This is a genomic window from Sphingomonas crusticola (genome assembly GCF_003391115.1).
Taxonomy (GTDB): domain Bacteria; phylum Pseudomonadota; class Alphaproteobacteria; order Sphingomonadales; family Sphingomonadaceae; genus Sphingomonas_I; species Sphingomonas_I crusticola.
In genome coordinates this window covers 621,357-676,708 of record NZ_QTJP01000001.1, presented here as the reverse complement: position 1 = coordinate 676,708, position 55,352 = coordinate 621,357, and the positions used below count along the sequence as shown (strand labels likewise).

Here is a 55,352-nt window from a genome sequence, read left to right as displayed (position 1 = left end):
ACGCCTGATCTAGTGTTGCCCCGGTACGGCGTAGCAATCTTCGTGCACGGTTGCTTCTGGCACCGGCACGATGGCTGTTCAAAAGCAACGATGCCTAAGACCCGAGTTGAATTCTGGCAGATCAAGTTTCGGCAAAATCAGGCTAGAGATCGTCGCAATGAGGCGCATCTCCTCAAAGAAGGCTGGCGCGTTTTGACAGTATGGGAGTGCGAAACGAGGACTCCTGAGGAGCTAATCGCGCGTTTATGCACCTTCATAAGCCACCAACCGACATAATCGCATTGAATGGGTAGAACGCGAGCGGCAGCTGTCAAAACCCATTAAGCATTTATGAGCGCAACCGTTTTGCGTGCGGTTGAAGCGCAGGCACGCCGCGCAGGATGCGGATCATATCGTCATAGGTCAGCCCGCCCAGATGTGCCTGGGTTGCAACCGTTCGCGGCACGCGAGATAGCGTGCTTGGTGAATAAGGAGTCTCCAAAAGCCCAGATGCGCGCTTACGAGAAGGGTTCTGAGCGGTACAAACACGTCGGAACGGCCGATGAGCCAGAGATCGTGTTTATGAATGGTGTGCCGAAACATGCGCTCGGTAAATGTCCCAAGGCCGTTCCTGACGAAATAAAGACGCAACTGCTCGGCGAGGCGCTTCCCGCTGCCAATGGCGATAGAGAACAGAGTTACCCTAGAAGGCTCCATGTCGTCCACGCAGGTGCGATCTATAGAGCTGAGACGACTACCGCAGGAAAATCCTATCACGCTTTTCCCTATGCGGGGAAACTCGGAAAGGCACTAATCGCCGAATTGGGCGAGATGGCAGACAGGAAGCAGTGTCGTGCGGCATTCGACAAATGGCTCGCGAAATATATAACGCCGCATGGAAAATGAGCACAGATCCAATCTTTCGGCTTGAACTTGCCCCGGTAGATCCCGACCGGACGCCGCTGCTTTGCGCGCTGTCCGTGATCGCGGCCGGAGAAACCGTGTGGCCAGTCGCGGGCGAGGCCGATTGTTCCGTAGAGGTGCCGATAGACGATATTTTCGCTCACCTCGCAGAATTCTGGAAACCGCTCCTGCTGCGTCAAACCTATCCCTTTGCACTGGCACCTGCCCGGCCCAATTCGCTTGTGACTAGTGCTGAAAATCACTGGGCTAACGCGCCGCAGGAACAGGTGGACGAAGAGGCAACAGAACTCGACCATTTCGAGGAGGCGCATAACCTCGCATTGGCCTTTGGCGGATTGTTTGATCTGCCGCCGCTCTGGTTGGTTCGCGAAGGTGATGAGATGCTTTGCGACACGGGCCGTAGCCTGACGCGTCTGCCCTTTGCGGCGGTGCTGCGGGAGTTGACGGCAGTAGGCGATAAGATCGCGGAACAACTTGTCGCGGTGAACAGCGACAAATGGCAACCCATCGTCGATGTCTGGAAAGCGCGAGATACTGCAAGCGAGGTTTCGCTCGTAGCTTGGTCGGCGAGTATCGATTCCAATGTTGCCGCGGAGCTGATCAGCAACGGTCTCATCGAAGCTCCGAAGAGTTTTGCCCAGGCCGCCAATGACGATGACGAGCTTCTCATCGCAGCACGTGTCGCCGGAGCGCTTCCGACAGAGCAAATTGTCCAGATTCTCGAGGTTGCGCGCGGCTTTTCGAGACATGAGGCTCCAAAGCTTGACGCCATCTCGTCAGAGGCGATGTATCACCTCGGAGGGCTCAAAGGGCTCGAACCTTTTGCTGAGGGCGAGGCACTCGCGAACTTCGTGCGAGAAAAGCTCGATATCGGGCCAAGCGAGACAGTGGATATCTTCGGATGCGCTGACTACCTAGGTATCGAGGTGCGTATTGAGGCTGTCGGCCCGGGGACGTTTGACGGACTTGCAATCGCCGGCAGCAGATTTGGGCCTGGTGCCTTTATCAATCGCAACAGCGGCCGTGTGCGCGATAAGAACAGTTCGGACCTAAGTGTAAACCCGGGCGCGCGCGTAACGCTGGCACATGAACTTTGTCATTTGCTCATCGACCGCAGTCATCCGCTCAGTGCAGTCGAGGTTTTGCGTAGCAGGATGCCCTCCAAAGTTGAGTCGCGCGCGCGCGCCTTCGCTGGCGAATTCCTGCTGCCGAGCGCGACCGCGGCGAAAATTTGGAACGAGGTGGGCTCTCCGATAGAACAGGAGGCGCTCGAAGCGGTTCTTCAGCGACTAGCAGATACGTACGGCGTATCGTTCAGCGTGGCCTCTCGGAAAGTCCAACATGGCGCACGCTGGGGCCTGGAAAGCGGCGGAAGCGAACATTTTCGTCAGCTGCGCGCGGCTCTCGATAGCCTCGCACTATACCGCTGAGGGAATGGGTCAATACTCGGGTCGTTGTGGTTTCTCGCTGGCCTGATTGCCGGCGGTTCTCACGTCTTGCTGCGAAAAGCAGTCCCGTTAAAGCACCAACCCCATCGTCACCGCCGCAATCCGCGCCGCCACCAGCCCCGACAGCAAATGCCGGTCGTCGCGCGCCGGCACATATTCCACCATCGCCAGCCCGACGATGTCCGCCTTGGCGGCCACGCCGCGCAGGATGCGGATCATATCCTCATAGGTCAGCCCGCCCGGCGTCGGCATGTTCACCGCCGGCAGCACCGCCGGATCGATCCCGTCGCAGTCGATGGAGATGAACACTTTCGCGCGCGGTTCGATCAGGTCGGTCACCGCCGCTGGGCCCGCCTCGTGCAGCCTGTAGGAGCTGACGAGCTGCGATCCCCACGCGCGGGCATCGTCATGCTGCCAGCTCTCGCCCGATCCCAACCCCCTGATGCCCACCTGCACCATGTCCGCGACCCACGGATATTCCGCCGCGCGCCGCATGGTCGATCCATAGCCATAGGGGTTGCCCTGCAGCACGTCGGCCCAGTCGACATGCGCATCCACCTGCAAGATCGTCAGCGGCCCGTGCCCGTCATACGCCGCCAGCATCGGGATCGGCACGCTGTCGTCCCCGCCGAGCAAGATCGGCACTGCGCCCGCGTCCAGCACCTTGCGCGTCGCCGCCGTGATCCGCGCGCGGTTCTGCGCTGCATCCCACGCATTGGTCGGCACGTCGCCCGCATCCACGCAGCCGCGCGTGTCGCCATTCTTGATGTCCGGAAACATCGTCGCGTCGAGATCGAAATCATATTGGCCCAGGCTCTTGCCGAACTGCGCCGAGGCCTTGCGCAAGGTCGTCGGCCCGTCGGTCGAATGGCTCGGCTCCCCCGCCACATAAGGCGACCCCTCCGACGCCCCGAACACGACAACTTTCGCGCCGTCGAGATTGTCGAAATCCGCTTCGGGCAGGTCGATAAAGGTCTGGCGCTTGGGCATCAGGCGGAGACGTTTCGGATGCGGCGCGGTTCCCGCCAGTGGCGACCCGCGAAGCGCTACCACGAACCCGTCATCCCAGCGAAGGCTGGGATCCATCTCCCTACCCCTATCGGCAGCGTGCGTGGCGGGCGCCATGGATCCCAGCCTGCGCTGGGATGACGGGGAGGGGGCCCCACCTTGACATATCGTCAAATGTTCGCTATATGTTCCAACGGGAAATGACGCGCCTCCCGGCAAATCATTAAGTTCGTTTCTGGTGTTTTTTTTATTTTCGTCGCGTTTTCGGCTCTTTGAAACATCGTCAGCCAGCCATCGTCTGACGACCTGAATAAACCAGGCGGGGCAAAAGCCTCCCGCGTCCTGACGCGCCGCCTATCGCTCTGCGCGCTCAATCGTCCTCATCCTCATAATGCGCCAGCGCCAGCGCGCGCGCCTTGATCTGGCGGGTCATGCACCAATGGACCAAAGCCTCCTCGCGGCCGTGCGTCACCCACACCTCGGATGGCGCGATCTCCTGGATCGTCGCGGTCAGCTCATCCCAGTCGGCATGGTCGGACACGATCAGCGGCAGCTCGACATTGCGCTGCCGCGCCCGCTGGCGCACTCCCATCCAGCCGCTCGCCATCGCCGTGATCGGGTCGGGCAGGCGGCGCGACCAGCGATCGTTGAGCGCCCCCGGCGGCGCCAGCACGATCGCCCCCTTCATCTCCGCCGCCTTGCGCCCCGTCGCGGGCAGCAGCGGGCCGAGCTCCACCCCCCATTCCTGATACAGGTCGCACAGCCGTTGCAGCGCGCCGTGGAGGTAGATCGGCTCGTGATAATTGCGCCCGCGCAGCTCCATGATCACGCGCTGCGCCTTGCCCAGCGCATAGGCGCCGACCAGCACGCACCGCTCCGGATTGGCGTGCAGCGCCTCCAGCAGCCGGTCGATCTCCGATCCGGTATCGGGGTGGCGGAAGACGGGCAGGCCGAACGTCGCCTCGGTGATGAAGATGTCGCACGGCACCGGCTCGAACGGCGCGCAGGTCGGGTCCGGCCGGCGCTTGTAATCGCCCGAGACGACGATGCGCTCGCCCTTATGCTCCAGGATGATCTGCGCCGATCCCAGCACATGCCCCGCCGGCACGAAGCTCACCTCGACGTCGCCGACCTTCAGGCTTTCGCCATAGGCGACCGGCTGGCCGTTCTGCGGCCCATAGCGGCAATCCATGATCGCCAGCGTCTCGGGCGTCGCCAGCACCGCGCCATGCCCGCCGCGCGCATGGTCGGCATGGCCGTGCGTCACCAGCGCGCGCGCCTGCGGGGTCGACGGGTCGATCCACGCATCCGCCGCCGGCACGTACAGCCCGTGCGGGTGCGGTTCGATCCAGGAGCCCAGCCGTGCCATCCCCTCCTATATGGTCCGGCGCGCCATCGGTTCCAGCGCGCGCCCTGCGCGGGGCCCGGAAACCAATCCCGCCCGTTGCGTTGTCGATACGAACAACAGGAGATTGATGATGGGTGGCTTGGTCTCGGAAGTCGGCGGCAGTCTCGGCCTGGTCGCCGCGATCGGCGGCGTCCTGATCTTGATCGTGCTGATCTACGCGATCATGCGCAACCGCCAGCGCACGCCGCGCGAGGAAGCGCGCACGGAGCAGGCGACCCGGGATCTCTACGCTCGCACCGATCGCCAGGATCAGGCGAGCGACCCCGATCCCACGGATCGCTGAGCCTCCCAATCCTCCCCCGCATTGGCGGGGGAGGGGTACCATGCAAAGCATGGTGGAGGGGGCTTCGGCAAACTCGGATAGGGGGTGCCGCCAGCCTCGGCCCATCCTATATTGAACCCAGTGAACCTCCCCCCACCGATCACCGCCTGGTTCGCCGCGCGCGGCTGGGCGCCGCGCCGCTACCAGCTCGAGATGCTCGACGCCGCCGCGGCCGGCCGCCACGCCCTGCTCGTCGCCCCCACCGGCGCGGGCAAGACGCTCGCCGGCTTCCTGCCGAGCCTCGTCGAGCTGATCGAGCGGCCGACCACGGGCCTCCACACGCTCTACGTCTCGCCGCTGAAGGCGCTCGCGATCGACGTCCAGCGCAACCTGATGGACCCGATCGCCGAGATGGGCCTCGACATCCGCGTCGAGACCCGCACCGGCGACACGCCCAGCGACCGCAAGGCGCGCCAGCGGGTCAAGCCGCCGCAGATGCTGCTGACCACGCCGGAATCCTTGAGCCTGCTGCTCAGCCACAAGGACAGCGCCACCCTGTTCGAGAATCTCTCGACCATCATCGTCGACGAGGTCCACGCCTTCGCCAACGGCAAGCGCGGCGACCTCCTCTCGCTGTGCATGGCACGCCTGCAGGCGCTGGCACCCGGCCTGCGCCGCGTGGCCCTATCGGCCACCATCGCCGATCCCGACGCCTATCGCGCCTGGCTCGCCCCGGGCGGCGACATCGATGCGGTCACCCAGGTCGACGGCGATCCCGGCGCCGAGCCCAACCTCCACATCCTCATCCCCCAGGATCGCATCCCCTGGTCGGGCCATTCGGGCCGCTACGCCGCGCAGCAGGTCATGGCGGAGATCGAGACCCACCGCACCACCATCATCTTCTGCAACACGCGCAGCCTCGCCGAGCTGATCTTCCAGGATCTGTGGACGGTCAACGCCATGACGCTGCCGATCGGCATCCACCACGGCTCGCTCTCGATCGAGGCGCGGCGCAAGGTCGAAGGGGCGATGGCGGCCGGGCGGTTGCGCGCTTTGGTCGCCACCGCCAGCCTCGATCTCGGCGTCGACTGGGGCGATGTCGATCTCGTCATTCAGATGGGTGCGCCCAAGGGCGCCTCGCGCCTCACCCAGCGCATCGGCCGCGCCAATCACCGACTGGAGGAGCCGTCCGAAGCGGTGATCGTCCCCGGCAACCGCTTCGAATATCTCGAGGCCCGCGCCGCGCTCGACGCGATCGAGGACCGCGAGCTCGACAATGACGTCTTCCGCTCCGGCTCGCTCGACGTGCTCGCGCAGCATGTCATGGCCTGCGCCTGCGCCGCGCCCTTCCAGGAGGCGGACCTACTCAGCGAGATCAACGACGCCTTGCCCTACAGCGCGCTCTCGCCCGAACTGTTCGGCCGCGTGCTCGATTACATCGCCACCGGCGGCTACGCGCTCAAGGCTTACGACCGCTTCCGCCGCCTGACCAAGGATGCGGACGGCATGTGGCGGGTGAGCCATCCGCGCTTCGTCGAGCAGCATCGCCTCAATGCCGGCATCATCGTCGAGGCGACGATGCTCAACGTCCGCTTCAAGAATGGCCGCTCGCTCGGCAAGGTCGAGGAGGGCTTCGCCGCCACGTTGCGCCCGGGCGACACCTTCTTCTTCGCGGGCCTCTCGGTCGAGGTCGAGCGCCAGGACGGCGAGGATCTGTTCGTCCACGCCACCAAGAAGCCCGCCCGCATCCCCACCTATGGCGGCGCGCGTATGCCGATCTCGACCAACCTCGCCGATCGGGTCCGCCGCTATTTCGCCGACCCCTCGCAATGGCCGCGCTTCCCGGATGACGTCCGCGACTGGCTGGAGATGCAGGGCCGCCGCTCCGCACTGCCGCGGCCCGATCAGCTCCTGATCGAGACCTTCCCGCGTGAGGGACGCCATTACATGGTCGTCTACAGCTTCGAAGGCTGGAACGCGCACCAGTCGCTCGGCATGCTGGTGACGCGGCGGATGGAGACGGCGGGATTGAAGCCGATCGGCTTCGTCGCCAGCGACTACGCCATCGCCACCTACAGCCTCGAGCCGGTCACCGACCCGGCAGCGCTATTCAACCGCGACATCCTCGAGGACGAATTCGTCGACTGGGTCCAGCAATCCAGCCTGCTCAAACGCGCCTTCCGTGAGGTCGCGGTGATCGGCGGCCTGGTCGAGCGCCAGCATCCCGGCAAGCGCAAGACCGGGCGCCAGGTCACCTTCTCGACCGATCTCATCTACGACGTGCTCCGCAAATATGAGCCCGATCACCTGCTGATGCGCGCCGCGTGGGAAGATGCCCGCGCCAAGATGACCGACGTCGGCCGGCTCGCCGACCTGCTCGATCGCGCCGCCGGGACGATGCTGCATGTGCAGTTGGAAAAGGTCTCGCCGCTGGCGGTGCCCGTGCTGGTGCTGATCGGGCGCGAGCGCGTCACGCAGGACAATACCGAAGACGCCCTGCTGATCGAAGCGGAGGCGCTTGCGGCGGAAGCGATGACCGAATGACGTGCCGGACCTTGCCCCCGCGTCTCCGGTAGGCGATATGCTCGCGGTCCAGCCCATGCCGCTTCACCCATTCCCCTGGTTTAGTCTTGCGATCCTGATCGCGTTGATCCTCGTGAACGCCGCGTTCGCGATGTCGGAGCTTGCGATCGTCTCGTCGCGCAAGCCGCGGCTGGAAGCGATGGCGCGCCGCGGCCGCAAGGGCGCGCGGGTCGCGCTCGATCTGGCGGCAGACCCCGGCAAGTTTCTCTCCACCGTCCAGACCGGCATCACGCTCACCGCCGTGATCTCGGGCGCCTTTTCGGGCGCGGCGCTCGGCTCGCCGGTGGCGGAGCGGCTGGAAACGTTCGGGCTCGGCCATGAGGCGGCGGAGCATTGGGGCTTCGGCCTCGTCATCGTGGCGACCACTTATCTAAGCCTGGTGGTGGGCGAGCTGGTACCCAAGCAGATCGCGCTCACCGCACCTGAACCGATCGCCGTATTCGCAAGCCGGCCGATGCTGTGGCTGTCACGCGCCGCCGCGCCGTTCGTGTGGCTGCTGGAGCATTCCAGCGCGCTCCTGATCCGGTTGATGGGCCTGCACCGCAAGCGCGACAGTCAGGTCACCGCCGAGGAACTGCACCTGGTCGTGGCGGAAGCGTCGACCGCCGGCGTGATCGAGGAGAATGAGCGCGCGATCATCTCGGGTGTGGTGCGTCTGGCCGACCGCCCGGTGCGCGAGGTGATGACGCCGCGCACAGAGGTCGAGTGGATTGACCTCGACGACGACGAGCCCTTGCCGGCGCAGCTGCCGCACAGCCGCATGCCGGTCGGCCGCGGATCGGTCGAGGAGCTGGTTGGTGTGATCCAGGCGAAGGAATTGCTGGCGGTGGTTATGGCAGGACAGCCGATTGACCTGCTCGCGCTGATGCGGCCTGCACCGGTCGTGTCGGACCAGATGGATGCGATGAACGCGCTGGAGGTGCTGCGCGAGGCGGATGTGCCGATGGCGTTCGTCCATGACGAATATGGCCATTTCGACGGACTGGTGACCCCCGCCGACCTGCTCGCCGCGATCGCGGGCGCGTTCGTATCGGATCAGGACGACGATACCGATCCGCCTTTGGTGGAACGCGAGGATGGCAGCTGGTTGGCCTCGGGCTCCCTACCGGCGGACACGCTGGCCGAGCGCCTGTGCATCAACCTGCCAGAGGATCGCGATTATGCGACTGCGGCGGGCTTCGTGCTGTCGGTGCTCAAGCATCTCCCGACGGTGGGCGAGAGCTTCGAGGAGGGCGGCTGGCGGTTCGAGGTGGTCGACATGGACGGCCGCAAGATCGACAAGTTGCTCGTGTCGCAGATCGGCCGTTAGCACACGCGCCGCCAGGGCTTTTCCCGTTCAACAGGCCGCTAACAGGAAAGAGGAAGGCGACCTCAGCTGCCGAGTTTGCCGAACTCTGCTTCGAACATTTCGGTCTCGCCCGTCGCCAGCAATTTGGCTTGTTCCACCCAGCGGTCGCGACGGATCCGGCCCTTGAAGGCGCCCATGCGCGCGTCGACCGCGTCGATGTCCGCATCATTCCAGCTCGCAATCTGTTCGAAACGGGTCACACCCAGCTCATGCAGCAGCGTGGCCGCCTTGGGACCGAGACCCTTGAGCTGGGTGAGCGTGTCACCCGGGCCCGGGGCGGGTTCGGTCGCGTGGGAGTTGATGCCCATGAACTGATCCACGACGTCCTCGAACGCGTCGGCAATCTCGGTGCCGACATCGTGGCCTTCTGCCGGCGGTGCGGATGGCGGCGGCGGGGCGGGGCGGTCGAGCGGAGCCGCGCGGACGACCGCCGCCGCATCGCTCAGCCGGACATGCTGTTTGCGGCCGAAGATCAGGAACAGGAAGAGCAACGCGATCACCACGATCACGGCAATGACGATAATCGTGGTGGTGCTCATTCATACTCCTTGGATTGATGAAGGCGTACTAGCCTCGCAAGCGGGATTCAGGCAACCCGGCCGGCTTCGCGTTCCACTTCCCGCCACCCGATGTCGCGACGACAAAAGCCGGTCGGGAAGTCGATCGCGTCGACCGCAGCATAGGCAGCGATCTGCGCGGCGGCGACCGTTCGCCCGGTCGCTGTGACGGCGAGCACGCGCCCGCCGGCCGCGACCAGCTGGCCGTCGGCGAGCGCGGTCCCCGCCTGGAACACTCGCGCGCCAGTGTGCTCTGCCCTGTCGATGCCTGCGATCACGCCCCCTTTGGCCGGCGTGCCGGGATAGCCATCGGCTGCGATCACTACCGTCAGCGCGGCTCGATCGGCCAGCACTGGCGGCGTGATCTCCCCGAGGCGGCCTTCGGCCACATCGGCGAGCAGGGTCACGAGATCGCCATCGAAGCGCGCCATCAAGACCTGCGTCTCGGGATCGCCGAAGCGGCAATTATATTCGATCAGCTTCGGCCCGTCGGCAGTCAGCATCAAGCCGGCGTAGAGCACGCCGGAATAAGGATTGCCCTCGGCGGCCATCGTGTCGACCGTCGGCCGGATGATCCGCTCCATCACCTGCGCTTCGAGCTCGGGCGTAAGGATCGACGCCGGGCTGTAGGCGCCCATGCCGCCGGTATTGGGGCCGGTATCGCCACCGCCGACGCGCTTGTGGTCCTGCGCCGAGCCGAACGGCACGATGGTCTTGCCGTCGGTAAGCGCGAAGAAGCTCGCCTCTTCGCCCGCCATAAACTCCTCGATGACCACCTCGGCGCCAGCGCTGCCAAAGCCGCCGCCGAACATATCGTCGATCGCGGCTTCCGCTTCGGCCGCCGTCATTGGGATCACGACGCCCTTGCCCGCGGCCAGCCCATCCGCCTTGATCACCACCGGCAGGCCGAAGCGCGGCAGCGCCGCCTTGGCCGCCGCAGCATCGTCGAACCGCTCATAATCGGCGGTCGGAATATTGGCGCGACGACACAAATCCTTGGTGAAGCCCTTCGACCCTTCCAGCCGCGCTGCGGCGGCGGACGGTCCGAACACAAGCACACCATCGGCGCGCAGTTCGTCGGCCATGCCCTCGACCAGCGGCTGTTCGGGCCCGATCACGACCAACCCGATATTCTCCTCGCGCGCGAAGCCGACGATGTTATGCGGGGCAACGTCGACGAGTTCGGCATGCTGCGCGATCCCGGGATTTCCGGGCGTTGCGAACAATTTGCTGAGACGCGGCGATTGCGCGAGCTTCCAGGCGAGCGCATGTTCGCGCCCGCCCGAACCGATGAGCAGGACCTTCATGGCGTCTTCACTTCCTCCGGAAACTGCGGCGCTGTTAGCGGACGAGCAGCCCGGCGACAATTCGCCCGCGCTGTCCGTGTCGGAGCTGTCCGGCGCACTGAAGCGCTCGGTCGAGGACGCGTTCTCGCATGTCCGGGTGCGCGGCGAGATTTCGGGTTTCAAGCGGGTTGCGTCGGGCCATAGCTACCTGACGCTGAAAGACGATCGGGCCTGCCTCGACGCGGTGATCTGGAAGAACACGCCGCTCGCGTTCCGGCCGGAGGATGGGGCGGAGGTGATCGCCACCGGACGTCTCACCACCTATCCTGGCCGCTCGCGCTACCAGATCGTGATCGAACGCCTGGAGCTGGCCGGGCAGGGGGCGCTGATGGCGCTGCTCGACCAACGCCGGCGGGCATTGGCGGCCGAAGGGCTGTTCGACGGCGCGCGCAAACGCCCGTTGCCTTTCCTGCCTCGCCGGATCGGGGTCGTGACCTCACCCACAGGGGCGGTGATCCGCGACATTCTTCATCGGCTCGAGGACCGCTGCCCGACCCACGTGATCGTCTGGCCGGTCGCGGTGCAGGGCGAGGGGGCGGCTGCGCAGGTGGCCGCCGCCATAGCCGGTTTTGCCGCAATGGCCGACCCACCCGAGCTGATCATCGTCGCGCGCGGCGGCGGCTCGATCGAGGATCTGTGGGCCTTCAATGAAGAGGCAGTGGTGCGCGCCGTCGCCGGCTCGCCAATCCCTACCATCTCGGCTGTCGGCCATGAGACGGATGTCACCCTCTGCGACTTTGCCGCGGACGTGCGCGCGCCGACGCCCACGGCGGCGGCGGAGATGGCGGTACCGGTGCGGGCCGAGCTGCTGGCGACGGTGCGCGAACTCGGCTTCCGGGCGGGCCGATGCGCACGCCGCTATCGCGATCATGCCGGAGAACGGCTGGGTGCGATCGCGCGGCACCTGCCGCCTCCCGATCGCCTGCTGGCACCGCAGCGGCAGAAACTCGACGATCTCAGCGAGCGGCTGCCGCGCGGCCTGTCGTCGCGCCTCGCCCACGCGCGCCGCGAACTGGCCGAGGCGGCCGGCGCGCTTCGGCCGAGCCTGCTTGGTGCCAAGGTGTCGCGCGGGCGCGAGCGATTGGCCGCGGCCCGCTTGCGGCCGGCTTTGGTCAATAGCCGCGTCGCCGATGCGCGCGACCGGCTCGGCCGGCTGTGGCGCCTGGCCGAGCAACTGCATCCCGATCGCCCGCTCGCACGCGGCTATGCCCGGGTGGAAACGCGCGATGGCCGCGTGGTCGCTTCCGTTCCCGCCGCACGGGCCGCAGGCGGCGTGACGCTCGTTTTTGCGGACGGACGGGTGGCGGCGCGGGTTGAGGGTAGCCCACGCCCTGCTATGGAACGGGCGAAGCCCGAACAGCCCAACTTGCTGTGAATTGGCCAATCTGCGTGAACGGAAAGGCGCAATGACTATGCTGATGGCGCAGGGAAAACCCGCGAAGCTCCACTATCTCGCCGGCAGCTTCCGCGTGCTGGTGCCGGGCGACCATGTCGTTTGCGCCAAATCGGGTGAGCGGATCGCGCTGGAGGACTTGCGCTACTGGAGCGTAAGCCGCCAGGAAGCCTATGCCACGGCGGAACTTGCCTCGGCGGCGGAGCGCAAGGGTTGAAGACTGCTGCGGGGCTGTTCGTCCTGATCGCCGTCGGCGGGTGCATTCCGCGCCCGGAAGCCCCCGGGCCCGCGACCACACCCCCGCCGATCGGGCAACCGGTGTCCCCACCGCCGCCGCAGACGGTGGATGCGCGCATCTTCGGGTTGAACGGATCGCCTCAGCAGGGGGCGTTGCTGACCGGAACCGTGCCGACGGGCACCGCCTTGCTTCTGCTCGACAGCAAGCCGGTACGCTTCGCCGCGGATGGGCGCTTCATCATCGGCTTCGGCCGCGACGCGACTGCTGTATCGGTGCTGGAGGCGCGGATGCAGGATGGGCGGCTGCTGCGCCTGCCGCTCACTGTGATGCCGCGGCAATGGGACGTGTCGTCGCTGCCGACGCTGTATAAGGGCACGACGCCAAGCGCGGCTTATCAACGGCTACGAGCGGCAGAATCCGCCCAGATTGCTGCCGCTTATGCCAGCCAGGCGGATAGCGACGGTTGGCGCCAGTCTTTCCGTTGGCCGGCGACCGGCCGCATCAGCACCTTGTTCGGCTCGCAGCGGCTCTATGCGCGCGGCGTTGCCGGCGCGCCTCATGGTGGAGTGGACATAGCGCGGCCGACCGGAGGTGCTGCGCTCGAGGGAACGCCCGCCGTTGCCCCGGCCGACGGCGTGGTGGTGTTGGCGACCGACCACCCGTTCAGCCTTGAAGGCAATCTTGTGATCATCGATCACGGTTTCGGATTGTTCAGTGCCTTGATGCACCTGCAACGGATCGATGTCCGCACCGGCGAACGCTTGCAACGCGGCCAGGCCATCGGGTTGATTGGGATGACCGGCCGCGCCACCGGGCCGCATCTGCATTGGGGAATGACCTGGAACGGCGCCCGCATCGATCCGATGAGGCTGGCTGGACCGATGCCGGGCTGATTGTAACTCAGGCAGAATCGTGGCCACATCTGTCTTTCGCTGCGCAACATGCGCAGCAAAGAAACCGGTTTCTTCCTCTTCAAGCAATTTTCATGCGTAAAAATTCTGTAGCATTTCGCGATGCTTAGAAGCGGACCGTCGCTCTTGGAGCATATCTGTTGCATTTGTGCGACAGCGAACGAGAAGTCTGTCCGAAACTGAACGTCAGCTTTACAGCCTAGTGAAGCTTCGGGCATCTGTGTCCCATGCTGTCAATGCCGCCGTCCAGGCGCGGCGCAGGACCAGCTTGGCAAGAAGGCTCTCCCCCCAAAGAGCTAATTGCCTCCAGAAAGGGACTGGAAACAATGACTCACAAGATTTTGAACCGGGCGGTGCTGTGCGCCAGCTCCGCGCCTTTCGCGCTCGGCCTCGCGCTGGCCTTCACGGCTCCGGCATATGCGCAGACCACCGATGCACCGGCCGCAACGACGGCGGCAACTGACGCCACGGGCGGTCCCAACTCTGTCAACGACGAGGTCGTGGTTACCGGTTCGCGTATCCGCCGCCCCGAACTGCAGTCGGTTTCGCCGATTGCCGTGATCGGTTCGGCCGCGATCCAGAGCCAGGGCATCACCAACATCCAGGATCTGGCGCAGAAGCTGCCGCAGCTCGGTATTCCGGGCGCCAGCCGCACCAACACCAACTTCTCGACGACTGGCAACGGCGTCTCGATCCTCAATCTGCGTAACCTCGGCAGCAACCGCACGCTGGTGCTGGTCAACGGCCGTCGTTTCGTGGCGGGCCTCGCCGGCACCTCGACGGTGGACGTCAACAATATCCCGACCGAGATGATCGATCGCGTCGAAGTCGTCACCGGCGGCGCATCGGCCGTGTACGGTTCGGATGCCATTTCGGGCGTGGTCAACTTCATCCTGAAGGATCACTTCGACGGCATCACCGCACGCGCGCAATATGGCATCTCGTCCAAGGGCGATAACGCCAACTACACCGCCAGCATCACCGGCGGCGCGACCTTCGGTCCGGACAAGCGCGGCTCGATCGTCGGCAATTTCACCTATGCGGTGGATAAGGGCCTGTTCTCGCGCGACCGCGCAATTTCGGCGGAAGACTGCCTTTATATTTGCGGTCCAACTGCTTACAGCTCTTACGCTGCGCAGGGCCGCTTCCAGCTGATGAACGGTGCGGCCGCGTCCAGCAACACCGGCGGGTTCACCCAGAATCTTTTCACCTTCAATCCTGACAACAGCGTCGTGCTGGGCTTCCCGGTCGGCTATGGCTTCAACCGCAACGGCGTGCGCCGGATCGCGGTGCCGCTGAAGCGCTATCTCGGCACGGTCACCGGCAATTACGAGCTGAGCGATCACATCACCGCCTTCATCGAAGGCACCTACGCGAAGACGAAGTCGAGTTCGCAGATCGAGGCTAGCCCGCTGGACTCGGCGACGAATTTGGGCACGACCGGCTATCCGATCACCAACCCGTTCATCCCGGCTTCGATTGCTGCCCAGATCGCCGCACGTAACTCGGACGGCATCGCCAGCAACAACGTGACCAGCATCTCTTTCCGTCGCCGCCAGAATGAAGTGTTCACGCGGAGCAACACGAACGATCGCGATACATATCGCATCGCAGGTGGCTTCCGTGGTGACATTACCGACAAGTGGAGCTTCGACGTTTCGGGCGTGTACGGCGTGCTGAAGGATCACACCGAGACGCAGGATATCGACATCACGAAATATGCCTTCGCGCTCGATGCGATCCGCGATGGCAGCGGCAACATCGTGTGCCGCGATGCGACCGCTCGTGCAGCAGGCTGCGTCCCGATCAACCTGTTCGGCTATAATACGGCGTCGCCCGAGGCTTCGGCCTACGTGCAGTCGGATGAGCCGCGCACGGATGACATCAAGAATACCGAGCTGGTCCTCAACGCTGCTATCACCGGCACCTTGTTCGCGCTGCCTTATGGCGACGTGAAGACCTCGTTCGGCGTCGAATATCGCCGCGAGAAGAGCGTCGACAATTGGGACGAACTGACCAACCAGGGCCTGAACTCGGGTAACCAGACCCCCGACACGATCGGCAAGTTCAACGTCAAGGAAGCCTTCGGCGAGCTTGACGTGCCGCTGCTCGAGGACGTGACCTTCGCCAAGTCGCTGAGCCTGAATGGCAAGGCGCGCTATTCGGATTACTCCACCATCGGCAACGTGTTCAGCTGGAGCGCGGGTGCGGAGTGGGCGCCGATCAACGACATCCGCATCCGCGGCAATTATTCGGTCGCAAACCGCGCCCCGAATATCGGCGAATTGTTCTCGGCTCAGTCCGAAACCTTCCCGTCCGTGCAGGATCCCTGCAACGGCGTGCGGGCGACGACCAGCAATGATTATTCGGCGGCTTGTCGTGCCATCCCGCAGGTTGCTGCGGCGATCGCTTCCACCGGCAGCTTCACCTACAGCCAGGCTGACCTTCAGGGCATTAACGGCTTTGACGGTGGCAACCCGAACCTGCAGGAAGAGAAAGCCAAGACCTGGACGCTTGGTGCGGTCTTCCAGCCGAGCTTCTTCCGTGGCTTCAGCTTCACGGCCGATTATTTCAACATCAAGATCGACGATGCGATCGGCAACATTTCGCGTACGACCTCGATCCAGCAGTGCCTGCTGACGGGTCTCTCGCAATTCTGTAACAACGTCATCCGCAGCCCGCAGACCGGTTTCATCACGACCGTGAACGCGCAGCTCGTCAACATCGCCTCGTACAAGACCAGCGGCATCGATTTCGATCTGCGTTACGGTCATGCGCTGGGCCTGTTCGGCGACGATCGTTTCGATACGCACGTGCTGTGGACGCGTACTCTGAAGTACAAGACCCAGTCCGATCCGTCGGCTCCGATCGATAACGGGCTCGGCAACATCGAATATGGCGAAGTGTTCAAGAACAAGGTCTATGCCGAATTCACCTACACGGTCGGCCGGTTCAGCATCAACTGGAACGCCCAGTATCTGAGCAAGATGATCAACACTCCGGAATCTGAATTCGATACACCGGGTACGATCGACTTCCTGTTGTCGCAGGGCCTGACCCAGGAGCAGGCTGACCGCGCGGTGAGCCACAACAAGATCAAGTCGCGTATCTATCACGACGTTCAGCTCCGTGCCTTCGTCGGCGAGAACAAGCAGTTCGAGATGTTCGTTGGCGCCAATAACCTCTTCAACCGCAAGCCGCCGATCCTCGAGGACGGTCTCTATTACGGTTCGGTTACGGGCACGACGACCGCATCCGACGTTTACGATCCCTACGGCCGCCGCTTCTATGCGGGCGTCCAGGTCCACTTCTAGGACCCAGCAGGGCTACAAAAGGAGGGGGCGGCTCTCGGGCCGCCCCTTTTTTTATGCGTCGAACAATCCGGATTGGCCCGCCGTGGGCGGGGGCTCCAGCCCCAGATGGGTCCAGGCCCGACCGTTGAGGCAGCGGCCGCGCGCGGTGCGGGCGACCAGGCCGAGCTGGATGAGGTAAGGCTCGATCACCTCCTCGATCGTATCGCGGGGCTCCGACAGGCCGGCGGCCAGGGTTTCCACGCCGACCGGGCCGCCACGGTAGATGTCCGCGATCATCGTCAGATAACGTCGATCCATCGCGTCGAGACCGAGCGCATCGACCTCCAGCCGCGTGAGTGCGGCATCGGCGTCCCTGGCGTCGACGATATTGTGCCCGGCGGCATGGGCGAAATCGCGCACGCGCCGCAGCAGCCGTCCGGCGATGCGCGGCGTCCCGCGCGAGCGGCGTGCGACCTCGGCCGCGCCGTCGTCGGCGATAGCGAAGCCGAGCAAGCGGGCGGCGCGGCGCACCACCAGCTCAAGCTCGTCGACCGAGTAGAAATTGAGGCGGATCGGGATGCCGAAGCGGTCGCGCAGCGGCGTCGTCAGCAGGCCCTGGCGGGTGGTGGCCCCGACGAGCGTGAAACGCGGCAGATCGATGCGGACGCTGCGTGCCGACGGGCCTTCGCCGATCATGATGTCGAGCGCGCGATCCTCCATCGCCGGATAGAGGATTTCCTCCACGGCCGGCGCCAGCCGGTGGATCTCGTCGATGAAGAGCACGTCGCCTTCCTCGAGATTGGTCAGCAAGGCCGCGAGATCGCCGGATTTGGCGATGACCGGGCCGGAGGTTGCGCGGAAGCCCACGCCGAGCTCGCGCGCCACGATCTGCGCGAGCGTGGTCTTGCCGAGCCCGGGAGGGCCGAAGAACAGCACATGATCGAGCGCTTCGCCGCGGGCCTTGGCCGCCTGGATGAAGACGCGCAAATTTTCCCGCGCGGCCTTCTGTCCCACGAATTCGTCGAGCGTGCGCGGGCGCAACGCGGCGTCTGCATCGTCGGGGACGCGTGCTGCGTCGATCAACCGTTCGGCCTCGCTCATGAGAGAGGCATAGAGCCTGATCTTGTCCGGTGGAAGCATGCGGCGCGCAGCGGCAGGTGGCGTGATTGCGCGCTCTTCAACGATTGCTCCAGCATGGTAGAGCGGCGCTGTCGCCATCGCTCACACAGGATGTTCCATGCCCAAGCCGCCCTTGCTGATGCTGGTCGAGCATCCCGAATTGTTCGGGCTGGAGCATGTCGGCGACCTCTATGACCTGCGCCATGCGCCCGCGCCGGGCATCGAGGCGGCGCTCAGCAGCGGCAATGGCGTGGACGCGGCGATGCTGGCGGCCGCGCCCGATCTGAAGATGATCGCGCTGAGCGTGGTCGGTTATGACAAGGTCGATGTCGCGGGTGCGCGCGCCCGTGGCATCGTCATCTCGAACACGCCGGACGTGCTGACCGACGATGTCGCCGATCTCGCCCTCGGGCTGATGATCGCGGTCGCCCGCCGGCTGCCGGCGCATGATCGGTTTGTGCGCGAGGGACGGTGGCCGCAGGAGGGGCCGCCCGCGCTGACACGGCGCGCGAGCGGCCGGCGCGTCGGTGTGCTTGGCCTCGGCCGGATCGGGCAGGCGATCGCGGCGCGCGCGCAGCCCTTTGCGGCGGCGGTGGGCTATTATTCGCGGCGGCCGCGCGACGAGGGCGCGACCTATCATTATTGCGACACCCCGCTGGCGCTCGCGCGGTGGGCGGATGTGTTGATCGTGGCGGTAGCCGGCGGCGCCAAAACCGCCGGGCTGGTTAGCCGCGAGGTGATCGAGGCGCTCGGGCCCGACGGCATGCTGATCAATATCGCGCGCGGATCGGTGGTGGAGGAGCCGGCGCTGGTCGCGGCGCTCTCCGATGGCCGGCTCGGAGCCGCTGGGTTGGATGTGTTCGCGCACGAGCCGAACGTACCGGAGGCTCTGCTGGCCATGGACAATGTCGTGTTGGTTCCGCACCAGGGCAGCGCCACGCGCGAGACGCGGGCGGCGATGGGTCAGCTTGCGCTGGACAATCTCGCGGCATTCTTTGCGGGTGAGCCGCTGCTTACGCCGATTTGATCAGCGCGCCGCTTTCCTGAGCGCGAGCCGCACCAAGGCATCGAGGCCCACCTCCGGGCCGAGCTCATCGCTGGCGGCGGACACAGCCGCGGCCGCCTCGGCGGGGCGGAAGCCGAGATTGGCCAGCGCCGACAGGGCGTCCGCAGCCGCCGACCCCTGCGGCAGCGCAGTCGCGCCACCCGGGCCGGGCGCGACACCGCCGGCCTTGTCCTTGAGCTCCATCGCGATGCGTTGGGCGAGCTTGGGGCCGACGCCGTTGGCGCGCGCGATCATGGCCTTGTCGCCGCTCGCGATCGCGCGGGACAGTTCGTTGGTATCGAGTACCGACAATATGGCCAGCGCGACGCGGCCGCCCACGCCCTGCACCCCGGTCAGCAGGCGGAACCAGTCGCGCTCGCTCGCCGATCCGAAGCCGAACAGCGTAATCGCATCCTCACGCACCTGCATCTCGGTCAGCAGCAAGACGCTGCCGCCGACCGGGCCGATCGCTGAAAGTGTGCGCGCCGAGGCATAAGCGAGATAGCCGACGCCGTTGACGTCGATCACCGCATGATCGGCGCCGGTCTCGGCAAGTATTCCGGAAAGGCGGGCGATCATCGCGGCCAGACTAGCCCAGCCGCCGCGCGCTCGCCAGATGGTGGGCGTGGGTGATCGCGACCGCGAGTGCGTCGGCGGCATCGGGGCCCGCGATCTTCGTGCCCGGCAGCAGGCGCGCGACCATGGCGTGGACCTGCGCCTTGTCGGCCCCGCCGGTGCCAACCACCGCCTTCTTCACCACACTCGGCGCATATTCGCCGACGTCGAGGCCGTGCCGTGCCGCCGCCAGCAGGACGACGCCCCGTGCCTGGCCGAGCTTGAGCGTCGATTGCGGGTTCATGTTGACGAACACTTCCTCGACCGCCGCCGCTTTTGGCTGATGCGTGTCGAACAGCGCACCCAACGCATCGTGCAACGCCGCCAGCCGGGCGGGCAGGGCATCGGCGCTGTTGGTCTTCACCTGGCCGTTGGCGACGTGGCTCAGCCGATTGCCTTCCGCTGCGATCACGCCCCAGCCGGTCGTGCCGAGGCCCGGATCGAGGCCGATCAGGATCAGCCCTTCCTCCCGCGGGCGGGAGGAAGCATCAGGACAGCTTCTCCATGACGTCGTCCGGGATGTCGTAATTGCCCCAGACGGTCTGGACGTCGTCGTCGTCGTCGAGCGCGTCGATCAGCTTGAGAAGCTGGCCGGCCTGTGCCTCATCGAGCGTGATCTGGGTTTGCGGACGCCACGCCAGTTTGACGCCTTCGGCCTCGCCCAACACCGGCTCGAGCGCCTTGGCGACGCCGTGCAGCGTGTCGAGCGCCGTCCAGATCGAGTGGCCGTCTTCGCTGCTTTCGACATCCTCGGCACCGGCTTCCAGCGCCGCTTCGAAGACCTTCTCGGCGTCGCCCGCCGAGGCAGGGTAACTGATCAGCCCGAGTCGATCGAAGGCGTGACTCACCGAATTGGGGGCACCGAGATTCCCGCCATTCTTGGAGAGGCCGAGCCGCACATTGGTGGCGGTGCGGTTGCGATTGTCGGTCAGCGTTTCCACGATGAGGGAAACTCCGCCCGGGCCGAAGCCCTCGTAGCGGATCTCTTCATAGGCCTCAGCATCGCCGCCGGAGGCCTTGTTGATCGAGCGTTCGATGTTTTCCTTGGGCAGCCCTTCCTTGCGCGCGGTGATGACCGCAGCGCGCAGCCGAGCGTTCATGTTCGGATCGGGCAGGCCGGAGCGGGCCGCGACCGTGATCTCGCGCGAGAGTTTGGAGAACAAGGCCCCGCGCTTCTTATCCTGCGCACCCTTGCGGTGCATGATGTTCTTGAATTTGCTATGGCCGGCCATGGCGCCCGCTTCTTCTTTTCTCGAATGGAGGGAGGAGCCGCACTCCTAGCGCGCGGCATCCCCGGCATCAACTCGGCCCCTTTTCGGCTCGGGCCGGTTCAGTTCAGGCCGAGCGCAGCCTTGTAAGTATCGAGCAGTGCCTCGGCTTCGTCGCGGGCATGCTTTTCCATTTTGCGCAGGCGCACGATCGCGCGCATCGTCTTGCTATCATAGCCCTGGCTCTTGGCTTCGGAATAAACGTCGCGGATATCGTCCGCCATGCCCTTCTTCTCTTCCTCGAGCCGTTCGATCCGCTCGATGAAGAGGCGCAGCTGATCCGCCGCAACCGTATCTGACATTGCCTGTCCCCGTGATTCTGGTGAGCGCGGCGACTAGCCGCTAGCGTACCGGCTTCGCAATGGGGTGACGGCGGCGAAAACGCTGGCTAGGTGGAGGTCGATCGGGAGCGGAGCCAAAATGGCCGAAGGTAGCAACATCCAGTTTTCGGAGCGCGAGGCGCTCGATTATCATGCGTCCGGCCGGCCGGGCAAAATCGAGATCGTCGCCTCGAAGCCGATGGCCACGCAGCGCGACCTCAGCCTGGCTTATTCGCCGGGCGTGGCGGTGCCGGTGCTGGCCATCGCCGAAAATCCCGATGCGGCTTATGATTATACCGCCAAGGGCAATCTGGTCGCCGTGATCTCCAATGGCACCGCCATCCTTGGCCTCGGCAATCTCGGCGCGCTGGCGTCGAAGCCGGTGATGGAAGGCAAGGCGGTGCTGTTCAAGCGCTTTGCCGACGTCGATGCGATCGATCTTGAGCTCGCGACCGAGGATGTCGACGCCTTCTGCAACGCGGTCGCTTTGCTGGAGCCGTCGTTCGGCGGCATCAACCTTGAGGATATCAAGGCGCCGGAATGTTTCGTGATCGAGCAGACCCTGCGCGAACGCATGAACATTCCGGTAATGCATGACGATCAGCACGGCACCGCGATCATCACCGCCGCCGGCCTGATCAATGCCTGTTATCTGACCGGGCGCGAGCTCAAGGATATCCACGTTGTCGTCAACGGCGCGGGTGCGGCCGCGATCGCCTGCACCGAGCTGATCAAGGCGATGGGAGTTTCGCCCGACAAGGTGCTGATGTGCGATCGCTCGGGCGTGATCTACCAGGGCCGTACCGACAGCATGGACCAGTGGAAGTCGGCGCACGCCGCGGTTACGGATCGGCGCACTCTCACGGAAGCTCTGGTCGGTGCCGACGTCTTTCTCGGCCTGTCGGCCGCCGGTGCGCTGAAGCCGGAGATGGTGAAGGCGATGGCCAAGCGCCCGATCATCTTCGCCATGGCCAATCCCGATCCCGAGATCACGCCGCCCGAGGCCAAGGCGGTCCGCCCGGACGCGATCATCGCCACCGGCCGCTCTGACTATCCCAACCAGGTCAATAACGTACTCGGCTTCCCGTTCATCTTCCGCGGCGCGCTCGACGTACGCGCGACCGCCATCAACGAGGAGATGAAGATCGCAGCCGCCGAGGCGCTCGCCAGCCTCGCGCGCCAGCAGGTGCCCGAGGAAGTGGCGGCCGCCTATGGGGGCCATGCGCCGCGCTTCGGCCCCGATTATATCATCCCCGCGCCGTTCGATCCTCGCCTGATGGAGATCATCCCGGCCGCCGTCGCCGAAGCCGCGATGCGGACCGGGGTCGCGCGCAAGCAGATCGACGATTTTGCGGCCTATCGCGAGAAACTGAAGGGCCGGCTGAGCCCGGCGACGTCAGTGCTGACGCTCGCCCATGCCAATGCGCGTGCCAATCCCAAGCGCGTCGTCTTCGCAGAAGCTGAGGAAGAAGTGGTGCTGCGCGCGGCGATCGCGTTCCGCGATGGCGGCTACGGTACGCCGGTGCTGGTGGGCCGCGACGAGGTGCCCGATAAATTGCGGGCGCTCGGCGTCGAGGATCCCGACAGCTTCGAGCTGCATAACAGCCGTCATTCGCCGCTCGTGCCGCAAATGGTCGAGTACCTCTACGCACGGCTGCAGCGGCGGGGATATCTGCGCCGCGAGGTCGAAGCGATGGTCAACCAGGACCGCAACATCTTCGGCGCGCTCCTGCTGGCGTTGGGCGAAGCCGATGCGATGATCACCGGCATCACCCGCACCTACGGCAAGACCTTGCGTCAGGTTCGGCGCGTGATCGATCCGATCGAAGGCCGCCGGCCCTGTGGCATCCATGTCATCGTCGGCAAGAAGCACACGGTGTTCATGGCCGACACGATGGTGACCGAGCGGCCGACGCCCAAGGAATTGGTCGCGATCGCGCAGCACACGGCTGCGGTCGCGCGGCGCATGGGCCATGAGCCGCGCGTCGCCTTCCTGTCCTATTCGACCTTCGGCAACCCGCCGGGCGAATGGATCGACAATGTCCGCGACGCGGTGGCGTTGCTGGAAGAAAAGGATCCCGGGTTCGAGTTTGAGGGCGAGATGGCGCCCGACGTCGCGCTCAATCCCAATCTGCGCAAAGCCTATCCGTTCAGCCGGCTGTCCGGTCCCGCCAACGTGCTGATCATGCCGGGCCTGCAATCGGCCAATCTCTCGGCCAAATTGCTGCGCGAGGTCGACGGAGATGCCGTGATCGGGCCGATGCTGGTCGGCATGGAAAAGCCGGTGCAGATCGCGACCATGTCCGCGACGGCATCGGAGTTGCTGACTCTCGCCGTGTTGGCGGCAGCGGGCATCGCGCACTAGCTGACAGAAACTGTTTCCCGGCGAAGGCCGGGATCCAGCTGTAATGGCGGGACTGGACCCCGGCTTTCGCCGGGGGACATTGCGTCAGCCGCCGGGATTGTCGGCGGTGGAGGCGCGGTCGGTTGTGCCGGCCTGGATATTGCCGAACAATTCCGAGAAAAAGGTATGGCGGGCGCCAAGCACGGGCGTTTTCTTGCCGTAGGGCTGAACGTCGCGAATGGTTTCGACGCCCGTCCGCTGGACCGAGGCAACATCGCCATTGGCGGCGAAGCGTACCGCCAACAAGGTCTGCTCGGTCGCATGCGGCGTGCTGAAAGCGAGCTGGCGGGTGGTGCGCGACAGATAGTACCAGGTGCTGCCCTGGTCGAACTGGCTGTCGAAAGTCGGCCGCCCAAGCGTCTTGGTGACCGAGTCCTTATTGTCGACGCCGGGCTGGACGCTGTTGATCAGCGTGGTGTCCACGACATAGCCCTTGTGATCGCGCACCTCCGCGCAGCCGCCAAGCGCCACCAAAGCCAGCGCCGCGATCGCCCCGCGCTTGAGTGATGCTGCCATGTACGAAAAACCCTTTCCCGACGATCAATTGAGCCTGGCTGCCCGTGGCTGAACTCAGCCTGAGCGGCACAGTCTCGCGCCTCGGGATTGCAACCGCGCGCCGCGGCCTCAATATGCGGCCCCGACAGGCTCTGCAAGTCGCGGACCGGGAGATGCGGTGAATGATAGGAGTATGGCGTCGTCTGTTCGGGCACGCGGAGCGTGACCGGCTTGCCCCGCTCTATCGCGCTGTGGTGGCGGAGGCACGCCGTCCGGCCTGGTATCGTGATGGTCGCGTGCCCGACACTTTGGACGGCCGTTTCGACATGGTCGCGGCGATTCTCAGCTTGGTACTGTTGCGCTTGGAGACCGACGGCGATTCCGCGCGAGCGCCATCGGCGTACCTTACCGAATTGTTCGTCGACGACATGGATGGCCAATTGCGCCAGCGTGGGATCGGCGACATCGTCGTCGGCAAGCATATCGGCCGGATGATGGGTGCGCTCGGCGGACGACTCGGGGCGCTCCGCGAAGCCTTTGCGGGCGGCGATCTGGACGACGTGATCCAGCGCAACATTTACCGGGGCATGATTTCCGGCTCGGCAGCGCTCGCGGAGGTGCGAAACGGGCTGCTCGACCTGCGTAACCGCCTCGCGGCGGCGCCTACCGAGTCGCTGATTGAGGGAGAGTGGCCGGAATGACACCCGAATTCTCGCGCCCGTTTCGTCTCGACGAGCTTGGCGGCGCCCCCCGCAGCATTGCGATAGATGCGGATGAGAGCGAGCGCGCGGCGCTCGCCGAGCGCTTCGACCTGATCGGCCTGGATCGGCTCGAGGCCACGGCCGAGCTGGTGCGCGACGGCGAGGTCGTGATCGCTACCGGCAAGTTGCAAGCGGAGGTCGTTCAGGCCTGCGTCGCGAGCGGCGAGCCGGTTCCTGCCGTGATCGTGGAGACCTTCACCCTGCGCTTCGTGCCGCTGCGCGCCGTCGACGATCCCGACGAGGAAATGGAACTCGCCGAAAGCGACCTCGACGAAATCTTCTACGAGGGCAGCGCGATCGATCTCGGCGAGGCGGTCGCGCAGACACTGGCGCTGGCGCTCGATCCTTTCCCGCGCGCGCCGGACGCCGACGACAAATTGCGCCAGGCCGGCGTGATCGGCGAGGAGGATGCCGGCCCCTTCGCCGCTCTTAAGGCCCTCAAGGACAAGCTCTAGGCGATCAGCCGCCGAACGCGCGGGCGATCTGCAGGAAAATCACATAGAGTAGGCCGGCGATTGCCATCGCTGCGGGAAGGGTCGTCACCCATGCGAGCGCGATATTGCGGACGGTGCTGACCTGCACACCCGAGCCATTGCCTGCCATCGCGCCAGCCACGCCGCTTGAGAGGATATGGGTGGTTGAGACCGGCATGCCCTTGAACTGAGCGAGCAATATCGTGCTGGCGGCCATCAGTTCGGCGGCGGCGCCCATGCCATAGGTCAGGTGCGTCTTGCCGATCTTCTCCCCGACGGTAACGACGATCCGCTTCCAGCCTACCATCGTCCCCAGGCCGAGTGCCAGCGCGACCGAGATCTTGACCCAGGTCGGGATGTAGCGCGTGCCCTTTTCCAGCAGGTCCTGATAGGTTTTGAGCTTCTTGTCGCCACCGTTCGGGAAGTCGTTCTTGGCTTTTTCCTTGTCCTTGGTCAGCAGCCTCAACGTATCATAGACCAGATACATCTGGTTCCTCAGGTTGCGGGTCGCGGCTGCCGGCACATGGGCGATCGCGCCATAATTCTTGAGCTCCTGCGTAATGTCGCCGGAAACCTGGTCGAGGGCGGCATAGACTTCGGGCTTCTCGGCCTGATGCGTTTTCAACGCCGTCGTCAGCACTTGCGACGCGGCCTGCGGCGTCACGGCCGGCGCACCGGCGGCATGCCCGACGAACACGGTATGCGCGTCGCTCACTGCCTGGATGAAGGCAGGCGTCGAGCTGTCCGGCATGGTTCGGTTGAGCGCGTAGGCCGTCGGCGCCACGCCGATCAGGATCAGCATGATCAGGCCCATGCCCTTCTGCCCATCATTGCCGCCGTGCGCGAAGGAGACGGCGGTGCAGGTGAAGATCAGCAGCGAGCGGATATGCCATGGCGGCGGGGTATCGCCTTGCGGTTCCTCGTACAGCTTGGGATCGGGAATGACCCGCTTCATGACCCACAGCAACACCATCGCGCCGAGAAAGCCGATGATCGGGCTGACCAGAAGGGTGAGCAAGACGCTTTGGGCCTGGCTCCATTCCACGCCCGAGGTGCCGCCCGCACCCCCCGCCGCCATCAGCTGATTGGCGAGGCCGACACCCAGGATCGACCCGATCAGCGCATGGCTCGACGAATTGGGCAGCCCGAGCCACCAGGTGCCGAGATTCCACACCACTGCCGCGATCAACAGCGCAAAGATCATGGCATAGCCGCCGGCACTGCCGACGTGCAGGATCAGGTCGACCGGCAGCAATGTAATGATCGAGTAAGCGACCGCGCCGGTCGAGACGATCACGCCGATGAAGTTCCAGCAGCCGGACCAGATCACCGCCACGACCGGAGCCAGCGAATTGGTGTAGATCACGGTCGCGACCGCATTGGCGGTATCGTGGAAGCCGTTTACGAATTCGAAGCCCAAGGCGATCAGCAATGCGAGGCCGAGGAACAGGAATGCGCCGATCGCGAGCGGCTCGCCGACATGGGCGGTATCGTTGAAGATGTTGTAACCGGCGAAGAGCAGCCCGGCCGCCAGCACGCCGGCGAACAGGATCGTCGCCAGCGGATGGATCTTGTGGTCGAGCTTGATGTGGCTTTTCGGCCGGTCTTCCGTCGCGAGTGTGCTGCTGGCCATCGGCCTCTCCTGATCGTCCCCCGACTCGAACAGCTCTTTGCCGTTCGAGATGACAGGACGATGACAGGAGAGATGGTCAGCCCATTCGCGCGGGCGGGATCATGCCCTTTCAGAACGGAACGTCGTCATCCAGGTCGCTGTCGAATGCCGCCGGGCGGCCGCCGGCCGATCCGCCGCGTGGCGCGGCACCGTCGCTACCGGCGAAGCTCGAGTTGAAGTCGTTGCCGGCGTCGTCATCCCAGCCGCCGCTGCGGCCGCCACCTTCGCCCTCGCGCTTGTCGAGCAGCACCAGCACCGCATTGAAGCCCTGCAGCACGATTTCCGTCGAATATTTGTCCTGACCGTCCTGGCCCTGCCACTTGCGAGTCTGGAGTGCGCCCTCGAGATAAACCTTGCTGCCCTTGCGCAGATATTTCTCGGCGACGTTGGCCAGGCCTTCGCTGAAAATCGCGACCGAATGCCATTCGGTCTTCTCCTTGCGCTCGCCCGAATTGCGGTCCTTCCACGTCTCCGACGTGGCGATGCGCAGGTTCACAACCTTGCCGCCATTCTGGAAGCTGCGCGATTCGGGATCGCGGCCGAGATTGCCGACGAGGATTACCTTATTGACGCTGCCGGCCATGTTTCTTGTTCCGTTCCTAGAGTCCGAGCGCCGTGGCTACCCAGAAAGTGGCCCCGGCGGCAAGCCAAGCCAGCACAAAAAGATAGCCGAGTGTCACGCCGGGCCATAGCCAGCCATTGGTCTCCCGCCGGATCACGGCGATCGTCGACAGGCATTGCGGCGCGAAGACAAACCAGGCGAGGAAGGCAAGCGCGGTTGGCAGCGACCAGGCGCCGCGCAGCCGCTGCGCAAGCCGCTCCTGGCCAAGCTTCTCGTCATCGCTTGCGTCGATCGAATAGACGGTCTGGAGCGCCGACACCGCCACCTCGCGCGCGGCCATTGCCGGGATGATCGCGAGCGCCATGGCGTGGTTGAAGCCGATCGGGCGCACGATCGGTTCGAGCCCGGACGCGATCCGCCCCGCGATCGAATATTCACTCTGTTTGATGCCGCTGCCGGCGGGGGCTTTGGGGTAGGACGTCAATACCCACAAGACTGCCGTCACCATGAGGATAACGGTGCCGGCGCGGCGCAGGAAGATCAGCGCGCGCTGCCACAGGCCGATGGCGACGTCGCGCCAAACCGGCATCTGATATTTGGGCAATTCCATCATGAAACCGCCGCTGCCGCTCTTGGCAATCGTGCGTTTGATGATCGCCGCCATCGCCATCGCGCCGAAGATCCCGGAGATATAGAGGCAGAAGAGGACCAGCCCTTGCAGGCCGACGCCCGGTAATACGCGACGCGCTGGAATGAAGGCGCCGATCACGACCGCATAAACCGGCAGCCGGGCCGAGCAGGTCATCAAAGGCGCGATCAGGATCGTGGTCAGCCGGTCCTTGGGATCGTCGATCGAGCGGGTCGCCATGATGCCGGGAATCGCACAGGCGAAAGAGGAGAGAAGGGGGATGAAGGCCCGGCCCGACAGACCGACGCCGGCCATCAGACGGTCCATCAGGAAAGCCGCGCGGACCATATAGCCGGATGCTTCCAGCAGCAGGATGAAGAAGAACAGGATCAGGATCTGCGGGAGGAAGGCAACGACGGAGCCGACGCCGTTGATCACCCCCTCGACCAGCAGCGAGCGGATGAAGCTGCTCGGCAAGGCCCTGATCGTCGCGTCGGCCAGCAAGGCCTGGACCGAAGCCAGCCATTCGATCGGTGCCTGGCTCCAGGAAAAGACCGCCTGGAACATCACGAACATCAACGACGCCAGCAGGATCGGACCAATTACCGGGTGGAGCGCGATCCGGTCGAGGCGCCGCGTCCAGCCATTCTCTTCATGTTGCTGCACCGTCACGGCTGTCGCGATGCGCCGCGCCTCGCGTTGCAGCAGCGTTATGTCCGCCGGCCGTTCGTCGGCGAAAGCAGGCTTGCCGCCGCCGCCGACTGCACGGCCGAGCGCGGCGCGCAGATCGTCCAGCCCGCGCTTACGCACCGCAACCGTCGGCACGACCGGGACGCCGAGTTCCGCGGACAGGCGGGCGATATCGATTTCCAGCCCGTCACGCTCGGCCATGTCGATCATGTTCAGTGCGATGATTGTCGGCAGACGCAATGCGACGAGCTGCAGGACGAACCGCAGATGATTGTCGAGATTGGTCGCGTCGACCACCACTACCAGGGCGGATGGCGTGCGTTCGCCGGCCTGACGTCCGAACAAGACATCGCGCGTCACCTGTTCGTCAGGGCTTTGCGGGTCCAGGCTGTAGGTGCCGGGCAGATCCACCAGCTCCAGCGGCCGACCATCGTCCAGTGACAGGCGCCCGACTTTGCGCTCAACCGTCACGCCGGGATAATTGCCGACCTTTTGGCGCGCGCCCGTGAGCGCGTTGAACAAGGCGGATTTGCCGGCATTGGGATTGCCGACCAGCGCAATCATAGGCGCAGGATTCATGCCGGCTCGACGATGACCGACGCCGCCACCGCGCGCCGCAACGCCACGATCATTCGTCCGACGCGGCACGCGAGCGGGCCGCGCCACGCCCCATGGTGCAGCGCCTCAATGGCGACACCGTCGTCGAAGCCTAGCTCGCGCAGCCGACGCGCCTCACGGGGACCGAGACTGTCCCAATCTACCGAAGCAATGCGCGAGGCGGTACGCAGGGGTAACTGATCCAGACGCACATCATCGCCTTAAAATGTTTGTGCGACTTATTAGCAATAAGCGGGAGGCGATGCCACCCCGGATTGTTCCGCGTGCGCGTGAACATTTTTTTGGAAACTTTGCACCTCGCTGATCCGTTAAGATAATATCAGTACGAGTAGCGTAGCGCACCACATGGTGGTTGCAGTATCTGGTTTCGTATTTGCCCAGATGACCCTTACAATATCTCAAATCCTGTTCGCGATTTGAGACCTTCCTTGTCGGTTAGATTAGCTCCGCCTGCCTTGCTTGATGTTCATAAGGGTGTCGCGGAGCAATATCACCTGCTGGATCGATGGAAGCGATCTCACCTCACGCAGATGAGATCGCTTCCCGTTCAGCTCATCGTCGGAATAACGAACGCATCGTTGTTGCGTGCGGCTTCGCCCGCGGCCGAACCATCCGGCCAGCGCTGCGTGATCGTCTTGACCTTCGTCCAGAAGCGAACGCCTTCCATGCCGTGCTGATTGGTATCGCCGAAGCCGCTGCGTTTCCAACCGCCGAAGGAGTGATAGGCGATCGGCACCGGGATCGGCACGTTGATGCCGACCATGCCGACATTCACGCGGGCGGCGAATTCGCGCGCCGCATGGCCGTTGCGCGTAAAGATCGCGACGCCGTTGCCATATTGATGCGCGCTGGGCAGGCGCACCGCCTCCTCGAAATTCGCGGCGCGGACGATCTGCAGCACCGGGCCGAAAATCTCTTCCTTGTAAGCCTGCATGTCGGGCGTGACGCGATCGAACAGCGACGGGCCGATGAAGAAGCCTTCCTCATGACCTTGTAGCGCAAAACCGCGACCGTCGACGACCAGCTCGGCACCTTCGTCGACGCCGGTCTGTATCCAGTTTTCGACGCGCGTCTTGTGGGCGGCGTTCACCACCGGACCGTAATGCGCGTCCTGGTCGGTCGAGACGCCGACGCGCAGCGCGTGGATCGCGGGGATCAGCTTGGCGCGGAGCGCATCGGCGGTCTTATCACCGACGGGCACCACCACCGGTAGCGCCATGCAGCGCTCGCCGGCCGAGCCAAATGCTGCGCCCGCGAGATCGGATACCACCTGGTCGAGATCGGCATCGGGCATGACGATACCGTGATTCTTGGCACCGCCCATCGCCTGGACGCGCTTTCCGGCCGCCACGCCGCGGCGATAGACATAATGGGCGATATCCGACGAGCCGACAAAGCTTACCGCGGAGATTGCGGGGTGATCGAGGATGGCGTCGACTATCTCCTTGTCGCCATGCACGACCTGCAGAATGCCTTCGGGCAATCCGGCCTCGCGCATCAGCTCGGCCAGGCGCACGGGTACGCTCGGGTCCCGTTCGCTCGGCTTGAGGATGAAGGCGTTACCGCTCGCGATCGCGACGCCGCTCATCCACAGCGGGATCATGGCGGGGAAGTTGAACGGCGTGATCCCCGCGCCGATGCCGAGCGGCTGGCGCATGGAATAGACGTCGATGCCGGGCCCCGCCCCTTGGGTATATTCGCCCTTCAGCAAATGGGGAATGCCACAGCAGAATTCGATCACCTCCAGCCCGCGCTGGATGTCCCCCTTGGAATCGGCGATGACCTTGCCATGCTCGGACGAGAGGCGCTGCGCCAGCTCATCCATATGCGCTTCGACCAACGCCTTGAAGTTGAACATCACGCGCGCGCGGCGCTGGGGATTGGTTGCCGCCCAGCCGGGCTGCGCTGCCTGCGCGGCCGCGATCGCGACGTCGAGATCGGCCTGCGTGCCGAGACGAACACGCGCCTGCACTAAACCGGAATTGGGATCGTAAACGTCCCCGTAGCGACCGGCGGCATCGCAGGTTTCCCCAGCGATGAAATGATCGATAGCGCGCATCTTGTCTCTCCTGAATTGCGGCCTCTCTCGCGCTTTCCGGCGGAAAAGCCAAGACCTATGTCTCTAATCAGGACAAGTTGTGCTGATATGAAAATCTAACGCCGGGCCGCCCGCAGCGCTGCGTCACTCGCGAGTTTGTCGGCCCGCTCATTTTCCGGATGACCGGCGTGGCCCTTGACCCATTCCCAGCGGATGGTGTGCGGTGCAGCCGCCGCGATCAGTTCCTGCCAAAGGTCGGCATTCTTGACCGGCTGCTTGGACGCGGTGCGCCAGCCATTGCGCTGCCATCCTGCCAACCATTTGGTCAGCCCGTCCATGACATAGCGGCTGTCGGTCGAAAGGACGACCCGGCATGGCCGCTTGAGTGCCTCGAGCCCGCGAATAGCGGCGGTCATCTCCATGCGATTGTTGGTCGTCAGCGGTTCGCCTCCCGACAATTCTTTTTCACTGCTGCCCGAGCGGATGACTACGCCCCACCCGCCGGGCCCGGGATTGCCCTTGCAGGCCCCATCCGTCGCCATTTGAACCGTCGGCAGCTCGCTCACAGCCCCAGCTCTACCGATCGGGCATCGCGGTAGAAATCCAACCGGCGCAGGAAGGCGAGGGGGTCCTTGCGCGTCACTAGGGCGTCCGGCGCGGTATTGAGCCAGTCCCATGCGCGCGTCAGCAGGAAGCGAAGACAGGCGCCGCGGGCCAGCGCCGGAAAGGCGGATGCTTCATCCTGCGACAGGCCGAATGCCTCCTGATAGCCGCCGATCAGAGCAGCCGCCCGCTCATGATGGAAACCGCTCCCGTCGGCCTCGAAGCACCAGGCGGAATGCGTCACCGCGACGTCCCAGGCACGAACGTCGCTGCACGCGAAATAGAAGTCGATCATGCCGGTAACCGCGTCACCGCGCATCAGAACATTGTCGGGGAAGAGGTCGGCGTGAATCACCGAGTGGGGCAAATGGGCCGGCCAAGCCCCGTCGAGCCATTCGAGTTCGGCCGCGACGCGCCCGCCGAGACCCGGCGATATCCGATCGAGATCTTTACCGCACTTCGCAGCCAGCTCGTGCCATCCCGCCAGGCCCAAACTATTATGCCGTGCGCCCGAAAAGTCGGCCAGCGCCGCGTGCATGCGCCCGAGAGCCGCACCGGTCGAATGCGCCTGCGCCGGGGTCGGATGACTGACCGAGACTCCGGCGAGAAATTCGATCAGGCAGGCTGGACGCTCCGCGACCTGTTGGATCTGCTGGCCGGACCGGTCGGCGATCGCGCGCGGGACGGGCAGGCCTTTGTCGGCGAGGTGGTCGAGCAGGGCCATGAAGAAGGGTAGGTCGCCCCTGTCCACCCGCTTCTCATACAAGGTCAGGATGAAGCGGCCGGCCGTCGTGTCCACGAGATAATTACTGTTCTCGACCCCCTCGGCGATACCCTTGGCCGAGGTCAGCGTGCCCGCGTCATATCGCTCAAGCAATGCCGATAGCGCCTCGGCCGAGACATGGGTGTAGACCGCCATTGCAGATCCCGAACTCTCAGGCGGCTTCGAGCGTACGCGGCAATTTGAACACCATCGTCTCGACCGCGCCGTTCATCTCGCGCTCGCTGACGGTGAAATGGACCTTCAGCAAGTCGACTAGCTCACGCACCAGCAATTCGGGCGCCGACGCGCCGGCGCTGATGCCGAGCGTGCGCACCCCGTCGAGCCAGGACAATTCCAGATTGGCGGCGCTTTCGATCAATTGCGCGCGAATGCCGGCGCGCGACGCTACCTCGACCAGGCGTACCGAATTGGACGAATTGGGCGCGCCGATCACCAGCATCGCATCGCACTGCGCGGCGATATCCTTGACCGCCGCCTGCCGGTTTGACGTGGCGTAGCAAATATCCTCGCCGCGCGGCGCCTGGATCGAGGGGAAGCGCCGCTTGAGCGTCGCCACGACCTGCGCCGTGTCATCCACCGACAGGGTCGTCTGGGTGAGGAAGGCGAGGTTGGTTGGGTCGGCCGGCATGATCGCCTCCGCATCCTCGTTCGTCTCGATCAGCGTCATCGTGCCTGCCGGCACCTGACCGAGCGTGCCGACCACCTCAGGGTGTCCGCGGTGGCCGATGAACAGGATATGCTGCCCGGTTTGGACTAGCCGCTCGGCCTGGCGGTGGACCTTGGACACGAGCGGGCAGGTCGCGTCGATATAATCGAGCCCGCGCTCCGCCGCCTTGTGGGGCACGGCCTTGGGCACGCCGTGCGCCGAGAAGACCACCGGCACGCCGTCCGGCACGTCGTCCAGTTCCTCCACGAAGATCGCGCCCTTGGCGCGCAACGCATCGACCACATGGCGGTTGTGGACGATCTCGTGGCGCACATAGACCGGCGCGCCATATTTCTCGATCGACAGTTCGACGATGCGGATCGCGCGGTCGACACCTGCGCAAAAGCCGCGCGGCGCCGCGATCAGGAGATCGAGCAGCGGCTTGTCGCTGGCGAGGGTAGGGGCTCCGTCCATCGCATCGCCTTAAGGCATAGCTTGCCCCCGCGAAAGGCGCTTCCTATGAATGCGCCCCTCATTATCGATCCGCTAGGACACCCCCGCTTGATCCGTCGCCTGCTCCCCGCTTTCGCTCTGCTGCCGATCCTTGCCAGCTGTGCCAAGGAGGATGATTTCGACGTGAGCGGCGGCCTGAACGTCGTCCGCTCGACCTGCCCGGCGGTCGCGGTCCCCGCTTATACCGGCGACATCAGCCTCTTCAGCCCCGAACAGAGCCGCGACGCGCGCGCGCTCGACGCGACCGCTACCATCACCAATTTGCGGACGAGCTGCGACCAGACCGGCGACATCGTCCATACCCAGGTGACGTTCGACGTGGTCGCGCGCCGCTCCAGCCCGCACGGCGCGCGCGATCTGGTCCTGCCCTATTTCGCGACCGTGATGCGTGCCGGCACGACGATCATGTCGAAGCAGCAGAGCCAGGTGCTCATCCACTTCGCCGACGGGCAGATCAGGGCGACCGGCACGGCCGGCGCTGGCGCCGACGTGCAGAAGTCGCTCGCGACCCTCCCTGCCGTCGCCCAGCAGCGCCTGCGCCGCAAGCGCAAGGCGACCGACGCCGATGCCTCGATCGATCCGCTCGCCGATCCCAAGATCAAGGCGGCGATCGCCCAGGCGAATTTCGAATTGCTGATCGGCTTTCAGCTGACCGACGACCAGCTGGCTTATAACGCGACGCGATAAGCCGCCTTCTACATACTCCGCTCATCCTGGGGAGAGCTGAGCTTGTCGAAGCCTCGTCTCGAAGGATCCTTCGAGACGGCATTTCCAAGGGCCTGCTCGGGATGAGCGGCCGTGGTCTTTAGGCCCTCAGCACCGGCAATCGGCCCGACAGCGTGCGCGCCAGCTGGTCGCGATCGAGCTCGCCTTCCCACCTCGCGACCACGATCGTCGCGACCGCATTGCCGACGAAGTTGGTCAGGCTGCGGCATTCGCTCATGAAGCGATCGATGCCGAGGATCAGGGCCATGCCCGCCACCGGCACGGACGGCACGATCGACAAGGTCGCCGCCAGCGTGATGAATCCCGCGCCGGTAACGCCGGCGGCGCCCTTGGACGAAAGCATCGCCACGCCCAGCAGCAGCAATTGCTGACCGAGCGAGAGATGGATGCCGCACGCCTGCGCGATGAACAGCGCCGCCAGCGTCATGTAGATATTGGTGCCGTCCAGATTGAAGCTGTAGCCGGTCGGCACCACCAGCCCGACCACCGGCCGCGCGCAGCCGGCATGTTCGAGCTTGCCGATCAGGCTGGGCAGCGCCGCTTCCGATGAGGACGTGCCCAGCACCAATAGCAGCTCAGGCGCGAGATAACGGATCAGCCGGATGATCGAGAAGCCGGCGAGGCGGGCGACCAGCCCCAGCACCACCAGCACGAACAGGAGCGACGTCAGATAGAAGGTGGCGACCAACCCGGCGAGGCTCGCGAGTACGCCGATGCCATATTGGCCGATGGTGAAGGCCATCGCGCCGAATGCGCCGATCGGCGCCGCCTTCATCAGGATCGCCACCAGGCGGAAGACGATCGCCTCGCCGGACTCGACCACGGCAAGCACCGGCGCGGCCCTGTCGCCGACCAGAGCGATCGCAATCCCCACCAGAATTGCGACGAACAGCACCTGTAAGATCTCCCCTTCTGCGAGGGCGCCGAGCAGGGTTTGCGGGATGATAGCCAGAATGAAGCCGACGACGCTCTGATCGTGCGCCTTGGACGCATAATCGGCGATCTTGGCGCTATCGAGCGTCGCCGGATCGATGTGCATGCCCGCGCCCGGCTGGACCACATTGGCGACCACCAGGCCGAGGATCAGCGCGAAGGTCGACATGGTCAGGAAATAAGCGAAGGCCTTGAGCACGATCCTGCCCAGTTCGCCCAGATGGCGCAAATGGGCGATGCCGCTGACAATCGTCAGGAAAATCACCGGCGCGATGATCATCCGCACCAGTTTGACGAAGCCATCGCCAAACGGCTTGAGCGCAACCCCGAAAGCGGGCCACAGCTCGCCAACGATCACGCCGAGCAGGATCGCGACCAGCACCTGGATATAGATGTGGCGCCACAGCGGCTGTCCGGCCGTGACCGGTGCATCGAGATCCGCCATCGCAACCTCCCCCGTCATTGCTTTTCCGCTTGCTGCCACCGATGCTTGCCCCTGTACATATGGGACGACCTTAGGTGCGTTCAGCAAAATCCGCAGGAGCCGGCGTGAGCGAAGAAGCGACCATCGCGCAACTCTATCGCGCCGTGCTCGGGCGCGAGCCCGATCCGGGCGGCCTGGACCATTATAGTGGAAGGTTACGCGGCGGAGAGAGCCTGGAGGGGATATTGCAGAACATGCTGTCCTCGCCCGAATATCGGCAGCGGCACCTTTCCTTTTATCGGGAGCTGCTGCGGGATGAAGTCGCGGGCGCTGCCGCTGCAACCGACGAACGTTTCCCGATCGACTATCAGCCGCCCGGCGAGGCCGGTAAATCCTATCGCGAGCGCCTCCGATCGGGATTTCTCGCCCGCTATTGCGGTGGGCCGGTCGTGCTCGACGTCGGCTTCAGCGGCTATGATAATCCGGATCGGCGGACGGCCTTGTCCGGCGCGATCGGCGTCGACCTGGATTATCCGGGCTATGACGGCGTCACATTGCCCTTCGCCGACGGCACCGTCGACACGGTCTTCTCCAGCCACTGCCTGGAACATATTCCCGATGATCGCGCTGCGATTCGCGACTGGCTGCGCGTGTTGAAGGTGGGTGGCTTTCTGGTGTGTATGGTGCCGCATCAGGCGCTGTACGAGAAGAAGCGCGATTTGCCCTCGCGCTGGAATGCCGATCACAAGCGCATGTACACGTCCGCTACGCTGCTGCTGGCGGTTGAGGAGGCGCTGCCGGTGAACAGCTTCCGGGTGCGCCATCTCCGCGAGAATGATCGCGGCTTCAATTACGCGGTCGGACCCGCCATCCATGCCGACGGCGCTTATGAGATCGAGCTGGTGGTAGAGAAGATCGCCCAGCCTGCCTGGTCGCTGGCATAAGTAGCGGCCAAGTCACGAGCTGTTGAAGAGGTTGGTGGGTCCGCCGGGGCTCGAACCCGGGACCTCTCGATTAAAAGTCGCTTGCTCTACCGACTGAGCTACGGACCCGACCGGCGACCGCTCCTATGGGCGGGCCGGGGTCGGGTCAACCGCGCCGCGTGCTGACGCACCGTGCCGGCACCGTATATTCGCCAGTTCGGGGCGATTTCGCTGAGTGGATCGAGCGTGAAGCGCCGTTCGATCAGGTGCGGATGGGGAATCGCCAGCCCGCGGCCGGACCAGGGTCCGCCCGACCAGAGCAGGATATCCAGATCGAGCACCCGCGCGCCCCAGCGGCGGCCGCGGCGCCTGCCGAACTCGCGCTCGATCTGCTTGAGCCACGCCAGCAGGGCAGGCGGTGGCAAGGGGGTTGCGATCAGCGCGGCGGCATTGGCGAAACGGCGATGTGACGGGCCGAGCGGGGCGGTCGAGCAAATGCGCGATCTGGCGACCGGCTGGAGCTCCGCGAGGGCAGCTTCGATCACGCCGGACGGGGCGCCGTGGCGGCCGTGACGCCGGTTCGATCCCAGCCCGATCGCATAGGTGTAGGTCACCCCGCGCGTGCGGCCTCGATATAGAGTTCGCGGAGCCGGCGCGTAATCGGCCCGGCTTTACCGTCGCCGATAGGATGGCGGTCGATCGCCACGACAGGAATTACGAAGTTGGACGCACTCGTGAGGATCGCCTCTCGGGCGCCGAGCGCCTCGGCGACGGTGAACAGCCGCTCCTCAACCTTCACGCCATCGCGTTCGGCGATCGCCATGACGGCCTTACGCGTACAGCCGGGCAGGATCGCATTGCTGTTCGGGCGCGTGACGAGCGTGCCATCCTGGGTCACGATCAGCGCGCTGGAGGAGGCGCCCTCGGTAACGAAACCGTCCTCGACCAGCCAGGCTTCCTGTGCCCCCGCAGCGGCCGCTTCGCGCTTGGCCAGCACCTGGCCGAGCAACATGATGCTCTTGATGTCGCGCCGTGCCCAGCGTGGATCGGCGATGGTCGCGACGGCAATGCCGGTCTTAGCGGTCGGACGTTCAATGATCTCGCTCGCCTGGGTGAACAGGAATAAGGTCGGCGCGGTTGATTCGGCGAGGAAATCGCGCTCCGCCGGCCCGCCGGTCAGCTGGAAATAGATGCCGCCCTGGTCGAGCCCGTTGCGCGCGATCAGCTCGCGCTGGATCGCCTCGATCTCTTCGATCGGGATCGGCAATGTCAGGTCGAGCCCGGCCACCGATCGCGCGAACCGCGCCAGATGCGCCGCGCTGTCGACCAGCTTGCCGTCGAGCACGGCGGTGAATTCGTAGATCCCGTCGGCGAACAGGAAGCCGCGATCCTGCGCCGAGATTTTCGCTTCGGCGAGCGGCACGAAGTCGCCGTTGAGCCAGGCAATGCGCTCCATCAGATATCCTGTACCAGCCGCCCGTAAAGCTCCGGCCGGCGGTCCCGGAAGAAGCCGAAGGCGGCGCGGTGCCGCTTGACGCGATCTAAGTCGAGCGTGGCCGTGATCACGCCTTCTTCCTCGCGGTCGAGTTCGGCAAGAATGTCGCCGCGCTCGTCCGTGATGAAGCTGGTGCCGTAGAAGGTCTGGCCATGCTCGGTGCCGACCCGGTTGGCGGCAACCACGGGCACGACATTGGAGACCGCATGGCCGACCATGGCTCGCCGCCACAGTCGCGCGGTGTCCAGCGACGTATCATGCGGCTCGCTGCCGATCGCGGTCGGGTAGAATAATATTTCCGCGCCCATCAGCATCATCGCGCGCGCCGTCTCGGGATACCATTGGTCCCAGCACACACCGACGCCGAGCTTCGCCTGTGGGCTATCCCACACCTTGAAGCCGGTATTGCCCGGGCGGAAATAGAATTTCTCCTCATAGCCCGGCCCATCGGGAATATGGCTCTTGCGATAGACCCCCTGAATGCCGCCGTCCGGCCCGATCATCGCCAGTGAATTGTAATGATGCGGGCCATCGAGTTCGAAAAAGCTGGTCGGGATCGAAACCTTGAGCTCCGCCGCCAGCGCCTGCATCGCGAGCACCGCCTTATGCTCGGCCGTCGGCTTGGCGTTGGCAAACAGGCCTTCGTCCTCGACCCGGCAGAAATAGGGTCCCTCGAACAATTCGGGCGGAAGGATCACCTGCGCGCCCTGCGCTGCCGCCTCGCGCACCCGCGCCGCCACCTTCGCGATGTTCGCGTCGATGTCTTCGCCGAAGGCGAGCTGGATCGCGGCGACGGTGATCTCGGTCATCTCAAAACCCTAAAGGCGCACGCCGAAGCGGGCGGCGACGATCATCGTCGCGAAGTAGAGCAAGATGGTGAGCACGCAACCGCCCAGCAAGGAAAGCCAGAAATTAGCGCCGTGGCGCAGCGCATAGGGGATTGCCAGAAACATCGGCAGCGATGGAATGACATACCAGAAGGTCGCCTCGACATGGCGGGCGAGCCGTTCGGGATCGCGCGTGTCGTGCCACAACCACAGGATGCCGAGCAGCGACACGAGCGGCAGGGACGCGACCAGCGCGCCCGCAGCCGGATTGCGGCGGGCGATCGTCGCCACCGCCGCGACGATCATGCCGGAGAGCAAGGCGCGAACCCAGAATTGGATCACGCCGCGGGCACCTGCTGGCTGATGCAATGGAAACTGCCGCCACCGGTGAGGATGTGATCGGCCCGCAGCCCGATCGCGCGGCGCCCCGGAAACAGCGCGCCGATCGCCGCGACTGCCGCCTGATCATGTGCGGCGCCATATTGCGGAACGACGACAGCAGCGTTGCCGATGTAGAAGTTCATGTACGAAGCGGGGATCGCTTCCCCGTCTATCTCGACGAGGCCGGGCGAGGGGAGGGGCACCACCTCGACACCGAACGCCTGTGCGCGTGCCAAAGCGTCGCGATACACCTCGCTATTGGGATCGTCCTCGCCCGTCGGCTCGGGCAGGGCGAGCAGGTTCGGGCCGACAAACCGCGCGAGATTGTCGACATGCCCATCCGTATGATCGTTGGCGAGGCCATCGCCCAGCCACAGCAGGCGCTCGATGCCCAACCCCTCGGCGAGGCCGCGCTCGATATCCTCGCGTAACAGACCCGGATTGCGGTTGGGGTTGAGCAGACATTGCTCGGTGGTGACGGCCAGCCCGGTGCCGTCGACATCGATCGCGCCGCCTTCCAGCACCCATTCATGTCGGTCGACCGCGAAACCGGCTGCCTCGGCCAGCCGTCCGCCGACACCTTCGTCGCCGGGCAAATGATATTTGCCGCCCCACCAATTGAACGCGAACCGCGCCGCGCGACGGCCCTGCGGACCGATGGTGATGATGGCGCCGGTATCGCGCAGCCAGATATCGCCGAACGGCTGCACGACGATTTCCGCCGCACCGGCGCTGACCGAGCGAGCCACTTCCCCCGACGCGGCGTCGGCCGCGACCAGAATGACCCGCTCGCCGCGCCCGCCGGCATGCACGGCGCGCGCGAAGGCGATCACTTCGGCGCGGGCGGGCTCAAGATCCTCCTCCCACAATTCGGCATGGCTCGGGAAACCGATCCAGACCGCATCATGCGGCATCCATTCGGCAGGTTGGCGGCGTGTCAGCGTCATCTCCAGCGCAGGCTTGGCGGGCGCCATGGCAGCAAGCGGAAATGGTGGCAATCTCGCTTGCCTCTGTATCGAAGTCACGGGATTGCCGATCCGGCGAAGCTGACGATCGTCGGCTGGTCCTATGGCGGATATGCAGCGCTGCAGTCGGCCGTACTTGCTCCCGACTTGTTCAAGGCGGTGGTGGCAATCGCACCGGTCACCGATCTGGAAACGCTCAAGGCGGAGAGCAGCGGCTGGAGTGACGAGGCGCTGGTGCGCCACTATGTCGGTGTTGGACCGGAAGTGCGCGAAGGCTCGCCCGCGCAGAATGCGGCGAAGATCAAGGTGCCCGTTTTGTTTGTCCACGGCACGCAGGACGCCAACGTCGGCTATGCGGAATCGACGCTCATGGCGGCCAAGCTGAAGTCGGCGGGGGGCAAGGTGCAGCTTATCACATTCACGGGCCTCGACCATCAGCTCGAGGACAATGAAGCGCGTAAACGGCTCTTGAAGGAGAGCGACGCGTTCCTGCGAGCCGCCACCACGCACTAAAAAAAAGGGCGGCCAGATGGCCGCCCTTTCTATTTCCAGCAGGATCCGATCAGCGCGAGTAGAACTCGACGACCAGGTTCGGCTCCATCTTCACCGGATAGGGCACTTCGTCGAGCGTCGGTACGCGGACGTAGGTGACCTTCGATGCGCCGTCTGCGGCGACGTAATCGGGGATGTCGCGCTCCGACAGGCCCTGTGCTTCCATCACCAGCGCCATCTCCTGTGCCTTCGGCCCCAGGGTCAGCTCGTCCCCCGGCTTCACCAGCCGCGAGGCGATGTTGCACTTCACGCCGTTGACCCGAATGTGGCCGTGGTTGACGAGCTGGCGCGCGGACCAGATGGTCGGGGCGAACTTGGCGCGATAGACGACCGCATCCAGGCGACGCTCGAGCAGGCCGATCAAATTCTGACCGGTATCGCCCTTCATGCGCGCGGCCTCGGTATAGGCCTTCTTGAACTGCTTCTCGGTGACGTCGCCGTAATAGCCCTTGAGCTTCTGCTTCGCCTTCAGCTGGGTGCCGAAGTCGGAGACTTTGCCCTTGCGGCGCTGGCCGTGCTGGCCGGGGCCATATTCACGCTTGTTCACCGGGGACTTGGGACGTCCCCAGATGTTCTCGCCCATACGGCGATCGAGCTTATACTTGGCGCTGGAGCGCTTCGACATGTGTCAGTCCTTCAATTGCGTGGTGCACGCCGGGCAGAACCCGACAGGCGAATACCCGGAACCGCGCTGCTGATTCTCGTGGAGGAGAGGGCAGGGCCACCGCTTCACCGAGCGTGCGGAGCCAATTGCGAAGGCGCGCCTATGGCGGCGCGCGCTCTACAAGTCAAGAATTGCGGGGGCGCGAGCGGAGTTTAGCGTGGCGCTGCAAATTGCGTGGACATGTCGCGGAACTTCTCGACGTCGACGCGGTCCTTGGTTGTCGGCTGGTCCTGCACACCCTGCCTTGCCCATTCCTCGCGCGTTTTGCAGATACGCCGCGACAGGTTTGAACCGATCATCGGGTCGAGGTTGCGGCAGATCTTCTTTTCCTTGGCCGCATCCGCGGGTGCGGCGGCCGGCAAGTCCGCAGCCATGACGGCCGACGCCAGCAGGCCGGCGGCAAGAACAAACGCAATCTTCATCGGGTAGGACCTTCCATATCCGGTAACTCACTCAAGTCGCTCTTAATCCCGGGATCGTGCTGCGCTGCAAGAAAAATCCTGTCGCGGCAGCAGAGCGATCGTTATGAGGCGCGCATGGAACGCCCCCTCGACCCCGAATATTGCACGACGATGCCGGAGGTGCGCGCCGGCGTCGATGCGGTCGACGCCGCGCTGATCGCGCTGATTGCAAAGCGATTTGGCTATATGCGCGCGGCGGCGCGCATCAAATCCGAGCGGGGACAGGTGCGCGACGAGACGCGCAAGGCCGAGGTTATCGCCAATGCGGTTGCCGCAGCCGAACGGCTTGCTATCCCGACGGCGCCGATTGCGGCCTTGTGGAACGACCTCGTCGAGGCGTCGATCGCCTACGAATTCGAGCGGTTCGACGAACGTTAACGGCGTTTGGGCTTGGCGAAGGCGGAAAAGACGCCCCGCATCGTGCGCACTTCCTGGCTGTTCCAGCCGGGCTTGGTCAGCAGGGTCCGCAGCATGCGCTGGGTTGTCGGGCGGCGGTCCGGCGGAAAGAAGTAGCCGGCCTCCAGCAGCATCTGATCCAGCTGCTCGATCATCCCGTCCAGTTCCGCCTGGGGGGCCGGGGGATCGATCGGCGTCACCGACGGCTGCACGAGATCGGCGCCCTTCGACCATTCATAGGCGACCAGGATCACCGCCTGGGCGAGGTTGAGCGATCCGAATTCGGGGTTGATCGGAACGGTGAGAATGGTGCGGGCGATGGCGACATCGTCCGTTTCCAGGCCCGACCGCTCGGGTCCGAACAGGATGGCGCTTCCGCCCGGCTCAGCCCGGATCGCTGCCGCCGCCTCGTCCGGCCGCATCACCGGCTTGGTCACCCCGCGCTTGCGCACTGTCGTCGCATAGACATGCGCGCAATCCGCGACGGCATCGGCCGTGCTGTCGTAGACGCGCGCGTTGGCCAGCACCATGTCGGCTCCCGATGCCGCCGGGCCCGCACTCGGATTGGGCCAGCCATCGCGCGGGCTGACCAGCCGCAGGTCGGTCAGCCCGAAATTGAGCATTGCACGCGCCGCCTTACCGATATTCTCACCAAGCTGCGGGCGTACCAGGACGATGGCGGGGGAAGGTGCGCTCTGCTCCCCATTTCCCATCGCCCGCTCATCCTGAGGAGAGGCTGAGCTTGTCGAAGCCTCGTCTCGAAGGACACTTCGATGGGAGAGCGCACGGAGCAGATCGAAATTGCCGGCTACGAGCGACTCTTTTTTGGCGCGCGACCACCCTTTAATTTGGCGCTCTGCTCGAAATGCACCGTCGCGTTCGGAGAATTCTTGAGCCCAGAGTAATTCAACAGGTAACTTATTGGCCGTATATCCTGGAATAAGTCCGGAATTGTGCTGCGAGATACGCGTCTCTAGGTCGTCAGAATGACCGACATAATAGCTGCCATCTGAGCAGCGTAGTAGATAGGTGTGAAAAGGCACTGCGGTCCTTCGATACGGGCCTTCGCCAAGCTCAGTCCCTACTCAGGATGAGCGGATAGGGCAAAGCTACTGAATGCAAGAAATGCCTCGACTTCGCTCGGGGCGAACGGAGGGAAGGGGTGGCTCACTCCCCGCCCGTTTCCGTCACCCTACCGGCGAAATGTTCGAAATCGCGGGCTTCGCGGAAATTCTTATAGACGCTGGCGAAACGGATATAGGCGACGCTGTCGAGCTGCTGCAGCCCGTCCATCACCATCTCGCCGACGCGCGCGGCATTGACCTCGCTGTCGCCGCTCGTCTCCAGCTGGCGCTGGATCGACGAAACCAGCCGCTCGATCTGATCGCCGGTCACCGGCCGCTTGCGCGCGGCGATCGAGATCGAGCGCTCCAGCTTGCCGCGATCGAATTGCTGCCGGTCGCCGTCCTTCTTGACGACCGTCAGCTCGCGCAGCTGCACCCGTTCAAAGGTCGAAAAGCGCGCGCCGCAGCTTTCGCATTGGCGCCGTCGGCGGATCGAGGCGCCATCCTCCGTCGGGCGGCTATCCTTGACCTGGCTGTCCGCATGAAAACAGAAAGGACAGCGCATTAAAGCTCCGGATAGATCGGGAAGCGCGCGGTCAGCGTCTTCACGCGCTCGCGGACATTGGCCTCGACCTGGCCGTCGCCCTGCTCGCCATTCTTGCGCAGGCCTTCCAGCACGTCGGCGATCATGTCGGCGATGTCGCGGAACTCGGCAATGCCGAAGCCGCGCGTCGTGCCGGCGGGCGAGCCGACGCGGATGCCGCTGGTCTTGACCGGGGGCAGCGGGTCGAACGGAATGCCGTTCTTGTTGCAGGTAATGCCGCACCGCTCGAGCGCCTCGTCGGCATCGCGGCCGGTGACGCCGAGCGGGGTCAGGTCGACCAGCGCCAAATGCGTGTCGGTGCCGCCGGAGACGATCTCCGCGCCGCGTTCCTTGAGCCGCGCCGCCAGCGCCTTGGCATTGTCGACCACCGCGCGCGAATAGATCTTGAACGACGGATCGAGCGCCTCGCCGAAAGCAACCGCCTTGGCCGCGATGACGTGCATCAGCGGGCCGCCTTGCAGGCCGGGGAAAACCGCCGAGTTGATCTTCTTCGCGATCGCCTCATCGTCGGTCATCACCATGCCGCCGCGCGGGCCGCGCAGCGTCTTGTGGGTGGTGGTGGTGACGACATGGGCTTGGCCGAACGGGGTGGGGTGGACCCCGCCCGCGACCAGCCCGGCGAAATGCGCCATGTCGACCATGAACAAGGCGCCGACCTCATCCGCGATCTGGCGGAAGCGGGCGAAATCGATGTGCCGCGGATAGGCCGAGCCGCCGGCGATCAGCAACGTCGGCTTATGCTCCTTCGCCAGAGCTTCGAGCGCGTCATAGTCGATCAGGTGCGTGTCGCGCGTGACGCCATATTGCACGGCGTTGAACCACTTGCCCGACATCGCCGCTCTGGCGCCGTGGGTGAGATGGCCGCCGGCATCGAGGCTCAGCCCCATGATCGTGTCGCCGGGCTTGGTCAGCGCCAGCATGACCGCGCCGTTGGCCTGCGCGCCCGAATGCGGCTGGACGTTGGCGAAGCCGCAGCCGAACAATTGCTTGGCGCGGTCGATCGCCAGCTGCTCGACCGTGTCCGACGGCGCGCAGCCCTGATAATAACGCTTGCCGGGATAGCCCTCGGCATATTTGTTGGTGAAGACGGAGCCCTGCGCTTCGAGCACCGCCTTGGAGACGATATTCTCCGACGCGATCAGCTCGATCTGGTCCTTCTCGCGCGCAATCTCGCGCTCGACACCCTTGAAAACGGCTGGATCGGCCTCGGCCAGGTCGCGCGAAAAGAAGCCGCCACCGGTCACATTGTTGTGACCGGATCCTGCTGGCGCCTGGACGTCATTGGCGGGCTTGCTGCTCATGCTGGCTCCTTGGCGAGATGTGAGAGTTTCGCGACGCGCGCCTGATGGCGCCCGCCTTCATAATCGGTGTCGAGGAAAGCCTGGACGCAGGCCTTGGCCATGTCCTCGCCGGTCAAGCGGGCGCCGAGCGCGATGACATTGGCGTCGTTGTGGCGGCGGGCGAGCGCGGCGGACAGCGGCTCCGAAACCAGCGCGCAGCGCGCGGCGGGGTTGCGGTTGACCGCGATCGAGATGCCGATGCCCGATCCGCACAGGGCGATGCCGAAATCCGCGCCGCCTTCGGCGATCCTATCGCCTAACGCGAAGCCGTAATCGGGATAGTCCACCGAGACGTCGGTATCGGGGCCGAGATCGAGCACGTCATGCCCCTGTTCGCGCAGCCACGCAGCCAGCGTCGCCTTCAAAGCAACGGCTGCGTGATCGGAAGCGATGGCGATGCGCGCAGCCAACGGAAACTCCAGCGATTCGGGACGCCACAAGCTGTAGTAGCCATGGGCCCGCGAAGCCAGCCTCGCTTGCGTTAGGCCGCCCCAAGCAAGGCCTGGCTTCAGGCCGCCTTCTTCATCTCCATCCGGCTCCAGATTTCGACGAGCGCGTCGACGAGGCTGCGCATCATCGCTTCGTCATGGCTGGGGCCGGGGGTGAAACGCAGGCGCTCGGTGCCGCGTGGCACCGTCGGATAATTGATCGGCTGCACGTAGACGCCATATTCGGCGAGCAGGATATCGCTCGCGCGCTTGGCCTTGACCGGGTCGCCCACCATCAGCGGCACGATATGGGTGGTCGACGGCATCACCGGCAGCCCGGCTTCGGCCATCATCGCCTTGAGCAGGCTCGCTGCCTTCTGCTGGCCCTCGCGCTCGATCGACGAGGCCTTGAGGTGGCGCACGCTCGCCAGCGCGCCGGCGACCAGCACCGGCGATAGGCTGGTGGTGAAGATGAAGCCCGGCGCGTAGCTGCGGATCACGTCGATGATCATCTTGTCGGCGGCGATATAGCCGCCCATCACGCCGAACGCCTTGCCGAGCGTGCCCTCGATGATCGTCAGCCGATTGACCGCGCCCTCGCGCTCGGAAATGCCGCCGCCGCGCGCGCCGTACATGCCGACGGCGTGAACCTCGTCGAGATAGGTCAGCGCCTCATATTTGTCGGCGAGATCGCAAATGGCATGGACCGGCGCGATGTCGCCATCCATCGAATAGACGCTCTCGAACGCGATCAGCTTGGGCGCGTCCGGGTCGGCCGCTGCCAGCAATTCCTCGAGATGTTCCAGGTCATTGTGGCGGAAGACATGCTTCTCGCAGCCGGAACTGCGAATGCCCGCGATCATCGAGGCGTGGTTGAGCTCGTCCGAGAAGATGATGCAGCCGGGCAGCACCTTGGCCAGCGTCGACAGCGTCGCCTCGTTCGACACATAGCCGCTGGTGAACAGCAGCGCGCCTTCCTTGCCGTGCAGGTCGGCCAGTTCGGCTTCCAGATCGACATGATAATGGGTGTTGCCGCCGATATTGCGCGTGCCCCCGGCGCCGGCGCCGACATCGTGCAGCGCCTCTTCCATCGCCGCGATCACGTCGGGGTGCTGGCCCATGGCGAGATAATCGTTCGAGCACCACACCGTGATCGGCTTGGGGCCGTTATGGCCCGCAAAGCACCGCGCATTCGGGTAGGAACCCTTGTTGCGCAGGATATCGATGAAGACCCGGTAGCGCCCCTCGGCATGCAGCCGGTCGATCGCCTGAGTGAAAACGCGATTATAATCCAAGAGGAACGTCCCCGGGGGTGTCGAAGCGCGCCTCTAGCGCCGAAATGGAAAGGTTTCCAGCGCTGCCCACGCCTTTTTGGTCAAAGCCGTTCGATTTTCGACAGGCCGAAGCCGGCAAGGGAGGCCTTCAGCCCTTCCGATACCTCGATTGGCGCGGTGAAGACGGCAATAGCTGGCGTCGCTCGATCGGGCCAGCTGTGGTCGCGCGTGAGGGTGGCCGTGCGCCGGGCAATGCCGCTGGCGCCATCGACGAAGGTCAGCGGACGCGGCGCGATTGCGGCGAGGCGATCGGCGACGAGCGGGAAATGCGTGCATGCCAGCACCACCGTATCCATGCGGTCACCCCCGGACTGATCAAGCAAGCCGCCGAGGGCATCGCTATAAGCGCCGTCCGGCGTCGCTTCGCCCCGCAAGCTTGCCTCGGCAAGCTGGACCAGCGCCGCGGAGCCGTGACGCAAGACCAGGCAGTCGCTGGCAAACTGGCGCGAGAGATCGTCGACATAAGGCTGGCGCACGGTCGCGTCGGTTCCGAGCACGCCGATCACACGGCTGGTCGATCGCTCGGCGGCGGGTTTGATCGCCGGCACCGTCCCGACGATCGGCAGATCCAGCGCCGCACGCACGCCCGGCAGCGCGATCGTCGAGGCGGTATTGCAGGCGATGATGATCAGCCGCGGGCGATAGCGTTCCGCCAGCCGGCCGAGCAGGGCCGGCACCCGCGCCGCAATCTCCGCCTCGGTCTTGGTGCCATAGGGGAAGCCGCCATTGTCCGCGACATAGACGATCGGGGCCTTGGGCAAGGCCTGCCGGACCTCCGCCAGCACCGACAGTCCGCCGACACCGGAATCGAAAACGAGGATGGGGCGGTTATCGATGGCGCCGGCCTGTAATTCGCCAACCGTCATGCTGAACCTGTTTCAGCATCGATCGCGCCAAACATCCGACAGTGCGGATGCGGAGTGGTCCCTGAAACAAGTTCAGGGTGATGCGTAAGGTCGGCGCACGCAATCACTTCGCCGCCCGCAGCCCCGAAACGGTAAGCGTCGGGCTGATCCGCTCGATGTCGGTCTTCAGGTGGAGGAGTGCAATGCCCGGCTGCTCCAGAGCGCGGGCGAGGGCAGGGGCGAATTGCTCGGTGGTCCCCACCGTCTCGGCCCAGCCGCCATAGGCGCGTGCCAGCGCTGCGAAATCCGGATTGGTCAGGTCGGTTGCCGAAACGCGCGCCGGGTAGCGCCGCTCCTGGTGCATCCGGATCGTGCCATAGCTGCCATTGTCGACCAGCAGCACCAGCAGGCGCGCGCCTTGCCGCGCGGCGGTTGCCAATTCCTGCCCGTTCATCTGGAAATCGCCGTCCCCCGCGACCGCCACCGCGCGGCGCCCGGGGAACCGGATCGCGGCCGCGACCGCCGCTGGCACGCCATAGCCCATCGCGCCCGCCGTCGGCGCCAGCTGGGACGGCTGCGCGGCATAGCGCCAGAAACGATGCGCCCAGGCGGAAAAATTGCCCGCGCCGTTACAGATGATGCTGTCGGCCGGCAGCCGTTCGCGTAACTCAGCCCAGCACAAGCCCAGATCGAGCGGCATGTCGTTGGCGAAGGGGGTGCTCCACGCCAGCCAGTCGGCGTGGGCATCGGTGCCGCTGCTGTCCGCGACCAAGGTTTCGTCGACCGTCTCGGCCACGGCCCGCGCGAAGCTGCGCATGTCGGCACAGATCGCGACGTCGGCGCGATAGACACGATTGAGTTCCTCGGGGTCGGGATGGACGTGGATCAGCGTCTGTCCCGGATGATCGGGTGTGACCAACGCATAGCCGTCCGTCGTCGCCTCGCCCAATCGCGCGCCAACCACGAGCAACAGGTCCGCTTGCTTGATCCGTTCCACGAGCTTGGGATTGGGGCCATAGCCGAGATTGCCGGCATAGACGGGGCAATCGTTGGCGATCGCGTCCTGTCGGCGAAAGGCAGCAGCCACCGGCAGGCCGGTGCGCATGGCGAACAGCGCGAAATTATCGCCCGTCTCCGCATCCCAGTCTGTGCCGCCGACGATCGCGAGCGGCGCCTTGGCACCGCGCAGCTTGTCGTACAACAGGTTGATCGCATCGAAGTCGCACGCCTGCGCCACGCGGCTGACTCGCGGCCGATCCAGCGCCTCCGCCTCGCTCTCCAGCATGTCCTCGGGCAGCGCCAGCACCACCGGGCCCGGCCGCCCGTTCATCGCGGTGGCGTAGGCGCGCGCGACATATTCGGGGATGCGCGCGGCATCCTCGATCCGCGCCGACCATTTCGCGAGCGGCGCGAAGAAGGCCGGGAAATCCACCTCCTGAAATCCCTCGCGATCCCGTGCGTCGCGCGCGACATCGCCGACGAACAGGATCATGGGCGTCGAATCCTGCATCGCCACGTGGACGCCGATCGACGCGTTGGTCGCACCGGGTCCGCGCGTCACGAAACACACGCCGGGCCGATGCGTCATCTTGCCGTCCGCCTCGGCCATGAAGGCGGCACCACCTTCGGCGCGCGTCACGACCACGTCGATCTGAGGCGCGTCCACCAGCGCGTCGAGCACCGGCAGGAAGCTCTCCCCCGGCACGGTGAAGATACGGTCGCAGCCCTGCGCGACGAGCGCATCGACCAGAATGCGGCCGCCGGTTCTCATGGAAGTCATGCGCTGCCTATAGCGTCGCCGCGAAGGGCGGGGCAACGTTGACCGCGCGCCTGTGCTCGGCCTATCGCCAAACCATCATTCCGCTCAGGGAAAAGCCGTGGCGAACAAGATTTATCCGGATGCAACTGCCGCGCTCGCCGGCCTGCTTACGGACAATATGATCATCTGCGCGGGTGGTTTCGGGCTGTGCGGCATTCCCGAACGGTTGATCGACGCGATCGAAGCCTCGGGCGTGAAGGGGCTGACCATCGTCTCCAACAATGCCGGCATCGACGGCGTAGGCTTGGGCAAATTGCTCCGTAGCCGTCAGATCGCGAAGATGATCTCGTCCTATGTCGGCGAGAATAAGGAATTCGAACGGCAATATCTCGCCGGCGAGCTTGAGGTCGAATTCTGCCCCCAGGGCACGCTGGCCGAGCGCTGCCGCGCGGGTGGCGCCGGCATTCCCGGCTTCTACACTAAAACCGGCGTCGGCACGGTCGTCGCCGACGGCAAGGAAACCAAGGAGTTCGACGGCGAAACCTACGTGCTCGAACGCGGCATCGTTGCCGATCTGTCGATCATCAAGGGCTGGAAGGCCGACGAGGCCGGCAATCTGATCTTCCGCAAGACGGCCCGCAACTTCAATCAGCCGATGGCGACCGCAAGCAAGCGCACCGTCGCCGAGGTCGAGGAGATCGTGCCGGTCGGCAGCCTCGATCCCGACTGCATCCATGTGCCCGGCATCTACGTGAAGCGCCTGGTGCTGGGCGCGCCTTACGACAAGAAGATCGAATTCCGCACGGTGCGAACGCGCGAACCGGCATGAGACATGCGCTGACGGCGATGGCGGTGGCGCTCGCGCTTTCGGCGCCGGCCGCTTCGCTCACCAAAAAACAGGCTTCGTCCAGGGCCCACCGCGTAGCCGCGGCCAAGCCTTATTATCCGCCCCAACCGCCGCCGGTGCCGGCCAATCTGCACGGCATCCAATATCTCTACGGATCCGCCGAGGCGGCCGCGCTCACGCGCCAGACCTGGCGAGCCCTCGCCGACTATGTCGACGCGCAACTGGCACGGGGGGAACGCAGCGGCGTCATCCTCGCGCCGGGCTCGACGCTTGCAAATCCGCACTTCGTGCCGTGTGACGGCAGGCCGCCCGCTATCGTGCTGGACGTCGATGAAACCGCGATCCTCAATCTCGGCGCCGAATATGATGACCTGGTTGCCCAGCGAAAGGCGTTCGACCAGGAAGCCTGGGATCGCTGGGAGAAGGGCGGCGCGAATTATGTCGCGCCCACGCCCGGCGCCAAGGAAGCGCTGGACCGGCTGCGCGGCCATGGCGTGACCGTGATCTTCAACTCCAATCGCGCAGCAGCGAACGCGGCCGGCGCCGAGGGCGCGTTGAATGTCGCCGGCCTTGGGCCGGCAAAACATGGCGAGACATTGTTCCTCAACGGCGACGATGCTTCGGGGTCGGGCAAGGACGGTCGCCGTGCCACCATTGCGGCGCGCTATTGCGTATTGGCGATGGCGGGCGACCAGCTCGTCGACTTCTCCGATCTGTTTACGACCGAGCCGAACAGCATCGCCGCGCGCCGCGCTTCGGTCGCTTATTCGGGTCTTGCTACCCTATGGGGTGCAGGCTGGTTCGTGCTGCCGAACCCGGTTTACGGCAAGGCGCTCCAGGGTGAGGCGGACGACATCTTCCCAAAAGACAAGCAATGGCGCGATCCGGGTTCGGTCCCACCCGCCACCCCGCCTGCACCAATCCCAAGGAAAGCGAAGCACTGATGGCCTGGACGCGCGACGAAATGGCGGCACGCGCCGCGAAAGAGCTGAAGGACGGCTTCTACGTCAATCTCGGGATCGGCATTCCGACCTTGGTGGCAAACCATGTGCCCGAAGGCGTGGAGGTCACGCTTCAGTCGGAAAACGGCATGCTCGGCATCGGGCCGTTCCCCTATGACGATGAGGTCGACCCGGACCTGATCAATGCGGGCAAGCAGACGATCAGCCAGCTTGCTTCCTCCTCCTATTTTTCCTCGTCGGACAGCTTCGCGATGATCCGCGGCGGCCATATCGACCTGACCGTGCTCGGCGCGATGGAGGTCAGCGAGGGCGGCGACATCGCCAATTGGATGATCCCCGGCAAGATGGTGAAAGGGATGGGCGGGGCGATGGACCTCGTCGCCGGCGTCAAGAAGATCATCGTCGTGATGGAGCACAATTCCAAGAACGGCGATCCGAAGTTCATTCCGCAATGCACTTTGCCGCTGACCGGCAAGAACGTGGTCGACATGATCGTCACCGATTTGTGCGTGTTCCAGCGGCCCGATCACCAGACGCCGTTCAAGCTGATCGAGCTCGCACCGGGTGTTTCGGCGGACGAGGTGAAGGCCAGGACGACGGCGGCTTACCAGGACTAATCCTTCCCCGGCGAAGGCCGGGGTCCAGCGATGATAAGGGATCGCGCGGCCGCGCGGGCGCTAACGCGCGCAAGCTTGATTTTTTGCTCGACCAGGCCTCGCCGGGAACGACTAACGGTTCGTCGCGCGACGAGCCGAGTCACGCCTCCGTTGACGCTGCCGTCGGCCCGCTCCAAGGCCGTGTGGCGACGATGAATCTCCGCCCGTGACCCCTCCACGCCGCCCCAGGTCTTCCCGCCCATTGTGGCGCGATCCGCTGGTCGTGCGCAGCTTTTACGCCTTGCTGGCGCTCGCCTTGTTGGTTGAGTTGCTGGTGATCGGCCGCCACTTCCTTGCCAACCGGCCGGTCCGCCAGGGGATCAGCGCGGCGGCCAGGGCCGAACGGGCGCTCGGCGCCGGGCCGCTCAATCCGCGCGCCTATCGCGTCGATTATGCGCATCTCGACGCCCGCATCCGCGCGTTGATGGAGCGCAAGGACATGGCCGGCCTCGCCATCGCCGTGATCGAGGATGGCCAGCTGTCCTTCATCAAGGCCTATGGCACGGTCGATGCCGATACCGGCGAGCCGGCGACGGTGCAGACGGTATGGCGCTGGGCGTCGGTCTCCAAGGGCGTCGCGGCGACGATGGAAGCGCTGCTGGCGCGGCAGGGCAAGCTGCGCCTCGACGATCCCGTGTCCAAATGGTCGTCGACGCTCAAGCTGCCGCATAACAACCAGAATGTCGCGACGCTCGCGGACGCGCTGTCGCACCGGCTCGGCATCGTCAAGAATGCCTATGACGATCGGCTGGAGGACAATGAGGATCCTGCCGCGATCCGCGGCATGTATGGCCCGCTCTTCCCCATGTGTCCGCCGGGTACGTGCTGGGCCTATCAGAATGTCGCATTCGATGTGGCGCACGAGGCGATCAGCAAGGCAACCGGCCTGACTTATGAGGAGGCCGCGCGCCGCTATTTGTTCGACCCGCTTGGCATGACCAGCGCGAGCACGACCCAGCAAGGTTTGATGAGATCACCCAGCTGGGCGCGCCCCCATGCCGGCCGCCGCCCGATCCCGGTCCAGGAAGCCTATTACCGCATTCCCGCCGCTGGGGGCGTCAATAGCTCGATCGTCGACCTCGGCATCTGGATGCGCGCGCAGATGGGCGGCGCGCCGAACGTGCTGCCGCAGGACCTGCTGTTCACGCTCCATGTGCCGCGCGTCTTCACGCCGCGCCGTGGGCTTGCGCACTATGATCTTGCGCTCAAGGGCAGTTCCTACGGTCTCGCCTTCCGCCAGTCGGATTATGAGGGCCACCATCTCGTCTGGCATCGCGGCGCGGTTCGCGGGTCGCGCTCGGAGATGATCTTCGATCCGGCCGCGCGGTTCGGCGTCGCGATGCTGTGGAACTCGACCTCGGTAAAGCCGACCGGCCTGCCGCTTGAGGTGTTCGATCAATATTACCGCCTGCCGTTCCATGACTGGATCGAGATCGGAAAGCCCTGATTGACAGGGACCGAGCAGCGGGTAGGCGGCGCGCGTCATGAATATCCTGCTCACCGGATCGAGCGGATGGCTCGGGCGCCATCTCGCGCCGCTGCTCAAGGCGGACGGCCACGGCGTGGTCGGACTGGACGTCGCACCGGGCACACATACGGATGTGATCGGCGCGGTTGATGATCGGGCGCTGATTTCACGCCTCTTTGGCGAGCAGCCTATCCACGGGGTGGTTCACGGTGCGGCCCTGCACAAGCCGGATATCGAACGTTTTCCAAAACAGCGCTTCATCGATGTCAATGTCAGCGGGACACTTGCGCTGTTGGAGGAGGCGGTTGCCGCAAAGGTTGAACGCTTCGTCTTCACCTCGACGACTTCGCTGATGATTTCGAGCGCGATCCGGGAAGGCCGCGGCGATGCTGCAATCTGGATCGACGAGACGCTGGCACCGCTTGCCCCGCGCAATATCTATGGCGCGACGAAGCTCGCCGCCGAACGGTTGTGCCGCCTGGTCCACGACGAACATGGCCTGCCGATCGTGATCCTGCGCACCAGTCGCTTCTTTCCCGAGGAAGATGATCAGGCGCACCTCCTCTCTACATCCGGGGAAAATACCAAGGCGACTGAGCTGCTCAACCGGCGCCTGACCGTTGAGGATGCAGCGGAGGCGCACCGTGTCGCGCTGGCGCGCGCTCCGGAGATCGGCTTCGGCATCTTCATCATTTCCGCACCGACGCCTTTCAGCCCGGACGAGGCGGGCGCCCTCAAGCGCGATGCGGCCAACGTGGTGGCGCGGCATTTCCCGGATGCGGCCGGGCTGTTTTCGCGCCGCGGGTGGCAATTGCCGCGCTCGATCGATCGCATTTACGACGCAACCCTGGCGGAGCGCGTGCTCGGCTTTCGCTGCCGTACCGATTTTGCGGCGCTGCTGGAGACGTTACGGCAGGACAGGCCGCTGCCGTTCAAGCATGACCCCTCTTATGTCTCGCCACAGGCTATCGCCCAGCGCGGGCCTTGAAGCTCAGGCCGCTTCGCGCATGAAGGGCTGGTACATCACCACGCGGTTACGGCCCTGCTCCTTGGCGGCATAAAGCGCCGCGTCGGCATAGGAGACGAGCTGCTCCAGCGCGTCCATCGGCCCGGTGCAGCAATAGACACCCAGGCTGGCGGTCACACGCCCGACGGAGGTGAATTCGTGAAGCTCGATGCTCGCCCGCAATTTATTGGCGATGCTGATCGCCCCGTCCTCGTCGCAATTATTGCAGATCAGGAGGAATTCTTCGCCGCCCCAGCGTCCGACAATGTCGCCGATCCGGGTATTGGCGGTGAGGATCGTCGCGATATCCGCCAGCACGCGGTCGCCGATGCTGTGGCCG

At 64.9% G+C, this 55,352-nt stretch carries 57 protein-coding genes, 1 tRNA gene and 1 pseudogene (2 of these 59 cut by a window edge); 23 read left to right on the top strand and 36 right to left on the bottom strand.

Features of this window, described 5'->3' with window-relative positions:
- From DX905_RS03235 to DX905_RS03225, 3 genes are all read left to right on the top strand, one after another.
- Positions 1-276, top strand: the 3' portion of a protein-coding gene (locus tag DX905_RS03235) for a very short patch repair endonuclease (protein WP_116090043.1). Its footprint begins 105 nt before the window's first position; 276 of the gene's 381 nt are visible here — the last part of the coding sequence; its start codon lies beyond the left edge, outside the window; the stop codon is at positions 274-276.
- A gap of 186 nt (positions 277-462) precedes the next feature.
- A complete protein-coding gene (locus DX905_RS15920; protein ID WP_162875432.1) occupies positions 463-885 on the top strand; it encodes a hypothetical protein in 423 nt (140 codons plus the stop codon).
- Positions 849-2,333 (top strand): ImmA/IrrE family metallo-endopeptidase, encoded by a 1,485-nt coding sequence (locus DX905_RS03225; RefSeq protein WP_116090041.1) that lies wholly within the window; start codon positions 849-851, stop codon positions 2,331-2,333. Before DX905_RS15920 ends, DX905_RS03225 begins: the two co-directional genes overlap by 37 nt.
- Before the next feature lie 87 nt (positions 2,334-2,420).
- Here the strand turns inward: DX905_RS03225 and DX905_RS03220 are convergent, their stop codons facing one another.
- Positions 2,421-3,437 (bottom strand): arginase family protein, encoded by a 1,017-nt coding sequence (locus tag DX905_RS03220; protein WP_162875431.1) that lies wholly within the window; start codon positions 3,435-3,437, stop codon positions 2,421-2,423.
- Positions 3,438-3,729: 292 nt separating this feature from the next.
- Positions 3,730-4,728 (bottom strand): ligase-associated DNA damage response exonuclease, encoded by a 999-nt coding sequence (locus DX905_RS03215; RefSeq protein WP_116090039.1) that lies wholly within the window; start codon positions 4,726-4,728, stop codon positions 3,730-3,732.
- A 109-nt stretch (positions 4,729-4,837) separates the two neighbouring features.
- Between DX905_RS03215 and DX905_RS03210 the strand changes: the two genes are divergently transcribed.
- The 3 genes from DX905_RS03210 (at position 4,838) to DX905_RS03200 (ending at position 8,921) form a co-directional block, all read left to right on the top strand.
- Positions 4,838-5,050 (top strand): hypothetical protein, encoded by a 213-nt coding sequence (locus tag DX905_RS03210; RefSeq protein WP_162875430.1) that lies wholly within the window; start codon positions 4,838-4,840, stop codon positions 5,048-5,050.
- A gap of 120 nt (positions 5,051-5,170) precedes the next feature.
- On the top strand, positions 5,171-7,573 hold the full coding sequence (locus DX905_RS03205) for a ligase-associated DNA damage response DEXH box helicase (protein ID WP_116090037.1): 2,403 nt from the start codon (positions 5,171-5,173) through the stop codon (positions 7,571-7,573).
- 37 nt (positions 7,574-7,610) lie between these two features.
- On the top strand, positions 7,611-8,921 hold the full coding sequence (locus DX905_RS03200; protein WP_240320698.1) for a hemolysin family protein: 1,311 nt from the start codon (positions 7,611-7,613) through the stop codon (positions 8,919-8,921).
- Between the two features lie 62 nt (positions 8,922-8,983).
- Here the strand turns inward: DX905_RS03200 and DX905_RS03195 are convergent, their stop codons facing one another.
- Together DX905_RS03195 and purD are read right to left on the bottom strand one after the other, a co-directional pair.
- Positions 8,984-9,499, bottom strand: a complete 516-nt coding sequence (locus DX905_RS03195; protein WP_116090036.1) for a hypothetical protein — start codon at positions 9,497-9,499, stop codon at positions 8,984-8,986.
- A gap of 47 nt (positions 9,500-9,546) precedes the next feature.
- Positions 9,547-10,824 carry a phosphoribosylamine--glycine ligase gene (purD, locus tag DX905_RS03190; protein WP_116090035.1) on the bottom strand — a complete coding sequence of 426 codons (1,278 nt, stop codon included), beginning with the start codon at positions 10,822-10,824 and terminating at the stop codon, positions 9,547-9,549.
- Between purD and xseA the strand changes: the two genes are divergently transcribed.
- The 4 genes from xseA to DX905_RS03170 all read left to right on the top strand — a co-directional run bounded on the left by xseA (position 10,823) and on the right by DX905_RS03170 (position 16,719).
- Positions 10,823-12,238, top strand: a complete 1,416-nt coding sequence (xseA, locus tag DX905_RS03185; protein WP_116090034.1) for an exodeoxyribonuclease VII large subunit — start codon at positions 10,823-10,825, stop codon at positions 12,236-12,238. The genes purD and xseA overlap by 2 nt on opposite strands.
- Before the next feature lie 37 nt (positions 12,239-12,275).
- Positions 12,276-12,473: a DUF2093 domain-containing protein gene (locus DX905_RS03180; RefSeq protein ID WP_116090033.1), complete on the top strand. Its 198-nt coding sequence runs from the start codon at positions 12,276-12,278 to the stop codon at positions 12,471-12,473.
- Positions 12,470-13,387, top strand: coding sequence for a M23 family metallopeptidase (locus tag DX905_RS03175; protein ID WP_240320697.1), 918 nt, complete (start codon positions 12,470-12,472; stop codon positions 13,385-13,387). Before DX905_RS03180 ends, DX905_RS03175 begins: the two co-directional genes overlap by 4 nt.
- 344 nt (positions 13,388-13,731) lie before the next feature.
- Positions 13,732-16,719: a TonB-dependent receptor domain-containing protein gene (locus tag DX905_RS03170; RefSeq protein ID WP_162875429.1), complete on the top strand. Its 2,988-nt coding sequence runs from the start codon at positions 13,732-13,734 to the stop codon at positions 16,717-16,719.
- A 51-nt stretch (positions 16,720-16,770) separates the two neighbouring features.
- Here DX905_RS03170 and ruvB read toward each other — a convergent pair whose 3' ends face one another.
- The gene (gene ruvB, locus DX905_RS03165; protein WP_116092290.1) at positions 16,771-17,799 is read right to left on the bottom strand and encodes a Holliday junction branch migration DNA helicase RuvB; all 1,029 of its coding nucleotides are present in this window, start codon (positions 17,797-17,799) and stop codon (positions 16,771-16,773) included.
- Positions 17,800-17,935: 136 nt separating this feature from the next.
- Here ruvB and DX905_RS03160 point away from each other — a divergent pair, with 136 nt between their 5' ends.
- Positions 17,936-18,844, top strand: coding sequence for a 2-hydroxyacid dehydrogenase (locus tag DX905_RS03160; protein ID WP_116090031.1), 909 nt, complete (start codon positions 17,936-17,938; stop codon positions 18,842-18,844).
- Here DX905_RS03160 and ruvA read toward each other — a convergent pair whose 3' ends face one another.
- From ruvA to DX905_RS03140, 4 genes are all read right to left on the bottom strand, one after another.
- Complete coding sequence (gene ruvA / locus DX905_RS03155; RefSeq protein ID WP_116090030.1) at positions 18,845-19,441, bottom strand: Holliday junction branch migration protein RuvA; 597 nt, start codon at positions 19,439-19,441, stop codon at positions 18,845-18,847.
- 10 nt (positions 19,442-19,451) lie between these two features.
- Complete coding sequence (gene ruvC / locus DX905_RS03150) at positions 19,452-19,937, bottom strand: crossover junction endodeoxyribonuclease RuvC (protein ID WP_116090029.1); 486 nt, start codon at positions 19,935-19,937, stop codon at positions 19,452-19,454.
- Between the two features lie 28 nt (positions 19,938-19,965).
- Complete coding sequence (locus DX905_RS03145; protein ID WP_116090028.1) at positions 19,966-20,709, bottom strand: YebC/PmpR family DNA-binding transcriptional regulator; 744 nt, start codon at positions 20,707-20,709, stop codon at positions 19,966-19,968.
- 98 nt (positions 20,710-20,807) lie between these two features.
- Positions 20,808-21,047, bottom strand: coding sequence for a DUF2312 domain-containing protein (locus DX905_RS03140; protein ID WP_116090027.1), 240 nt, complete (start codon positions 21,045-21,047; stop codon positions 20,808-20,810).
- 118 nt (positions 21,048-21,165) lie between these two features.
- Between DX905_RS03140 and DX905_RS03135 the strand changes: the two genes are divergently transcribed.
- Positions 21,166-23,430 carry an NADP-dependent malic enzyme gene (locus tag DX905_RS03135; protein ID WP_116090026.1) on the top strand — a complete coding sequence of 755 codons (2,265 nt, stop codon included), beginning with the start codon at positions 21,166-21,168 and terminating at the stop codon, positions 23,428-23,430.
- A gap of 84 nt (positions 23,431-23,514) precedes the next feature.
- On the opposite strand, the gene DX905_RS03130 is transcribed toward DX905_RS03135, so the two are convergent.
- Positions 23,515-23,985 (bottom strand): outer membrane protein assembly factor BamE, encoded by a 471-nt coding sequence (locus DX905_RS03130; protein ID WP_116090025.1) that lies wholly within the window; start codon positions 23,983-23,985, stop codon positions 23,515-23,517.
- 161 nt (positions 23,986-24,146) lie between these two features.
- Here DX905_RS03130 and DX905_RS03125 point away from each other — a divergent pair, with 161 nt between their 5' ends.
- Together DX905_RS03125 and DX905_RS03120 are read left to right on the top strand one after the other, a co-directional pair.
- The gene (locus DX905_RS03125) at positions 24,147-24,665 is read left to right on the top strand and encodes a ubiquinol-cytochrome C chaperone family protein (RefSeq protein WP_116090024.1); all 519 of its coding nucleotides are present in this window, start codon (positions 24,147-24,149) and stop codon (positions 24,663-24,665) included.
- Complete coding sequence (locus DX905_RS03120; RefSeq protein ID WP_116090023.1) at positions 24,662-25,180, top strand: YceD family protein; 519 nt, start codon at positions 24,662-24,664, stop codon at positions 25,178-25,180. The genes DX905_RS03125 and DX905_RS03120 overlap by 4 nt, the downstream gene beginning before the upstream one ends.
- A gap of 4 nt (positions 25,181-25,184) precedes the next feature.
- On the opposite strand, the gene DX905_RS03115 is transcribed toward DX905_RS03120, so the two are convergent.
- The 8 genes from DX905_RS03115 to ispH form a co-directional block, all read right to left on the bottom strand.
- Positions 25,185-26,831 (bottom strand): inorganic phosphate transporter, encoded by a 1,647-nt coding sequence (locus DX905_RS03115; RefSeq protein ID WP_116090022.1) that lies wholly within the window; start codon positions 26,829-26,831, stop codon positions 25,185-25,187.
- Positions 26,832-26,940: 109 nt separating this feature from the next.
- The gene (gene ssb, locus DX905_RS03110; RefSeq protein ID WP_116090021.1) at positions 26,941-27,453 is read right to left on the bottom strand and encodes a single-stranded DNA-binding protein; all 513 of its coding nucleotides are present in this window, start codon (positions 27,451-27,453) and stop codon (positions 26,941-26,943) included.
- Between the two features lie 16 nt (positions 27,454-27,469).
- Positions 27,470-29,329: a ferrous iron transporter B gene (gene feoB, locus DX905_RS03105; RefSeq protein WP_116090020.1), complete on the bottom strand. Its 1,860-nt coding sequence runs from the start codon at positions 29,327-29,329 to the stop codon at positions 27,470-27,472.
- Positions 29,326-29,559 carry a FeoA family protein gene (locus DX905_RS03100; protein ID WP_116090019.1) on the bottom strand — a complete coding sequence of 78 codons (234 nt, stop codon included), beginning with the start codon at positions 29,557-29,559 and terminating at the stop codon, positions 29,326-29,328. The genes feoB and DX905_RS03100 overlap by 4 nt, the downstream gene beginning before the upstream one ends.
- 356 nt (positions 29,560-29,915) lie before the next feature.
- Positions 29,916-31,427 carry a CoA-acylating methylmalonate-semialdehyde dehydrogenase gene (locus DX905_RS03095; RefSeq protein ID WP_116090018.1) on the bottom strand — a complete coding sequence of 504 codons (1,512 nt, stop codon included), beginning with the start codon at positions 31,425-31,427 and terminating at the stop codon, positions 29,916-29,918.
- 95 nt (positions 31,428-31,522) lie between these two features.
- Positions 31,523-31,948 carry a ribonuclease HI gene (gene rnhA / locus DX905_RS03090; protein ID WP_205412285.1) on the bottom strand — a complete coding sequence of 142 codons (426 nt, stop codon included), beginning with the start codon at positions 31,946-31,948 and terminating at the stop codon, positions 31,523-31,525.
- Between the two features lie 20 nt (positions 31,949-31,968).
- Positions 31,969-32,928 (bottom strand): homoserine kinase, encoded by a 960-nt coding sequence (thrB, locus tag DX905_RS03085; RefSeq protein WP_116090016.1) that lies wholly within the window; start codon positions 32,926-32,928, stop codon positions 31,969-31,971.
- Between the two features lie 16 nt (positions 32,929-32,944).
- Positions 32,945-33,913 carry a 4-hydroxy-3-methylbut-2-enyl diphosphate reductase gene (gene ispH, locus DX905_RS03080; protein WP_116090015.1) on the bottom strand — a complete coding sequence of 323 codons (969 nt, stop codon included), beginning with the start codon at positions 33,911-33,913 and terminating at the stop codon, positions 32,945-32,947.
- Between the two features lie 45 nt (positions 33,914-33,958).
- Here ispH and DX905_RS03075 point away from each other — a divergent pair, with 45 nt between their 5' ends.
- Positions 33,959-34,639, top strand: coding sequence for a hypothetical protein (locus DX905_RS03075; RefSeq protein WP_240320696.1), 681 nt, complete (start codon positions 33,959-33,961; stop codon positions 34,637-34,639).
- Between the two features lie 118 nt (positions 34,640-34,757).
- Here the strand turns inward: DX905_RS03075 and dctA are convergent, their stop codons facing one another.
- A complete protein-coding gene (gene dctA / locus DX905_RS03070; RefSeq protein ID WP_420822133.1) occupies positions 34,758-36,074 on the bottom strand; it encodes a C4-dicarboxylate transporter DctA in 1,317 nt (438 codons plus the stop codon).
- Positions 36,075-36,130: 56 nt separating this feature from the next.
- On the opposite strand from dctA, the gene DX905_RS03065 reads away from it, so the two are divergent.
- Positions 36,131-36,979, top strand: coding sequence for a methyltransferase domain-containing protein (locus DX905_RS03065; protein ID WP_116090014.1), 849 nt, complete (start codon positions 36,131-36,133; stop codon positions 36,977-36,979).
- A 32-nt stretch (positions 36,980-37,011) separates the two neighbouring features.
- Here the strand turns inward: DX905_RS03065 and DX905_RS03060 are convergent.
- The 6 genes from DX905_RS03060 to DX905_RS03035 all read right to left on the bottom strand — a co-directional run bounded on the left by DX905_RS03060 (position 37,012) and on the right by DX905_RS03035 (position 40,608).
- Positions 37,012-37,087 (bottom strand) — tRNA-Lys (locus DX905_RS03060).
- Positions 37,078-37,572 carry a 2-amino-4-hydroxy-6-hydroxymethyldihydropteridine diphosphokinase gene (gene folK / locus DX905_RS03055; RefSeq protein ID WP_116090013.1) on the bottom strand — a complete coding sequence of 165 codons (495 nt, stop codon included), beginning with the start codon at positions 37,570-37,572 and terminating at the stop codon, positions 37,078-37,080. Before folK ends, DX905_RS03060 begins: the two co-directional genes overlap by 10 nt.
- Positions 37,569-38,414, bottom strand: a complete 846-nt coding sequence (locus DX905_RS03050) for a D-amino-acid transaminase (RefSeq protein WP_116090012.1) — start codon at positions 38,412-38,414, stop codon at positions 37,569-37,571. Before DX905_RS03050 ends, folK begins: the two co-directional genes overlap by 4 nt.
- Positions 38,414-39,262: an N-carbamoylputrescine amidase gene (gene aguB / locus DX905_RS03045; protein ID WP_116090011.1), complete on the bottom strand. Its 849-nt coding sequence runs from the start codon at positions 39,260-39,262 to the stop codon at positions 38,414-38,416. The genes DX905_RS03050 and aguB overlap by 1 nt, the downstream gene beginning before the upstream one ends.
- 9 nt (positions 39,263-39,271) lie before the next feature.
- Positions 39,272-39,622 carry a DUF3147 family protein gene (locus tag DX905_RS03040; RefSeq protein WP_116090010.1) on the bottom strand — a complete coding sequence of 117 codons (351 nt, stop codon included), beginning with the start codon at positions 39,620-39,622 and terminating at the stop codon, positions 39,272-39,274.
- The gene (locus DX905_RS03035; protein WP_116092287.1) at positions 39,619-40,608 is read right to left on the bottom strand and encodes an agmatine deiminase family protein; all 990 of its coding nucleotides are present in this window, start codon (positions 40,606-40,608) and stop codon (positions 39,619-39,621) included. The genes DX905_RS03040 and DX905_RS03035 overlap by 4 nt, the downstream gene beginning before the upstream one ends.
- A 57-nt stretch (positions 40,609-40,665) precedes the next feature.
- On the opposite strand from DX905_RS03035, the gene DX905_RS03030 reads away from it, so the two are divergent.
- Entirely contained in the window at positions 40,666-41,139 is a 474-nt protein-coding gene (locus DX905_RS03030) for an alpha/beta hydrolase family protein (RefSeq protein WP_240320695.1), read from the top strand.
- Between the two features lie 49 nt (positions 41,140-41,188).
- On the opposite strand, the gene rpsD is transcribed toward DX905_RS03030, so the two are convergent.
- Together rpsD and DX905_RS03020 are read right to left on the bottom strand one after the other, a co-directional pair.
- Positions 41,189-41,803 carry a 30S ribosomal protein S4 gene (gene rpsD / locus DX905_RS03025; protein WP_116090009.1) on the bottom strand — a complete coding sequence of 205 codons (615 nt, stop codon included), beginning with the start codon at positions 41,801-41,803 and terminating at the stop codon, positions 41,189-41,191.
- A 191-nt stretch (positions 41,804-41,994) separates the two neighbouring features.
- Entirely contained in the window at positions 41,995-42,264 is a 270-nt protein-coding gene (locus DX905_RS03020) for a hypothetical protein (protein ID WP_116090008.1), read from the bottom strand.
- A 114-nt stretch (positions 42,265-42,378) separates the two neighbouring features.
- On the opposite strand from DX905_RS03020, the gene DX905_RS03015 reads away from it, so the two are divergent.
- Positions 42,379-42,681 carry a chorismate mutase gene (locus DX905_RS03015; protein WP_116090007.1) on the top strand — a complete coding sequence of 101 codons (303 nt, stop codon included), beginning with the start codon at positions 42,379-42,381 and terminating at the stop codon, positions 42,679-42,681.
- Here DX905_RS03015 and DX905_RS03010 read toward each other — a convergent pair.
- The 8 genes and pseudogenes from DX905_RS03010 to DX905_RS02980 all read right to left on the bottom strand — a co-directional run bounded on the left by DX905_RS03010 (position 42,678) and on the right by DX905_RS02980 (position 50,094).
- Entirely contained in the window at positions 42,678-43,412 is a 735-nt protein-coding gene (locus DX905_RS03010) for an RNA methyltransferase (protein ID WP_240320922.1), read from the bottom strand. The genes DX905_RS03015 and DX905_RS03010 overlap by 4 nt on opposite strands.
- Before the next feature lie 120 nt (positions 43,413-43,532).
- Positions 43,533-43,742, bottom strand: a pseudogene (locus DX905_RS16210) (GIY-YIG nuclease family protein); the annotation flags it as partial.
- 124 nt (positions 43,743-43,866) lie between these two features.
- Positions 43,867-44,328 (bottom strand): transcriptional regulator NrdR, encoded by a 462-nt coding sequence (gene nrdR, locus DX905_RS03005; protein ID WP_116090005.1) that lies wholly within the window; start codon positions 44,326-44,328, stop codon positions 43,867-43,869.
- Positions 44,328-45,668, bottom strand: a complete 1,341-nt coding sequence (glyA, locus tag DX905_RS03000; protein WP_116090004.1) for a serine hydroxymethyltransferase — start codon at positions 45,666-45,668, stop codon at positions 44,328-44,330. Before glyA ends, nrdR begins: the two co-directional genes overlap by 1 nt.
- Positions 45,665-46,117 (bottom strand): ribose 5-phosphate isomerase B, encoded by a 453-nt coding sequence (gene rpiB, locus DX905_RS02995; protein WP_116092285.1) that lies wholly within the window; start codon positions 46,115-46,117, stop codon positions 45,665-45,667. The genes glyA and rpiB overlap by 4 nt, the downstream gene beginning before the upstream one ends.
- A 98-nt stretch (positions 46,118-46,215) precedes the next feature.
- A complete protein-coding gene (gene hemA / locus DX905_RS02990) occupies positions 46,216-47,430 on the bottom strand; it encodes a 5-aminolevulinate synthase (protein WP_116090003.1) in 1,215 nt (404 codons plus the stop codon).
- An 80-nt stretch (positions 47,431-47,510) separates the two neighbouring features.
- Positions 47,511-48,335, bottom strand: coding sequence for a glutamate racemase (gene murI / locus DX905_RS02985; protein WP_116090002.1), 825 nt, complete (start codon positions 48,333-48,335; stop codon positions 47,511-47,513).
- A gap of 103 nt (positions 48,336-48,438) precedes the next feature.
- On the bottom strand, positions 48,439-50,094 hold the full coding sequence (locus DX905_RS02980; RefSeq protein WP_116090001.1) for a thiamine pyrophosphate-binding protein: 1,656 nt from the start codon (positions 50,092-50,094) through the stop codon (positions 48,439-48,441).
- Between the two features lie 97 nt (positions 50,095-50,191).
- Between DX905_RS02980 and DX905_RS02975 the strand changes: the two genes are divergently transcribed.
- The 5 genes from DX905_RS02975 to DX905_RS02955 all read left to right on the top strand — a co-directional run bounded on the left by DX905_RS02975 (position 50,192) and on the right by DX905_RS02955 (position 54,994).
- On the top strand, positions 50,192-50,902 hold the full coding sequence (locus DX905_RS02975; RefSeq protein WP_116090000.1) for a CoA transferase subunit A: 711 nt from the start codon (positions 50,192-50,194) through the stop codon (positions 50,900-50,902).
- On the top strand, positions 50,899-51,864 hold the full coding sequence (locus tag DX905_RS02970) for an HAD family acid phosphatase (protein WP_116089999.1): 966 nt from the start codon (positions 50,899-50,901) through the stop codon (positions 51,862-51,864). The genes DX905_RS02975 and DX905_RS02970 overlap by 4 nt, the downstream gene beginning before the upstream one ends.
- Positions 51,864-52,499, top strand: coding sequence for a 3-oxoacid CoA-transferase subunit B (locus DX905_RS02965; protein WP_116089998.1), 636 nt, complete (start codon positions 51,864-51,866; stop codon positions 52,497-52,499). The genes DX905_RS02970 and DX905_RS02965 overlap by 1 nt, the downstream gene beginning before the upstream one ends.
- 205 nt (positions 52,500-52,704) lie before the next feature.
- The gene (locus tag DX905_RS02960) at positions 52,705-53,985 is read left to right on the top strand and encodes a serine hydrolase domain-containing protein (RefSeq protein WP_162875427.1); all 1,281 of its coding nucleotides are present in this window, start codon (positions 52,705-52,707) and stop codon (positions 53,983-53,985) included.
- A gap of 37 nt (positions 53,986-54,022) precedes the next feature.
- Positions 54,023-54,994, top strand: coding sequence for an NAD-dependent epimerase/dehydratase family protein (locus DX905_RS02955; protein WP_116089996.1), 972 nt, complete (start codon positions 54,023-54,025; stop codon positions 54,992-54,994).
- Between the two features lie 3 nt (positions 54,995-54,997).
- Here DX905_RS02955 and DX905_RS02950 read toward each other — a convergent pair whose 3' ends face one another.
- On the bottom strand, positions 54,998-55,352 hold the 3' portion of the coding sequence (locus DX905_RS02950) for a GGDEF domain-containing protein (protein WP_116089995.1). 1,016 nt of this gene lie beyond the right edge of the window; the window shows 355 of its 1,371 coding nt (coding positions 1,017-1,371); its start codon lies off the right edge, out of view; the stop codon is at positions 54,998-55,000.

What these genes read in the sequence shown, in the direction of transcription:
- DX905_RS03225 (WP_116090041.1), top strand. Translation starts at nt 849, where the DNA reads ATGGCTCGCGAAATATATAACGCCGCATGGAAAATGAGCACAGATCCA.
- DX905_RS03220 (WP_162875431.1), bottom strand. Translation starts at nt 3,437, where the DNA reads ATGGATCCCAGCCTTCGCTGGGATGACGGGTTCGTGGTAGCGCTTCGC.
- DX905_RS03215 (WP_116090039.1), bottom strand. Translation starts at nt 4,728, where the DNA reads ATGGCACGGCTGGGCTCCTGGATCGAACCGCACCCGCACGGGCTGTAC.
- DX905_RS03210 (WP_162875430.1), top strand. Translation starts at nt 4,838, where the DNA reads ATGGGTGGCTTGGTCTCGGAAGTCGGCGGCAGTCTCGGCCTGGTCGCC.
- DX905_RS03200 (WP_240320698.1), top strand. Translation starts at nt 7,611, where the DNA reads ATGCTCGCGGTCCAGCCCATGCCGCTTCACCCATTCCCCTGGTTTAGT.
- DX905_RS03195 (WP_116090036.1), bottom strand. Translation starts at nt 9,499, where the DNA reads ATGAGCACCACCACGATTATCGTCATTGCCGTGATCGTGGTGATCGCG.
- xseA (WP_116090034.1), top strand. Translation starts at nt 10,823, where the DNA reads ATGGCGTCTTCACTTCCTCCGGAAACTGCGGCGCTGTTAGCGGACGAG.
- purD (WP_116090035.1), bottom strand. Translation starts at nt 10,824, where the DNA reads ATGAAGGTCCTGCTCATCGGTTCGGGCGGGCGCGAACATGCGCTCGCC.
- DX905_RS03180 (WP_116090033.1), top strand. Translation starts at nt 12,276, where the DNA reads ATGCTGATGGCGCAGGGAAAACCCGCGAAGCTCCACTATCTCGCCGGC.
- DX905_RS03170 (WP_162875429.1), top strand. Translation starts at nt 13,732, where the DNA reads ATGACTCACAAGATTTTGAACCGGGCGGTGCTGTGCGCCAGCTCCGCG.
- ruvB (WP_116092290.1), bottom strand. Translation starts at nt 17,799, where the DNA reads ATGAGCGAGGCCGAACGGTTGATCGACGCAGCACGCGTCCCCGACGAT.
- DX905_RS03160 (WP_116090031.1), top strand. Translation starts at nt 17,936, where the DNA reads ATGCCCAAGCCGCCCTTGCTGATGCTGGTCGAGCATCCCGAATTGTTC.
- ruvA (WP_116090030.1), bottom strand. Translation starts at nt 19,441, where the DNA reads ATGATCGCCCGCCTTTCCGGAATACTTGCCGAGACCGGCGCCGATCAT.
- DX905_RS03145 (WP_116090028.1), bottom strand. Translation starts at nt 20,709, where the DNA reads ATGGCCGGCCATAGCAAATTCAAGAACATCATGCACCGCAAGGGTGCG.
- DX905_RS03140 (WP_116090027.1), bottom strand. Translation starts at nt 21,047, where the DNA reads ATGTCAGATACGGTTGCGGCGGATCAGCTGCGCCTCTTCATCGAGCGG.
- DX905_RS03135 (WP_116090026.1), top strand. Translation starts at nt 21,166, where the DNA reads ATGGCCGAAGGTAGCAACATCCAGTTTTCGGAGCGCGAGGCGCTCGAT.
- DX905_RS03130 (WP_116090025.1), bottom strand. Translation starts at nt 23,985, where the DNA reads ATGGCAGCATCACTCAAGCGCGGGGCGATCGCGGCGCTGGCTTTGGTG.
- DX905_RS03125 (WP_116090024.1), top strand. Translation starts at nt 24,147, where the DNA reads ATGATAGGAGTATGGCGTCGTCTGTTCGGGCACGCGGAGCGTGACCGG.
- DX905_RS03120 (WP_116090023.1), top strand. Translation starts at nt 24,662, where the DNA reads ATGACACCCGAATTCTCGCGCCCGTTTCGTCTCGACGAGCTTGGCGGC.
- DX905_RS03115 (WP_116090022.1), bottom strand. Translation starts at nt 26,831, where the DNA reads ATGGCCAGCAGCACACTCGCGACGGAAGACCGGCCGAAAAGCCACATC.
- ssb (WP_116090021.1), bottom strand. Translation starts at nt 27,453, where the DNA reads ATGGCCGGCAGCGTCAATAAGGTAATCCTCGTCGGCAATCTCGGCCGC.
- feoB (WP_116090020.1), bottom strand. Translation starts at nt 29,329, where the DNA reads ATGAATCCTGCGCCTATGATTGCGCTGGTCGGCAATCCCAATGCCGGC.
- DX905_RS03095 (WP_116090018.1), bottom strand. Translation starts at nt 31,427, where the DNA reads ATGCGCGCTATCGATCATTTCATCGCTGGGGAAACCTGCGATGCCGCC.
- rnhA (WP_205412285.1), bottom strand. Translation starts at nt 31,948, where the DNA reads ATGGCGACGGATGGGGCCTGCAAGGGCAATCCCGGGCCCGGCGGGTGG.
- thrB (WP_116090016.1), bottom strand. Translation starts at nt 32,928, where the DNA reads ATGGCGGTCTACACCCATGTCTCGGCCGAGGCGCTATCGGCATTGCTT.
- ispH (WP_116090015.1), bottom strand. Translation starts at nt 33,913, where the DNA reads ATGGACGGAGCCCCTACCCTCGCCAGCGACAAGCCGCTGCTCGATCTC.
- DX905_RS03075 (WP_240320696.1), top strand. Translation starts at nt 33,959, where the DNA reads ATGAATGCGCCCCTCATTATCGATCCGCTAGGACACCCCCGCTTGATC.
- dctA (WP_420822133.1), bottom strand. Translation starts at nt 36,074, where the DNA reads ATGACGGGGGAGGTTGCGATGGCGGATCTCGATGCACCGGTCACGGCC.
- DX905_RS03050 (WP_116090012.1), bottom strand. Translation starts at nt 38,414, where the DNA reads ATGGAGCGCATTGCCTGGCTCAACGGCGACTTCGTGCCGCTCGCCGAA.
- aguB (WP_116090011.1), bottom strand. Translation starts at nt 39,262, where the DNA reads ATGACCGAGATCACCGTCGCCGCGATCCAGCTCGCCTTCGGCGAAGAC.
- DX905_RS03035 (WP_116092287.1), bottom strand. Translation starts at nt 40,608, where the DNA reads ATGACGCTGACACGCCGCCAACCTGCCGAATGGATGCCGCATGATGCG.
- rpsD (WP_116090009.1), bottom strand. Translation starts at nt 41,803, where the DNA reads ATGTCGAAGCGCTCCAGCGCCAAGTATAAGCTCGATCGCCGTATGGGC.
- DX905_RS03020 (WP_116090008.1), bottom strand. Translation starts at nt 42,264, where the DNA reads ATGAAGATTGCGTTTGTTCTTGCCGCCGGCCTGCTGGCGTCGGCCGTC.
- DX905_RS03015 (WP_116090007.1), top strand. Translation starts at nt 42,379, where the DNA reads ATGGAACGCCCCCTCGACCCCGAATATTGCACGACGATGCCGGAGGTG.
- DX905_RS03010 (WP_240320922.1), bottom strand. Translation starts at nt 43,412, where the DNA reads ATGGGAAATGGGGAGCAGAGCGCACCTTCCCCCGCCATCGTCCTGGTA.
- nrdR (WP_116090005.1), bottom strand. Translation starts at nt 44,328, where the DNA reads ATGCGCTGTCCTTTCTGTTTTCATGCGGACAGCCAGGTCAAGGATAGC.
- glyA (WP_116090004.1), bottom strand. Translation starts at nt 45,668, where the DNA reads ATGAGCAGCAAGCCCGCCAATGACGTCCAGGCGCCAGCAGGATCCGGT.
- murI (WP_116090002.1), bottom strand. Translation starts at nt 48,335, where the DNA reads ATGACGGTTGGCGAATTACAGGCCGGCGCCATCGATAACCGCCCCATC.
- DX905_RS02980 (WP_116090001.1), bottom strand. Translation starts at nt 50,094, where the DNA reads ATGACTTCCATGAGAACCGGCGGCCGCATTCTGGTCGATGCGCTCGTC.
- DX905_RS02970 (WP_116089999.1), top strand. Translation starts at nt 50,899, where the DNA reads ATGAGACATGCGCTGACGGCGATGGCGGTGGCGCTCGCGCTTTCGGCG.
- DX905_RS02965 (WP_116089998.1), top strand. Translation starts at nt 51,864, where the DNA reads ATGGCCTGGACGCGCGACGAAATGGCGGCACGCGCCGCGAAAGAGCTG.
- DX905_RS02955 (WP_116089996.1), top strand. Translation starts at nt 54,023, where the DNA reads ATGAATATCCTGCTCACCGGATCGAGCGGATGGCTCGGGCGCCATCTC.